Source organism: Streptomyces sp. NPDC015125 (genome assembly GCF_043080045.1).
Taxonomy (GTDB): domain Bacteria; phylum Actinomycetota; class Actinomycetes; order Streptomycetales; family Streptomycetaceae; genus Streptomyces.
This window is the reverse complement of the sequence record NZ_JBIBVF010000003.1, coordinates 491627-548702: the sequence shown is the minus strand read 5'-3', so window position 1 is coordinate 548702 and position 57076 is coordinate 491627. Positions and strand designations below refer to the sequence as shown.

Sequence of the window (57076 nt, the reverse complement as noted above, 5' to 3'; positions counted from 1 at the left end):
AGACGGCGGGCGATCCGCTCGGTGACCTCCGCAGCGGACTCGATATCGTCCCAGCGCACCGTCGGCAAAGATTCCATCAAGGACACCGCGGCCTGAGTGCGGTCGGTCGTCGCGCTGGTCATCACAGGACCTCCATTCCCCGCAACCGCGCGGTGAGTTCGTCGTAGTACGCCTTGCTGATGCGCTTGCTGCCCTTACGGGCCGCCTTCTCCTTGTCCTCACCGAACCGCCACCACACCCGCCCGGTCTCCCGCTCCGTGATCAGCGAACGCTCCTTCTCCGCCGGACCCCGCAAAAACAGAGAAACGGTATTGGGAGTGGTGTAAGTGGTGTGGATCTCCGAGTGATGCAGCGTGTAGCAGTTGCCGGCGATCTCATTGGTGACGAACCGCGGAATCACCCGCAGGTCGGAATCCTGCGCGTCGAAGTCGTCCTGCGCATCCTCCGGAACCCCCTCCGGACGGCCCACCAACTGATGACGCACATGCCGGTAGTGACCACGCAGAATGAGCGAGGTAAAGGTGAAACGGTGGTCGTGCGGACGGTCGCGGTGATCCTCCGTGGAAACATGCACCCGGATACGGAACCCACGGTCCAACGCGTCGTAGACCACCAGCTTGTCCAGCAGCCGGTGGTGCTCACACTTGTCGAAGAGATCCTCCTCCTCCCGAGCACGCTCCAGCAGCTGCGTCATCGCCTGCTTGTCCTCGGCAAGAGCAGTGAGGATCTCGTTCGTCTGGGCCCGCGCCTTGGGCAGGTCCGACCAGTCGACGGTCAACCGGTCCAGTTCATCAAGCATGAGTTACTCCCTCTGCGTTCACGTCCGGACGGGGCGCTGCGTGTGCGCCCCGGATCAGCGGTTCCCAGGCCATCGGCGGGTGGCACCGCCCAGGGGTCAGCGCGCCTCGCCGGCGGTGGCCAGCTCCGCGGGTGCACCGGTGCCGAACGCCCGGTGGGCGGTTCCGGCGACCAGCTGCCACAGCGGCGCGTCGGCCACACCCCTCTCCTGCGCGTTGCGCATCTGCCGGGCCAGGGGCTGCGATCCGGCGGCGACGATGCCGCCGTCCTGGTACCAGAGGCCGTTGTCGTCGGTCTGGTGCAGGGCCTGCCCGCCGATCCGCGCCGAGTCGCAGCGGTCGGTCATCAGCATGGTGTTGGCGTGACCCATCAGCTCGGCGGCGCGGGCGGCGATGGCCAGGTCGACGTGCTCGCCGTCGAAGTTGATGCAGGCCGCGATCCGTCCGGCGGCCGCCTCGTTCATGATCGCAGCGGGCACCGGACCGGCGATCTGGTCCATGTCGGCCAGCGTCCAGTTCGGCAGGTCGTACGCGGTCAGGGTGCTCTCCCGCTTGGCCCGTGCGGCCGAGGTACGGAAGGCGTGCTTGATGTTCAGCGGCATGTCGTTGAACAGGTGGTCCGTGATCACCCGCGCACCGCTGCCCGTCCACTCGCTCTGCCAGGCCAGGTCGACGATGTCGCGCACCAACTCGGCGGCGCCCTGCGGGTCCGCCTTGGTGAAGTGGCCGAGCGCGGGTCGCACGCCGTGTGCCATCAGCAGCGGCACGATCCAGTCGAGGCGTGGGTGCCGGTCGTCCAGGTTGTCGTACAGGCCCGAGGCGGGGGTGAAGGCGTCGGGGGAGATCACCGTGTACACCAGGCCGAGGTCGCCGAGCCCGGCCAGGCGCTCCCACTCGTGGCGGGTGGGCGCCCAGACGGTCGCGGCCGGCGTGCCGCCGTGGCTCGCGAGCAGCGGACCTTCCAGGGCGATGCCCACGATGTGCGGAATCCGCCCGGCGACACGAAGCGCGCGGTAGCGCTGCATGAACTGCTCGAACTCGGCGAGCCGACTGTGCCGGAGGTAGAGCGTCGGAATGCAGGCGACGTTTTCTTCGGCGCATTTCTGGTCGAGCAGCACGAGATCCAGGGCGGCGAATTCCGAGAAATCGACTTCGTCGAACCCGTGGCAGTGCACCTCGACCGGGAGTCCGAGGTTCTCGTGGTTGTTTGTCAACAGTATCTCCCGCATGCCGGGCCTTTCTTCCATCCGGTTATTCCGGACCATCGGGGGACTTCTCGCCCCTGCCGTCCTGATCAAGTGGTTGTCCCGTGGTGTTCGACGTGCCGCTCATGGGGCGAATTCGTAGCCGCCGCGCCGTCGTACCCATTTCGCCGATTGGCGGAAGGCGGTCAGCGCGGCGGCCAGCCACAGGGCGCCCGTCACGGCGGCGAGCGCCGCCTGCCGCGCGCAGGCGGCCGGGTCGGAGCCGTCGGCGAGGGCGCGCACCGCGGCCACGCCGTGGGTGGCCGGGAGCGCCTCGGCCAGCAGGCGCACGGGGAGCGGCCAGAACCCGGTGGGCACCTGTACCCCGCTGATCGCCATCGTGACCAAGTAGGCGCCGTTGTAGACGAAGTTGCGCACGGCCGGCGCGGCGAGCACGAACGCGCCGAGGAACAGCCCGAAGCAGTACGTGCTGAACGCGGTCAGCAGCACCAGCGCCACCAGCACGGGAACCTGGGTCGCCGTGAAGTGCACTCCGAACAGCGGATCCAGCAGCAGGAGCGCGACCAGCGAGGTGCCGCAGCCGCTCACCGGCCACTGCAGGCTACGGCCGAGGAAGACCCAGCCCATCTCGCTGGGCGCGGCGGCCAGCAGGGCCAGGGTGCCCTGGCCACGTTCCCAGCTGGTCGACACCACGACGGTCATGGCCTCGATGACGCACGTCATGACCGAGTTGCCGAGGACGAGGTAGCGGGCCTGGTCGGCGGAGTGCAGGAAGGATCCGAGCAGCGCGAAGAAGGTGACCTGGCAGAGCATCCGGCCCAACCAGCCGAACGTCCAGCTGTACCAGGAGTAGGTCGCGCGGAAGTCGGCGAGGGCGTTGGCTGCAGCGGCCCGGACCACCCGGCCGGGTCCGGTCAGCTGGGAAGCGGCGATGTCCATGGGACCTCATATCCGGGCCAGGGTGCCGGTGACCCTGGCCCTGCGCAGAATGCGGTCGATCAGCAGCGTTCCGACGGCGTAACCGGCCAGTCCCAGCAGCAGCACGGCCAGCAGGCCGCCCGTCGTATCGCGGGCCGAACCGGGACTGATCGCAGCGCGCAGCAGGTCCGCGCTCCAGGACAGGAACACCACCTTGCTGGCCGGCTGGAGCCAGTCGGGCAGGTAACTGATGGGGACCAGCACCCCGCTGAGCAGGAAGAACGGGAAACTCAGCGTGTTCTGCAGGATCCGCGCCGAGGGCGCCAGCACGAACAGCGCCGAGACGCAGCTCGCGGTGCCCGCCATCGCCGCGGCGCTGAGCAGCAGCACGGCCAGGAACAGCAGCGGGTGGGCGATCGTCACCACGAGGCCGAAGCCGGCCCAGGCCACGAGCCAGGCCTCCGCGAGGCTCAGGGTGCTCAACACGGTCACGGCGGCGATCCGGGCCGTGACCACGGCCGAGTAGCGCGCCGGCGTGGCGACGACGGCCTCCAGCGTCCCCTGCTCGCGTTCCTTGCCGATCAGCTCGCCGCCCGCCATCAGCGCCATCGACCACAGCGACATCAGCACCGGTGCCAGCACGGCGAACCCGGCGAGGTCGGGGCGTTCGGCGTGCTCGGTGATGGCCAGGAACACGCAGGTGTAGAGCGGCGCGGTGACGAAGACGTGGAGGGTGTCCGGGGTCCGCACGGTCATCAGCACCTGGAGCCGGAAGACCTGCCAGAACAGGGTCGGGTTCACCGGGCCACCTGCATTCCGCGGTCCTGCACCATGTGCCGGTAGACCTCGGCCAGTCCGGGGCGGACCGTGGCCAGCGAGGTGACTCCCGCGGCGAGCAGCCTGCCCAGCACCTCGCCGGTGGTGTCGGCAGCGGAGATCTCGACGCTGATCCGCCCGTCGGCCGTCCGGTCGAGCGAGCGGACCCCGGCCAGCTGCCGGAGGTCCTCGGCGACGGCGGCGGGCACACCGGAGGCCTCGACGCGTTCGTAGGCCGACAGCTGCCGGGCCAGCACGTCGGGCCGACCGGTCGCCAGGACCGTCCCCCGGTCGACCAGCGTGACCTGGTCGCACACCGCCTCGGCCTCGGCCAGGTCGTGCGTGGTGACGAGCACCGTACGGCCCTCGGCACGCAGCTCGTGCACCAGCGTGCGGAATTCGTAGGCGGCCAGCGGGTCCATCCCGGCGGTGGGTTCGTCGAGGATCAGCACCTTCGGGTCGCTGACCAGGCCGCGGGCCAGGTGCAGGCGCTGCTTCATCCCCCGGGAGAAGCCGTCCACCCGGTCGTCGGCCCGCTCGCCCAGACCGAACCGCTCCAGCAACTCATTGGTCCGTCGCGCGAGTTCGCGACCGTGCAGGCCGTAGAGCGCACCCCACAGGCCGAGGTTCTGCCGGGGCGTGATCCGGCCGTACAGACCCCGGTCGCCGCCGAAGACGATGCCGATGAGCGGCTTGACCGCCCGTGGCGAGGCGGCGACATCGTGGCCGCACACCCGCGCCGTCCCCGAACTGGGCAGCAGCACGGTCGAGAGGATCTTGCACAGGGTCGTCTTGCCGGCGCCGTTCGGCCCGAGCAGGCCGTGCACCTCGCCGGTGCGGACGGTCAGGTCGATGCCGCGCAGCGCGGTGACGGCGGCCTCGGAGCGCTTGCGCGAGCCGAACACCCGGGTCAGCGCGGTGACTTCGATGGCGTACTGCTCAGAGCTCGTCATGCCGTGGCCTCCTGGCCCGTCACGGCGGCGAGGGCGGCCGCATGCACCTCCGGATCGACGAGTTCACCGGACACCAGCAGGAAGTCGCCGATCGCGGTGCGGGCCAGCACCAGGTCGGGCAGGTGCTCCAGTACGCACCCCTGCTCGGGCCTCGCCGCGCTGGTCAGCGGCATGCCCCAGACCAGCTGTCCGGCCGCCAGCCGGGCCGCCACCGTGCGCTCCGGCTCATGTTCCGTCCGGGTCGGGGCGGCGCGGCGCGCGGTCTCGGCAGCTGCCTCGGCGACCAGGACCTGCCGCAGTGGACCGGCCCCGGGGTGGTCCACCGCCTTGCTCAGCAGGTCGACCAGTTCGAGGAGTTCGGGAGCGAGCCGGTAGGCCGCCGCCGCCTCGGCCACGGCCGCCGGGTCCAGCGATCCGCTGTTGAGCAGCATCAGCAGGTCGATGGCGTCCTTGGCGTGGAACGCTCGCTGGAACCGCTCCTCGGCCACCGACAGCAGGTCGGCGAGGACCGGGTCGGCGGGCAGCTGCGGACGAACGGGCACCGCCGCGAAGTCACCGGGGAACGCGGCCGTGCACAGTTCCACCCGGATCTCCTCCTCCATCAGGGGGTCCGGCGAAGGCCACAGGACGGCGAGCATCACCTGCCGCCGTCCGTCGGCGGCGAACAGCGACAGTTCCGTGGGCTCGCCGCCCAGCGAGCCCAGGACGGCCGCGGCCCGCCACAGCTGTTCCTCGTCGGAGGCGATGAGGTCGAGGTCGCCCACCGAACGGCAAGCGCCCGGCGGATAGTGCCCGGCGAGCGACGGCCCCTTGACCACGCGCAGCCCCGGACAACCCGCCAGTGCCGTGCGCAGCTCGGCATAGCGGGCCGCGCGGGAGCGGGCCCGCTCCAGCAGGTCCGTGCTGCCGCTGCCGGCCCGGGCCCCTTCGCCGAAGGCCACCGAGACGACCAGCTGGGCGAGCGTGCCGGAGAGCTGCTGCGCGCGGCGCACCAGGTGGAACGACCCTTCGTGCTCGGGGACGTCGAGCAGGCGATGCAGCACATCGAGGTCGAGAGGTATGGCGTTCATGCCCGGCGGGCCCCCTTCAGTGTTGCGGCCAGTTCCTCGACGCGAGCCGTCCAGTACCCGTGGTCCACCGTCCAGCCGCGCCGGCACAGGGCATCGACGACCCGGTCGCCACCACCGTCGGAGCCGTGCACGACGTGGCCGATCAGCGGCAGCCGCGCCGCTCGGGCCAGGTCGGCGACGGCGGCGACCAGAGCCCTGCGACCGGCCGGGCCGTCCGCGGTGGGTTCGACGAGGATGTCGACCAGTTCCATGTACGACAGACCCGAGACCTCGTCCCGGGCCCGGGCGACCACGGTCGCGTGGCCCACCGGCTCGCCGTCCTCCCAGACCAGCAGGGACTGCCGGGACGGTGTGTCGATCACCGCGTCGGCCTCGGCGGCCGCGGCGGCGAGGTCGGCCGGCTGTCCCTGCTCACGGGCGGCGTGCAGGATGGCGCGGACCAGCCATTCGGCCACCAGCGGCCGGTGCTCCTCCCCGGCGGAGGTGACCCGGGGGTCGTCCGCGGCAGCGGGCACCTCGGCCTCCTCGGCCAGCCGTACGTAGCTGAGGGTGCGATGCCACGGCGGCGGGAGTCGGACGGCGGCCGCGGCGCGCACCACGAGGGCGGACACCTCGTGATGGTCGGCAAGCAGCGCCCGCCACAGAGTGTTCCGGGCCTCGCGGGTCGACAGCAGCTCCGGGTCCGCGTACTCGACCAGCAGGCGCTGCTCGTCCGACAGCGGGTCGGTGGAGACGCCCACCACGTACGGCAGGCCGGACACCGTGGCCAGCAGCTCCGCCTCGCGCGCGGCTTGGAGGTAGCTCGTGGTGGCATGCATCAGACGGCTACCGAGCGGACGGTCAGCAGCAGTTCCCGCCGGACGTGCGCCGCGGCCCGTCGGACGTCGTCGACGGTCACCCGGTGCAGCTCGGCGATCTCGTCCTCGACGGTCCAGGCGCGTCCTGCGGAGCAGGTCCGCTCGGCGATCAGTTTGGCGTACTCCAGCGGCGATTCGGACTCCAGGATCAGGCTCATCTCCGCTTGGCGCACCGCCGCGCCGAAGTCGTCGGCAGCGGGGCCCTGTTCGGCGACGGTGGTGAGCAACTCCGCCACCAGCGCGCTGATCCGGGGGGCCGCGGACGCCTCGGCGCCGACGAGCAGCCGCCAGGCACCGGACTCCCGGTAGCCGCGGTCCCAGGTGTGGAACGAGTAGGACAGGCCGTGCTCGCTGCGCAGCGAGCGGTACAGCATGGAGGAGGAACTGGAGCCGAGGAGGTGGGTCAGGACACCGAAGGCGGCGCGTTCGGGAGCGCCCGTCTGTGGGGAGCGCGCGCCGAAGCAGAGCCAGGCGAACTGCGCCGTCGCGGGATCCGGCAGCGGGTCGCCCGCCCCTGCGGGCTCCAGCGGCACGGAAGCCGCCGGGGCCACCGGCTGCTCGGCCGTGGGGGTGGCGGCCCGGGCCAGCACCGCGGGAACCTGCGGGCCCACCACGACCAGGACACCCGGGGCCTTGACGAACCGCTCGCGGTGCACGGCCGTCAGCTCCGGGACCGTCACCGCGCGCAGCTGCTCGGGCTCGCCGCCGACCGGGCGGCCCAGGGGATGCCGGGGAAAGAGCTGGGCCAGGATCGCGTCCTGGACGACGTCCGAAGGGTCGGCGGCCGCGGCGGCCAGTTCCTGCAGCACCACGGCTCGTTCCCGGTCCAGGGTCTCGTGGTCGAGCACCGGGTCGAAGATGGCGCGCAGCAGCGCGGTGGCCACGTCGTCGGCGTCGTTCGGGTGCACCTGCGCGTAGTACATCATCGTTTCGAGGCCGGTCTGGGCGTTGGCCTGACCGCCGCGCCGCTCCACGTACTCGCTGAACGACAGCTCCGGCCCGCCGTCCCCGAGGGGGCAGGTCATCACCAGGTGCTCCAGGAGGTGGGCAGCCCCGCCGCGGCCCTCCGGGTCGTTGCGCGAGCCGTGGGCCAGCGCGAAGCAGAGACTGGTGGTCTTCAGCCGTTGGTCGACAACGGTCAGCAGGGGGATGGACCTGGCCGCCGGCCCCGAGAGGGGGGCGGTGAGCTCGTAGACAGTCAAGGGCCACTCTCGCAGGGGCGTGCGCGGCAGAGGCCGACGCGGCAACCGGATGGTCGGGGAACGGTGAAGGGCGGGCGGGCCGGCGGCTGCCGGGAAGACGAGCTTCCCGGCAGCCGCTCACCATGCGGTGGCTCAGGCCTTGGCAGCCTTGACCTTCACCTTGTCCAGGCGGGGACGCAGGCCAGTGGCGTGGTTGCGGTTCATGTCGCTCTCCTTTGTTCTCTCGGATGTGCTGTGCAGTCGGAACGCCCGACCACTGAGAACGCTAGAGGTCACGCGTCAACGAACCGTCGATAGGCGATCAGCGTCTGTCAACGGCCGCCCTGAGCTCGGTCATCGCTCGTGGTACCGGCTGTCGGCGCAGCTCTGGCGGGAGTGTGGTCGATCAGGCCGTCCGTACGAGTAGTTCGCGTGGCGGGCCTGGACGGGCCCCAGCGGGCGCCGGTGATGGTGATATCGAGGCGGTCTTCGACCAGGTGGCAGCAGGCGACGTCGAAGATTCCGGTGGCGATGGGCCGGTCGGCGGCCAACACGGTGTCGTGGCACGGGTACTCGCTCTTGTTGCGCAGGTACCGGACGTGGCCGGGTGATGTCGGAGCCGTTCGCCGGACGGTGACGGGCCGGCTCCGGTGGCTCCGGCGACCGTGAGGAATGCGCAGGGCGCGGTCTGTCCGACGCCGGGAGGGCCGCGCGGGGGGGCGGATCGGGCTGACGGCCGTGGAACGCTTCGACGGCGGCCACCTGTGCGCCGGACCTCACCCCGCAGGAGGGGGCTGGTCCCTGGTCGAGCGCGACATCGGCAATCCCGCCGCAGTCGATCTCGGCCACATCACCAGGACCGTGAAGCACCGGCAAAAGCAGCTCCGGTACCGCCCCGACCCGGTCGGAAGCTGCCTCGTCGGCACCGGCCCGGTCAAGGGCGGCTGGCCGACTTCGATCTATCAAGTTGCCTAGCCTGTGCGATAATCGAACGGAAACCAACGACTACGTGACCCATGGTCGAGCTAGGGGTAAAGGCGTGGACGGGGGACTTGGGGGCCTCAGGTTTTCGGTGCTGGGGCCGATGCGTTGCCGTCGCGGCGATACGGTGCTGAAGCTCGGCAGCCCGCAGCAGCAGGCGATGCTCGCCGCGCTGCTGCTGCGCCCGGGCGGAGCGGCCGGTGTCGGCGACCTGATCGACGCGCTCTGGGGCGAGGAACCCCCGCCGGCCGCGGCCACCACCCTCCGCACGTACGCCTGGCGGCTGCGCAAGCTGCTGGAGCCGGACCGCCACACGCCCGCTGTGCTGGTCTCCCTTGCCAACGGCTACCGGCTGGTGCTGCCTCCGGGCGGGGTGGATGCGCAGCAGGCCAAGCGGCTGGCCGTCCGCGCGGAGGCCGAAGCCGCGACGGGCCGTCCGACGCAGGCGCGTGAACTGCTCAACGAGGCGCTGGACTTGTGGCAAGGCGAACCGCTGTACGGGGTCCCCGGCCCGTACGCGGAGCGGCAACGCAGCCGACTCGGTGAGATGCGCCTGACGCTGCTGGAGGAGAGGCTGGCGCTCGATCTGATGCTCGGCCGGGCCGCCCACTGCGTGCCGGAGCTGATCGCGCTGACCACCGAACACCCGCTGCGCGAGCGATCGCACGGGCTGCTGATGCGGGCGCTGTGCCACAGCGGTCGGCAAGCGGACGCGCTGGCGGCCTTCCGCCGGGTGCGCGAGATGCTGGTGGAGCAGCTCGGCGTCGAGCCGGGAGCGGAGCTGACCGAGCTGCACCGACAAATCCTGAACGGTGAGACGGCCGAGACCGGGGAACTCCTCCCGGCGCCCGCCCGGGGGTCGGGAGTCGAGGCGCCCAGCGCCGACGCCGGTGCGTCCGCGGTGGGCGGGCCGCCCCTGCCCGACCCGCCTCGGCCTGCCCAGTTGCCGCCCGCGCCGGCCGACTTCATCGGCCGCTCGGCCCAGGCCGAGGAGATCCGGGCAGCCCTCACCGCCCCCGTACGGAACTCGCTGCCCGTGGTGGCCGTGGTCGGCATGGGCGGCATCGGCAAGACCGCCCTCGCCATGCACGCCGCCCACCACTCCCGCGCGGCCTTCCCCGACGGCGAGCTGTACGCCGACCTGCAGGGCTCCGAGGCTCTTCCCGCCGCCCCCGACGACGTGCTCGCCGCCTTCCTGAGCGCCCTTGGCACCCGTCCCGAGGCGATGCCGGACAGCACCGCCGCCCGCTCGGCACTGTTCCGCTCGCTGACCGACGGCCGGCGCCTGCTGGTGGTCCTCGACAACGCCCGTGACGCTGCGCAGATCCGGCCGCTGCTGCCGGGATCGGCCCACTGCGCCGCACTGGTCACCAGCCGAACCTCGCTGGCCGGCCTGCCCACTGCGGTCCAGCTCGACCTGGACGTCTTCACGCCCGAGGAGGCCGTCGACCTGCTCGGCCGGGTGATCGGCCGGTCGCGGCCGGCGGCCGAGCCGCAGGCCGTGCTGGACCTGGTAGAGGCCTGCGGCTACCTGCCGCTCGCGGTACGGATCACCGCCGCCAGGCTGGCCGCCCGCCCGAGCTGGACGATCGCCAGCCTCAGCGAACGGCTCGCTGACGAGCAGCGCCGGATCGACGAACTCCGGATGGGTGACCTGGCCGTCGAAGCGGTCTTCGAGCTGGGCTACCGTCAGCTGACGCCGGACCAGGCCCGCGCGTTCCGATTGGCGGCCTGGGCCGAGAGCCCCGACCTCGGACTGGGAGCCGCCGCAGCACTGCTGGACCTCGCACCCGCCAGGACCGAGGTGTTACTGGAGTCACTGGTGGACGCCGCGATGCTCGACTCGCCCACGGCCGGGCGGTACCACTACCACGATTTGCTGCGCGGTTTCGCCCGCCGTACTTCCCGGACACTGGGCTCGGAAGCCGAGGCGGCGCGCAGTCGGCTGCTGGCCTACCTGCTGATCGGCGCTCGCAGCGCGTTCCACCTCGCAGTGCCCGGTGACCCGGTTGCCGGGTCCCTCGGCTGCCATCAGACGGACGGGGTGGACGGACCGGTGCTCGCAGACCTGCCCGCCGCGCGGGCCTGGGTACGGGCGGCGAGCCCGGGAGTGATCGGCCTGGCCTGCCGTCTGGCCTCCGAAGCAAACGCCGCAGGCGCGGCCACCGCCGACAGAACGGGCGCGGAATTACCCGCCGTGATCGACATGCTGATAGCGCTGAGCCCGTTCGGGCCGGGGGCGCTGGGCGGCCGATTGGAAGCCGCAGTCCTCGCCCTGGTCGGCGCCGCCACCACGCGCGACGACCGGTTCGCCGAGGGCCGGGCCCGCTTCCTGCTGTGCGGGACCCACCTCGCGGCCACCCGCCTGGACGAGGCCCGCGCCGAGGCGGAGCTGGCGGAGCAGGCCTGCCGTGCGGCCGGCGACACCGTGATGCTCCGCCAGGTGCTCAACGACCTCGGCCTGATCGCCCAGACGCTGCGCCGCAACGAGGAGGCGATCCGCTGCTTCGAGGAGTCGGTCGAGCTGGCCCGGCAATTGGGCCACCGCTCCGGCGCGGTGGCCAGCACGGTCAACGCCGCGCTCGCCCGGGTCCGGCACGGCCAGGCCGCCGAGGCCGCCGAGACCTGCGAGCGGATGCTCGCCGAGGTCCGCGCGCTCGGCGACACCGCCGGCACCGCCTACACCCTCTATGTGCTCGGCCTCGCCCTGCACTGCCTGGGTCGCCACCAGGAGGCCGTCGAGCACTACCGCGAGTGCCGCACCCTCGCCGCCCACGCCGGTCGACGCGACCGCGAGGCGCTCGCCGGCATCCGTCTGGCGGACTCCCTGCTGGCGCTGGCCCGGCCCGCGCTGGCAGTTGCGGAGGCCGAGGAGGCGCTGGCGATCACCGTGGAGACCGGCGCACAGCGCGACCAGGGCTACGCCCTGGTCGCGCTCGGCCGGGCACTCGCCGAGCTGGGGCAGCTCGCACCGTCGCAGGAGCGGCTGCGCGAGGCACACACGATCTTCGAGCGGCTCGGTCTGCCGGACGCGGCGGACGTCGCCGCCCTGCTCGGCGAGCTCGTGGTGCCGCACGCTGTGGGCTGACCGCCCTGCAGCTGAGGCCTGCCCGACACTCACCTGATCTGCAGACCGGCACGGGTTTCGTACGAGGCGCCGGTGCCGTTCCACTCCGCGGGTCCACCGACGCCGACGCTCGGTGCCACGGCACCGACGGCGAGCCGGTGCACTGTCGGCGCCGCGGCGCCTCCCTGCGGCAGGACGATCAACCCGACGGCCGCCGCCACCGAGGCGAGCCGGGCTGCGATGAGGGTGCTGCAGTATTGCTGGATCATCCTACGGATACCCCTCGTTGCGTTCAGGACGGAGGGACCGGACCGGACGCCCGTTGCCCCCTCATCGGATGTCCTTATCCTCGGGCCCGCCGCTGCCGACCTGCTGTTGCTTCACTTACGCGCGGCTAACGCCCGAACAGGCGGGCCGGTCCGGGACGTTGGCCCCCCACGGGGTGTGAGGGGCCCGGTCCCGGCTGGAGGGGTGCGGGTCCGGCCGTACCACGTCCCGCCGCGCAACTCACCGGCCCGTTTGTCCTCGGTGCCCCCGCCTGCCCTCGCTGCCCCGCTTGCCCTCAGTGCCCCCGCTTGATCCACTCCTCCAGCTGCGGGGCCTCCGCCCCGATCGTCGTCGGGTCGCCGTGTCCGGTGCGGACCCGCGTCGTGGGCGGCAGGGTCAGCAGCCGGTCCCGGATCGAGGCCACGATCGTCGGGAAGTCCGAGAAGGACCGCCCGGTGGCGCCGGGGCCGCCCTGGAAGAGGGTGTCGCCGGTGAAGACGGTGCCCAGCTCGGGGGCGTAGAGGCAGACCGCGCCGGGCGCATGGCCCGGGGTGTGCAGCACGGTCAGATCCGTGCCGGCGATGGTCAGCACCTGGCCGTCCGCCAGCTCCGCGTCCGGCGCGGTGTCCGCGTGGGTCATCTTCCACAACGGCAGGTCGGCGGGGTGCAGATGGATCCGGGCGCCGGTGCGGGAGGCCAGCGCCGGGGCCGCGTCGATGTGGTCGTCGTGCCCATGGGTGCAGACGATCGCGCGCAGCGTCCGGCCGCCGAGGGCTTCGAGGATGGCGTCGGCGTCATGGGAGGCGTCGATGACGATCGCCTCGTCGTCGTTCCCGACGATCCATACGTTGTTGTCGACGTCCCAGGTGCCGCCGTCGAGGGAGAAGGTTCCGGAGGTGACCAGGTGGTCGATACGGGCCGCCATCAGAGCGTCACCACCGAACGCAGGACATCGCCCGACTGCATCCGCTCGAAGGCCTGCTCCACGTCCTCGATGCCGATGGTCTCGGTGACGAACGCGCCCAGGTCGATCCGGCCCTGCAGATGCAGATCGACCAGCATCGGGAAGTCGCGGGAGGGCAGACAGTCGCCGTACCAGGAGGATTTGAGGGCGCCGCCGCGGCCGAAGACGTCCAGGAGGGGGAGTTCCAGGGTCATGTCCGGGGTGGGGACGCCGACCAGGACGACGGTCCCGGCCAGATCGCGGGCGTAGAACGCCTGCCGGTAGGTTTCGGGGCGGCCGACCGCGTCGATGACGACATCCGCGCCGAAGCCGCCGGTCAGTTCGCGGATCGCCTCGACGGGGTCGGCGGTACGGGAGTTGACCGTGTGGGTGGCGCCCATGGTGCGCGCGGTCTCCAGTTTGCGGTCGTCGAGGTCCACCGCGATGATCGTGACCGCACCGGCCAGCCGGGCGCCCACCACGGCCGCGTCGCCGACGCCGCCGCAGCCGATGACCGCGACCGAGTCGCCCCGCCCGACGCCGCCGGTGTTGATCGCGGCGCCGATGCCCGCCATCACCCCGCAGCCCAGCAGCCCGGCCGCCTCGGGCGCCACCCGGGGGTCGACCTTGGTGCACTGCCCGGCGGCGACCAGCGTCTTGTCGGCGAAGGCGCCGATGCCCAGCGCCGGGGACAGCTCCGTGCCGTCCTTCAGCGTCATCTTCTGTCGGGCGTTGTGGGTGTCGAAGCAGTACTGGGGGCGGCCCCGCAGACACGCACGGCACTGGCCGCACACCGCTCGCCAGTTCAGGACGACGAAGTCCCCCGGCGCCACATCGGTGACCCCGGCGCCCACCGACTCCACGACGCCGGCGGCCTCGTGGCCGAGCAGGAACGGGAAGTCGTCGTTGATGCCGCCCTGCTTGTAGTGCAGATCGGTGTGGCACACCCCGCACGTCTGAATCTTCACCACGGCCTCGCCGGGGCCCGGATCCGGCACCAGGATGGTCTCCAGCCGGACCGGTTCGTTCTTCCCCGGCGCAATCACGCCGCGCACTTCCTGTGCCATCGGGACAGCCCCTTTCAAAGATCACGTACGGGACCACTGTGGCGCACCACCACCGATCCGTGCCTCACGGTACGCGTGCCGGGCCGCCCCGCACAGGACCACGGCCGGGTCCGTGATCTTTGGCCGGGGGCAGCCGGCCGCGGCCCGCCCAGGTGGCCCGCGGTGGTCAGCTCGGTGATCGGCCGGAAGGGGCTTCCCTTTGTGGATGACGCCCGCAGAAGGAGCGGGAGGGCAAGGAGCCCGCCTCCCGGACGCCGCGGCCCGCACCGCACCGCACCGCACGAGCCTTTGCCAAGGGTTGAATCTTCGCGCGTAGAGACCGACATGAGGCTCTGTTAGACCTACGGGGTCCACTCACGTCTCCCAAGGAGCCGCGCATGCCCCGCCCCGCCCGTTTCCGCCCCGTCCTGACCCGAAGGGCCCGGCTCGGCGCCGCGACGGTCGCCGCCCTCGTCACCGGCACCGCGGTCTTCGGCATAGGCCAGGCCACCGCCGAACACTCCGTGCCGCGCACCGACAAGGAGATCCCCAACCTCACGCAGGTACAGGACAAGATCAAGGCGTACTACGGCGACACGGTGACGGCGGACGGCGAGCACTACGCCTCCCCGCACAGCAACTACGCCCGTCAGGTCCGCGGCATCGAGGCCAAGGCCCGCAGCTATCTGTCCAAGGCCCTTGCGCAGCACGGCCGGACGGGCAAGCAGGGCAAGCGGGCCAAGCCGGCCATCGTCCTCGACATGGACGACACGACCCTGCTCACCTACAACTACGAGCTCCAGGTCGGTTTCCACTACACCGAGGAGAGCCAGGACAAGTACCTGGCCCACCACGACATGGACCCCGTCTTCGGCATGAACCGGCTGGTCAACTGGGCGCACGACAAGGGCGCCGAGGTCTTCTTCCTGACCGGCCGCAAGGAGGCGCAGCGCGACTGGAGCGTGCGCAACCTCAAGAACGTCGGCTACGACGTGCCCCTGGACGGCCGGCACGTCTACCTGAAGAACAAGGAGCACCCGCCGGCCTACCTGCCCTGCGGCGCCACCTGCACGACGGTCGAGTACAAGTCGGGCACCCGCAAGCACATCGAGTCCCTCGGCTACCACCTCGTCGCCAACTTCGGGGACCAGTACAGCGATCTGAACGGCGGCGCCGGGGACCGGACGTTCAAGCTGCCGAACCCGATGTACTACCTGCCGTAGGCAGGGGCGCGCCCGGCGCGGCGCGGCGCGGCGCACGCCCGGCGGACGGACCTCCGCCGGGCGTTCAGCGCCGCTTGGGCAGCGGCACCCGCATCAGGTCCTCGGCGATGGTCAGCTCGCCCGTGAAGCCCGCCGCGCGGGCCTGCCGCTCGAACTCCGTGGGGTCGTCGTAGCGCTGCGAGAAGTGCGTCAGCACGAGGTGCCGCACCCCCGCCGACGCTGCGACCCGCGCCGCCTGCCCGGCGGTCAGATGTCCGTGGTCGGTGGCCAGTTGGAGGTCCTGGTCGAGGAACGTCGACTCGATCACGAGCATGTCCGCCCCCTCCGCGAGCGCATGGACGCCCTCGCACAGCCGGGTGTCCATGACGAACGCGAAGCGCTGGCCGGGGCGATGCTCGCTCACCTCGTCGAGGGTGACGCCGTTCAGCTCACCGCACCGCCGGAGGCGCCCGACGTCCGGTCCGGCGATGCCGTGCGCCGCCAGCCGCTCCGGCAGCATCCGGCGCGCATCCGGTTCGGTCAGGCGGTAGCCGTACGACTCGACCGGGTGTGAGAGCTTGCGCGCCTCCAGGACGTACGACGCCGAGCGCTCCAGCTCACCGTCCACGGCCACCGGCCGCTGGACCAGCCGGACCGTCTCCCGGTACGCGGTGGCATAGCGCAGCCGGTCGAAGAAGTGCTCGCCACTGGCCGGGTAGTGGGCGGTGACCGGGTGCGGCACCCGGTCGAGATTGATCCGCTGGATCACCCCGGCCAGGCCGAGCGAGTGGTCGCCGTGGAAGTGGGTGATGCAGATCCGGTGGAGGTCGTGGGCGGCGACCCCGGCGCGCAGCATCTGCCGCTGCGTTCCCTCGCCGGGGTCGAAGAGCAGCCCCTGACCGTCCCAGCGCAGCAGATAGCCGTTGTGGTTGCGGTGCCGCGTGGGGACCTGGCTCGCGGTGCCGAGGACCACCAATTCACGTACGGACACGGCGGCTTACCCGGGGGGCCACTGGAGGCCGCGGCCGCCGAGCACGTGCAGGTGGGCGTGGAAGACGGTCTGGCCCGCTCCGGCGCCGGTGTTGAAGACGACCCGGTAGCCCCGGTCCTCGACCTTGTCCTCGGCGGCGACCTCGCGGGACTCGCGCAGTATGTCGGCGATGATCTGCGGTTCGGCGGCGGCCAGGCTCGCCGCGTCCGGGTAGTGCACCTTGGGGATCACCAGGACGTGCGTGGGCGCCTGGGGGTTGATGTCGCGGAACGCGACGGTGGTGTCGGTCTCCCGGACGATCGTCGCCGGAACCTCCTTCGCCACGATCTTGCAGAACAGGCAGTCGGCCTGCGGTTCTCCCGCCACCGGTGGCTCCTCCCGGGTCATCCGTCGTACGCACGGTGCGCACGGCCTCGGATGCTACCGGGCGGGCCGTACCCGGGCGTCCACCCCACCCCACGCCGCGCGGTCCCCGCTGCCCGGGCCGCCGCACACCGCGCGGCAGCGCCCGCGGTCGCACCGGAGGACCGGCGTCCCGATCCGGAAGACGACTTCTAGCTCCAGCGCCCCGTGCGCCCCAGCAGCAGCGCCGTGGCCGCGGTGCCCGCCGTGGAGGTGCGCAGCACGGTCGTCCCCAGGCGGTAGGGCCCCGCGCCCGCCTCGGCGAAGAGGGCGAGCTCCTCCGGGGAGACCCCGCCTTCCGGCCCGACGACGAGCACGATCCGGCCCTCGGCGGGGAGTTCGGCGGTGGCGAGCGGGGAGCTGCCCTCCTCGTGGAGGACGGCCGCGAAGTCGGCGTCGGCAAGCAGGGTGGCCACCTGCTTGGTCGTCAGCGGGTCCGCGACCTCGGGGAAGGTCAGCCGGCGCGACTGCTTGCCCGCCTCACGGGCCGTGGCACGCCATTTGCCCAGCGATTTGGCGGCCCGCTCCCCCTTCCACTGGGTGACGCAACGCGCCGCCGCCCAGGGCACGATGGCGTCCACACCGGTCTCGGTCATCGTCTCGACGGCCAGCTCGCCGCGGTCGCCCTTGGGGAGCGCCTGGACGACGGTGATGGTGGGGTCCGGCGACGCCTCGGTGCGCAGCTCCGCGACCGCGACGGTGAGCCGGTCCTTGCCCTCGACGGCGGCAACCGTGCCGTGCGCGCCGGCGCCGCGGCCGTCCGTCAGGACGAGCTCCTCACCGACCCGCAGCCGGCGCACCGACACCGCGTGCCGACCCTCGGGGCCGTCCAGGGTCAGCGTGCCGCCGGCCCGTACGTCCGCGAGCGAATCGACGAGGAACACCGGAGCGGTCATGAGGCGCTACCGGCGCCCGGGAGGTTCAACGCGGCGCGCGCCGCGTCCAGTTCGACCGCCAGTACTTCCACGAGCCGCCCGGCGGGCAGCTCCCGCGCCAGCCGGTGTCCCTGCCCCGCCCACAGGTTCATGCCCTGCGCGTCGCCCGCCTTGGCCGCGGCCTTGCGCACGGTGGAGGTGAGGTAGTGGACGGCGGGGTAGGCGGCCGGGGCGTACGGGCCGTGCTCGCGCATGAAGCGGTTCACCAGTCCGCGGGCGGGCCGCCCGGAGAACGCCCGGGTCAACTCCGTATGCGTGAACAGCGGGTTGGTCAGGGCCTGCTTGTGCAGCGGGTTGGCGCCCGATTCGGGGGTGGCGAGGAAGGCGGTGCCCAGCTGCGCCATGCTCGCCCCGGCGGCCAGCACCGACGCGATCTGCGCCCCGCGCATCAGCCCGCCCGCGGCGATCACCGGGATCTGCACGGCCTCCCGGACCTGGCCGAGCAGCGCCAGCAGGCCCAGCCCCGAGCCGGTCCCGTCCGCATGCGGATCGTCCCGGTGGGTGCCCTGGTGGCCGCCGGCCTCCACGCCCTGCACACACACCGCATCGGCGCCCGACCACTGCGCGGCCTGCGCCTCGGCGGCGGTGGTGACCGTGACGACCGTGTACGTACCGACCGCGGCGAAGGCGTCGAGGACGGCGCGCGAGGGGCAGCCGAAGGTGAAGGACACCACCGGTACCGGATCGTCCCGCAGGATCGCGAGCTTGGCCTCGTAGCCGTCGTCGATGGGCCCGTCGATGTCGCCGAGCTCGGTCTCGTACCAGGTGGCCTCGCCCGCGAGTTGCTCGCGGTAGACCTCGACGACGGAGCCGTCGGCCAGCGAGGGCTGCGGCATGAAGAGGTTGACGCCGAAGGGCCGGCCGGTCAGCGACCGCAGCTGTTTGATCTCCTGATACATGCCGTCGGCGGTCTTGTAGCCGGCGGCGAGGAAGCCGAGACCGCCGGCGTCGCAGACGGCGGCGGCCAGCTCGGGTCCGGAGCCGCCTCCCGCCATCGGGGCCTGCACGATCGGGTGGCGGCAGAGATCGGTCAGCGCGGTGGGCATGAGCACATCGTGTCACGCCCACCGCACCGTTCCGAACCGGGGCCGAGGCCGCCGCGCCGCCCGGGGAACGGCGCCGGCCCCCGGGTTCACCTGGGGCTATCGCCCGTTGAACGCATCCTTCAGACGCGAGAAGAGGCCCTGCTGCCCCGGCTGGAACTGCCCCGTGGGCCGCTCCTCTCCGCGGAGCTTGGCCAGCCGCCGCAGCAGGTCTTCCTGGTCGGCATCGAGCTTGGACGGCGTCATCACCTCGACGTGGACGATGAGGTCGCCCCGGCCGCCGCCGCGCAGATGGGTCACGCCGCGCTGGTGCAGCGGGATCGACTGCCCGGACTGGGTACCGGGCCGGACATCGATCTCCTCCACCCCGTCCAGCGTCTCCAGCGGGCACTTCGTGCCCAGCGCAGCCGCCGTCATCGGGATGGTGACCGTGCAGTGCAGATCGTCGCCGCGCCGCTGGAAGACCGAATGCGCCACCTCGTGGATCTCCACATAGAGATCACCGGCGGGGCCGCCACCGGGGCCGACCTCGCCCTCGCCCGCGAGCTGGATGCGGGTGCCGTTGTCGACACCGGCCGGGATCTTGACGGTGAGCGTGCGGCGCGAGCGGATCCGGCCGTCGCCGGCGCACTCGTGGCACGGCGTCGGCACGACCGTGCCGAAGCCCTGGCACTGCGGGCACGGCCTGGACGTCATGACCTGGCCGAGGAAGGACCGGGTGACCTGGGAGACCTCACCGCGGCCGCGGCACATGTCGCAGGTCTGCGCCGAGGTACCGGGAGCCGCGCCCTCACCGCTGCAGGTCGTACACACGACGGCGGTGTCGACCTGGATGTCCTTGGTGGTGCCGAAGGCGGCTTCGTTCAGCTCGATGTCGAGCCGGATCATGGCGTCCTGGCCACGGCGGGTGCGCGAGCGCGGCCCGCGCTGCGACGCGGTGCCGAAGAAGGCGTCCATGATGTCGGAGAAGTTGCCGAAGCCCGCGCCGAAGCCGCCCGCGCCCTGGCCGCCGCCGGCCTGCGAGAGGGGGTCCCCGCCGAGGTCGTAGACCTGCTTCTTCTGCGGGTCCGACAGCACCTCGTAAGCGGCGTTGATCTCCTTGAACCGCTCCTGGGTCTTCGGATCCGGGTTCACGTCCGGGTGCAGCTCGCGCGCCAGCCGGCGGAAGGCCTTCTTGATCTGGTCCTGCGAGGCGTCGCGTCCGATGCCGAGGACCGAGTAGTAATCCGTGGCCACTTACGACTCCGCGAGGATTTGTCCGACGTAACGTGCCACTGCGCGTACCGCTCCCATCGTTCCGGGGTAGTCCATGCGGGTCGGTCCGACCACGCCGAGTTTGGCGACTGCCTCGTCGCCCGAACCGTAGCCGACCGTGACGACCGATGTGGACGCCAGGCCTTCATGGGCATTCTCATGCCCGATACGTACGGTCATGCCCGAGTCGTTGGCCTCCCCGAGCAGCTTGAGCATCACCACATGCTCCTCAAGGGCCTCCAGCACCGGCCGGATCGTCAGGGGGAAATCGTGCCCGAAGCGCGTGAGATTGGCGGTACCGCCGATCATCAGCCGCTCTTCGGTCTCTTCCACCAAAGTTTCCAGCAACACCGACAGCACTGTCGAGACCGTGCCGCGGTCGTCCTGCTCGAAGGACTCCGGGAGATCCTGCACCAACTGCGGCACATCCGCGAACCGGCGGCCGACGACCCGGCTGTTGAGCCGCGCCCGCAGATCCGCCAGGGAGGTTTCGCCGAAGGGTGCCTGGCAGTCGATGATCCGCTGCTCGACCCGGCCGGTGTCCGTGATCAGTACGAGCATCAGCCGGGCCGGGGCCAGGGCCAGCAGCTCGACATGCCGGACCGTGGACCGGGTCAGGGACGGATACTGCACGACGGCGACCTGCCGGGTCAGCTGAGCCAGCAGCCGGACCGTGCGGCCCACCACGTCGTCGAGGTCGACGGCGCCGTCCAGGAAATTCTGGATCGCCCGCCGCTCCGGGCTGGACAGCGGCTTGACGCCGGCCAGCTTGTCGACGAACAGGCGGTAGCCCTTGTCGGTCGGGATCCGCCCGGCGCTGGTGTGCGGCTGGGCGATGAACCCCTCGTCCTCCAGGGCCGCCATGTCGTTGCGGATGGTGGCCGGGGAGACCCCGAGCCGATGGCGTTCGGTGAGCGCCTTGGAGCCGACCGGCTCCTCCGTCCCGACATAGTCCTGGACGATGGCGCGCAGCACCTCCAGCCTGCGTTCACTGAGCATCCCGCGCACCTCCAGTCCGGCCGTCCGCCGCTTCGTTTCTCCTGGCACTCACACGGGCCGAGTGCCAGACCTTGAGCCAGTGTACGGCCGGGTAGCACGGGCACGGCAAGGGCGGCCGCGCGGAGTACTCGCCCGATGACCGTGTTCGGTCGATCTGTCGGGCAACGCTATCGCGATGGCGCTAGCGTCTCGGTATGCACACTGCTTGGGAAGAGGCCGGTTGGGAACGACTCGGTGACGGTGTCGCCAGGCGCCGGATGCCGGGCTGGGACGAGACGATCGGGGTGATCGCGGGGAGCACCGGGGTCATGATCGTCGACACCGGCGCGACCCTGCGCGACGGCGCGGATCTGCGCCGGACGATCCGCGGTGTGCTGGGCCGGGAAGTGACGCATATCGCGCTCACCCACCCCCACTTCGATCATGTACTGGGCACGGCCGCCTTCGCGGGCGTCGAGGTGTTCGGCGCGGCCGGCCTGGGCGAGCTGCTGCGCCGCGGCAAGGACGAGCTGCGGCACGACGCGGTGCGGCACGGCGTCGCGCGGGACGCCGCCGCGGAGGCCGCCGATCTGCTCGTCGCCCCGCACCACCACGTGCACGGCCAGCTGACCGTCGAGCTGGGCGACCGGCAGGTGCTGCTCGCCAACGTCGGCCCCGGGCACACCGCCCACGATCTGGCCGTCCTGGTACCGGGCCGGCGGGGGGAGGCGGAGATCGTCTTCTGCGGCGATCTGGTCGAGGAGTCCGGCGAGCCCCAGGCGGGCCCCGACGCACTGCCCCAGCGGTGGCCCGGCGCGCTGGACCGGCTGCTGGCCCTCGGCGGCGAGGACGCGCGGTACGTTCCCGGCCATGGCGCCGTGGTGGACGCCCGCTTCGTCCGTGCCCAACGCGACGCCCTGGCGGCCCGCTTCGGCGTCGCCCCGTCCTGACCACCGCCGTTTTGGCGTCGCCCCCGTCCTGACCACCGCCCCCACCCCGCAGAGAACAGGCCCCACTCGATGCAGAACCGGCGCTACAGCCCCGACCTCACCCCGCCCTGGAAGAAGCAGCGGCCCGCCCCCGAGGTGCCGGCCGATCGCGATCTGGTGGTCGAGGAGGTCACCTCGGGCTTCTGCGGCGCCGTGATCCGCTGCGAGAAGACGGCGCAGGGCCCGACGGTCACCCTGGAGGACCGCTTCGGCAAGCACCGGGTCTTCCCCATGGAGCCGCGCGGCTTCCTCCTGGAGGGGCGGGTGGTCACCCTCGTACGCCCCCAGGACAGGCCGGCGGCCACCGCTCCGGCGCGTACGGCATCGGGATCACTCGCCGTGCCCGGCGCCCGCGCACGGGTCGCCCGCGCCGGGCGCATCTATGTGGAGGGCCGGCACGACGCCGAGCTGGTGGAGCGGGTGTGGGGCGACGACCTGCGCATCGAGGGCGTGGTCGTGGAGTACCTGGAGGGCGTCGACGACCTGCCCGCGATCGTCCACGGCTTCGCCCCCGGACCGGACGCCCGTCTCGGTGTCCTCGTCGACCATCTCGTCCCCGGCTCGAAGGAGTCGCGTATCGCGGCCGGGGTGACCGGGGACCATGCGCTGGTGGTGGGCCACCCCTACATCGACATCTGGGAGGCGGTGAAGCCGTCCTCGGTCGGGATCGCGGCGTGGCCGTCCGTCCCGCACGGACAGGACTGGAAGACGGGGGTGTGCCGGGCGCTGGGCTGGCCGGAGAACACGGGAGCCGCCTGGCAGCGGATCCTGTCCTGTGTGCGCTCCTACAAGGACCTGGAGCCGGCGCTGCTGGGGCGGGTGGAGGAGCTGATCGACTTCGTTACGGCCGGCGGTGGCGGGTGACCGCGGGAAGAGTGCCGAACCGGGAGGTGTCCAGCGTGATGTCGAGGGCGTCGACGCGGAGAGGAACACCGAACGGGACGGTGCGCTGCACCTCGTAGTCGGCGTCCTCTCCCGCACCGCCCGGTTCCGTCAGCAGTACGCAGCGGGCGTCATAAGGGTCGATGATCAGATACCCGGGGACGCTCCCGGCAGCGTAGATGGAACGCTTCAGGCCGTAGTCGCGGTCGGCGCTGCGCAGGGAAACCACCTCGAGCAACAGGGTCGCGTCCGCCGCGGGTACGAGCCATCCGGAACCCTCGCCTCTTCCGCGCTCCAGCACCACGAGGTCGGGCTGTGGCTTGCTGAGCTCCCCCGGAAGCGAGAGGTGCAGCGTCGCGAATCTGTGCCAGCGGTCGTGCGGAATCTGGCCCGTCACCTCGCTGACGATCCTGTTGTGGACGATATCCGTTCCGCCGGTCAGCAGGATCTCCCGGCGCAGGAGCTCCGCCCTCAGCCCCTCTGGCGGCTCGAACTCCGCGAAGTACTCCTCGATGTGCTGATCGTGCACTGTGGCCAACCGCCCAACTGTCCTTGCCTGCCGAGGTACTGCCTGCAGCCTAGGGACGGCGTGGCCCGGTGGGCCGGGTCTCGGGGTGAGATCCCTCAGCCGAGTGATCAGTCCACCAGATCCCGCACCACCGCGTCCGCCAGCAGCCGCCCGCGGAGGGTCAGGACGGCCCGGCCCGCCTCGTACGGACCGGGCTCCAGCAGCCCGTCGGCCAGCGCACGGGCCGCCGCCCGCGCTCCCGCCGGGGCGAGGATGTCCAGGGGGCAGCCGTCCGCCAGCCGCAGCTCCAGCAGAATGCGTTCGACCCGGCGGTCCTCGTCCGAGAGGAGTTCGCGGCCGGCGCCCGGGGAGCGGCCTTCGGAGAGGGCCTGCGCGTAGGCGCCGGGGTGTTTGACGTTCCACCAGCGGACGCCGCCGACGTGGCTGTGGGCGCCGGGGCCCGCGCCCCACCAGTCGGCGCCGGTCCAGTACAGCTCGTTGTGGCGGCAGCGGGCGGCGTCGGTGGTGGCCCAGTTGGAGACCTCGTACCAGGTGAAACCGGCCGCGGCCAGGCGTTCGTCGGCGATGAGGTAGCGGTCGGCGTGCACGTCGTCGTCGGTCATCGGGACCTCGCCGCGACGGATCCGGCGGGCCAGCTGGGTGCCTTCCTCGACGATCAGGGCGTAGGCGGAGACGTGGTCGGGGCCGGCCCCGATCGCGGCGTCGAGGGAGGCCCGCCAGTCGTCGTCGGTCTCGCCGGGGGTGCCGTAGATCAGGTCGAGGTTGACATGGCCGAAGCCGGCCGCGCGGGCCTCGGCGACACAGGCCTCGGGGCGGCCGGGGGTGTGCGTACGGTCGAGGATCTTCAGGACGTGCTGCTTGGTGCTCTGCATACCGAAGGAGACCCGGTTGAAGCCGCCCGCGAGCAGCCCGTCGAGGTAGCGGGGGTCGACGGACTCCGGATTGGCCTCGGTGGTGATCTCCGCGCCCGGTGCAAGACCGAATTCCTCGCGGATCGCGGCCAGCATCCGGCCGAGGTCCGCGGCGGGCAGCAGGGTCGGGGTGCCGCCGCCGACGAAGACCGTCTCGACCGGGCGCGGGTCGTCGCCCAGCACCTTGCGGGCCAGCCGGATCTCGTCCACGACGGTGTCGGCGTAGTTGTCGCGGGAGGCCAGGGCGCCGCCGGAGCCGCGCAGCTCGCTCGCGGTGTAGGTGTTGAAGTCGCAGTAGCCGCAGCGGGTCGCGCAGTACGGCACGTGCAGGTAGAAGCCCAGGGGCCGGCCGGCGGCAGCCGCCGGCGTATGACCGGGCAGCGCCCCGTCCTCGGGCATCGGCTCACCATCGGGCAGTGCGGAAGGCATGGGAACCATTGTCCGTCATGGCGGGGCGGTGCCGGTCCGGGCGCCGGTGTGCGCTACGGCACCTACGGCACCCCGGGCCCGGCCGCCGCCTGGAGGACCAGCAGGGCCAGGTCGTCGTCGGGCGGGACCGGGCCGAAGGCGTGGACGGTGTGGCGGATGTGGTCGGCGAGGGCGGTGGCGTCCAGGCCTGCGCCCGCGGCGAGGGTGGTGGCCAGACCGTCCTCGTCGTCGAAGAGCCGCAGTCCCGAGCGCCGCTCGGTCACCCCGTCGGTGACGCACAGAAGCGTTTCCCCAGGGCAGAGGTCGAACGATTCGCTGACGTACGCGGCGTCCTCCACCACTCCCAGCAGCATCTGCGGCGCCGCGACCACCCGGACCGTGCCGTCCGCGCCCAGCACCAGCGGCAGGGGGTGGCCGGCGCTGGCGAGGGTGCAGCGGGCGCCCCCGGAGCCGCCGGGGTACGGGACGATCTCGCCGTAGAGCAGGGACAGGAAGCGGGCCTGTTCGCCCTCCTCACGGATCTCGACCGGCGCCTCCGCCCCGGCGCCGGCCGCCGCGACCGCCGCCGCGACCGCCGCGACCGAGTCCGCGGCCTCCCGCGCCATGGTCTTGTTGAGCCGGTCGAGCACCGCGGCCACCCCGAAGCCGTCCCGGGCCAGCAGCCGCAGCACCGGGCGGGCCAGCCCCGTCACCGCGGCCGCCTCGGGGCCGCTGCCGCAGACGTCACCGAGGGCGAAGCACCAGCGGCCGTCCCCGGCGTCGAAGAGGTCCCAGAAGTCGCCGCCCGCCCAGGCGCCCTCGCGCGGCTCGTAGACCACCGCCGACTCCACGCCGGGCACCTGCGCCCGCCCCCGCGGCAGCAGCCGGCGCTGCAGCACCTGGCTGATGCGCTCCTGGCGGCTGTAGGCACGGGCGGTGGCGACGGCGCGGGCGACCCGGCGGCCCAGGTCCTCGATCAGCCCGACCACCTCGTCGGGGAAGCGCAGCAGTCCGCCCCGGCCGAGCAGCAGGGTGCCGAGCCGGCGGCCGCCCGCGACCAGGGGGCAGGCGAGCGCCGCGCCGCCCGGCCCGAAACCGCCCGGTTCGTACGGCCAGGGCCAGGGGACCGCGCCGTGCGCACCGCTGGGCGAGCTACCGGCCGGCAGCTCCGGCGGCTGTTTCTCCAGCGCCGTACGCAGCGCGTCGATCCGGCTCTCGGAGGTGTGCCAGACGCGGGCGAGCCGCTGTTCCTCGCCGTCGGCCGCGATGCCCCGGCCGGGCGCGCCGCTGTCGCCGTCATAGAGCCACACCGCGCACCATTCGGCGAGCCGCGGCACGATCAACTGGGCGGCGAGCGAGGCGACCTGATCGGCGTCGAGCTGGCCGGAGAGCAGGTCGGAGGCTTCGGCGAGGAAGGAGAGGGCGCCGTTGTCGACCCGGTCGGCCTCGTGGTCCGGCCGGCCGGACCGGCGCGGCGCCGGGGCCAGGAGCTCGGCGGCGCGCAGTCCGCGCTGCAGCAACTGGCCGTCGAAGGCGAGCTCCGGCTCGGGTCCGGCGTCGTCCCGGGCACCCACGGGCAGCCGGAACCAGACGGTCTTCATGGCCCGGCGGTAGGTGATGCCCCAGGATTCGGCGACGGCGCTGATCAGCTGGAGGCCGTGGCCGCCGTTCTCGGAGGCGGCGCTGTCCTCGTGGGCGCGGACCGGCTGGGCGGGGTGGTGGTCGGAGACCTCGATGACGAGGCCGGAGCCGGGTGCGCCGTCGAGGCCGGAGCCGGGTGCGCCGTCGGGACCCGCACCAGGGGCGTACGCGGACGGCGGCGGGTGCGGCTGCCCGCTCCGGCCCCCGTGGGGTTCGCCGTTCCGGCCCCCTGAGGATTCCGCGCCAGGCTCCCGCTCCCGCTCCCGCTCCCGTTCCGGCTCCGGCTCCAGCCGGCAGCGCAGCTCGACGGTGGTGCCCGCGTGCACGACCGCGTTCGTCACCAACTCGCTGACCAGCAGGACCGCTTCGTCCACAAGCCGACCGGACAGGCTCTCCGCGCCGGCCAGCCCCTGGTCGGCCCAGTCGGCGAACGCGGCCCGGACGAACCGGCGGGCGGCGGCAGCGGCCTGCGGATCACCGGGCAGGCTGGCCCACCGGGAACGGGCCGCGGGCTCCTCGGCAGGCCCGGCCGCGGGTCCGGCCGCGGGTCCGGCCGCCGGTCCCGTCGCCGGTCCCGTCGCAGCCCCGGCCCCAGGCCCGGCCGCGGTTCCACCACGGGACCCGCCCGCCCTCGCCATGCGCGTCGCCGTGACGCCGTCGTCCCGTGGAGACGAAGTTGTCGTCCGCATTGAGCAACTCCCGAGCAGCTCCGCTACAGCGCCGGATGCGCCAACGACAGAGTGACAGAACGAGCGCATCCATAAGCACGGAGTCACAGAAGTGGGTGGTCGCAGCGGCCAATTCGGCTGACGCGCCGCGGGAGTTGGCCGACGCGCGCCAAGCGGCGCCCGGGGGCCTGTACGGACAACTCCGACGGCGGCCACGGTTCCCGCCGGCCGCCGTCTTCACCCGTACGGGCGCGGCGATACGGGGCGCGGCGTCATGGGGCGCGGCTATGGGGCGCGGCTATGGGGCGCCCGACCCGTACGGGCGCGGCGGTACGCGACGCGCCGCCCCGTACGGGCGCGACGGTACGGGACGCGCCGACCCGCCCCGTACCGCCGTGTCCTTGCGGCTACGCCTCGCGCGTCCCCGCGTACATCTCGTCGAGCAGGTCCTTGAACGCCCGCTCCACCACCGGCCGCTTGACCTTGAGGCTGGGGGTCACCTCGCCGTGCTCGATGTCCAGGTCGCGCGGCAGCAGCCGGAACTTGCGGATCTGCTGCCAGCGCTGCAGCCCCTCGTTGACCCGCTCGACATAGCCGTCGATCAGCTCGCGGGCCTGTGCGGTCGCGACGACCTCGGCGTACGTCTTGCCCTCCAGGCCGTGACCCTTGGCCCAGGTCATGATCGTCGGCTCGTCGAGGGCGATCAGGGCGGTACAGAAGTTCCGGTTGGCGCCGTGCACCAGCACATTGGAGACGAACGGGCAGACCGCCTTGAACTGGCCCTCGACCTCGGCGGGCGCGATGTACTTGCCGCCCGAGGTCTTGATCAGATCCTTCTTGCGGTCGGTGATCCGCAGATAGCCGTCCGGGGAGAGCTCACCGATGTCACCGGTGTGGAACCAGCCGTCCTCTTCCAGCACCTCGGCGGTCTTGTCCGGCAGCCCGTGGTAGCCCTTCATGATGCCGGGGCCGCGCAGCAGGATCTCGCCGTCCTCGGCGATCCGCACCTCGGTGCCGGGCAGCGGCTTGCCGACCGTTCCGGTGCGGTAGGCCTCGCCGGGGTTGACGAAGCTGGCGGCGCTGGACTCCGTCAGGCCGTAGCCCTCCAGGATGTGGATACCGGCGCCGGAGAAGAAGTAGCCGATCTCCGGTGAGAGCGCGGCCGAGCCGGAGACCGCGGCGCGCAGCCGCCCGCCGAACGCCTCCCGCAGCTTGGCGTAGACAAGGGCATCGGCGATCTTGTGCTTGGCGCCGAGCGCGAACGGCACCGAGGCGTTGCCGGTGCGGCGGAAGTTGTCCTGGGAGACCTTGGCGTACTCGCGGGCCACCTCGGCCGCCCACTGGAAGATCTTGTACTTGGCGCCGCCACCTTGCCGGGCCTTGGCCGCGACACCGTTGTAGACCTTCTCGAAGATCCGCGGCACGGCCGCCATGTACGTGGGCCGGACGATCGGCAGATTCTCGATGATCTTGTCGACCCGGCCGTCGACGGCGATCACATGGCCGGCCGCGATCTGGCCCGCGGTGAGCACCTTGCCGAAGACGTGCGCCAGCGGCAGCCAGAGGTACTGCACGTCCTCCTCGGTGACCATGCCGGTCGCCGGGATCGCCCGTGCCATGTATGCCCAGCAGTCGTGCGGGAGCTGTACGCCCTTGGGGCGGCCGGTGGTCCCGGAGGTGTAGATCAGCGTGGCCAGCTGGTCGGCGCGCAGTGCGGCGACCCGCTCCTTGACGCAGTCCGGGTGGTCCTCCAGATAGGCGGTGCCGCGCTTCTCCAGCTCGGCGAGGGTGAGCACCCAGCCCTCCGGATCGCCCTCGGCGGGCTCCGCGCCCGCCTCGTCGATGACGACGACATGCGCCAGCTCGGGCAGCTCCGCGCGCCGCTCACGCGCCTTGGCGAGCTGTCCGGCGTCCTCCGCGATCAGCACCCGGCTACCGGAGTCGGCCAGGATGTAGGCGGTCTCCTCGGCGTTGGTGCTGGGGTAGACGGTGGTGGTGGCGGCGCCGGAGCAGAGCACGCCGAGGTCGGCGAGGATCCACTCGACGCGAGTGCCCGCGGCCAGCGCCACCCGCTCCTCGGGGAGTATGCCGAGCGCCATGAGTCCGGCGGCCACGGCGTAGACCCGTTCCGCGGCCTGCGCCCAGCTGATCGACTTCCAGTCGTCCGGCCCTTGCCCGCCGGGGCTGCCGCCCTGCGCGGCCGGGACCGAGGACTTGGGGGCGACCGGGACGGGATAGCGATAGGCCTCGATATCGGGCGTGGCCGCCACCCGTTCCAGGAAGAGATGCGCCACCGAAGGCGGCCGGTTTTCGATCAGCGTGTGGGTGTCCGTCACGGCGTCCTCCGGGGCCCGCTTCGATGCTGGTGACTCGCGAGTAACCTTTGAGCAGTGATCAGACTAGAGCGCGAGGCGTCGACGCGTAAGAGGCTACGGCCGACTGGTTAAGGATGTGACCAGTGCGATAGGTGTACGTAGCACGCGCAACGCCCGATAGCGAGCCGCGCCGATCGCCGGCACGAGGTCGCACCGAGGCGCTCCGGCCCGTCCCGGAGGCGCTCCGGCCCATCCCCGGACCGCTGCGGACCGTTCCGAACCGCTCCGGATCGGCCCGCTCCGGATCGCTGCGGGTGGGACGGATCACACCTCCCCCCCCGCCTGCTCCCCGCCTGCTCCCCGCCTGCATGCCGGGCCTGCCTGCCGGCCGGCCTGCCCACCTGCCGGCCGGCCGCCACGCTTCACCTTCCCCACCTCCGGTGAGCGGGAAAAGGCGGCAGGGCGCCGGCTCCCTCCCCGGGGACCGGCGCCCTGCCTCCTGCCGCGCGGGCGACGCGCGCTACTTCTTCACGCGCTACTTCTTCGCCTTCGCATCGCCGTCGGAGTCCGAGGACAGCACCGCGATGAAGGCCTCCTGGGGGACCTCCACGCTGCCGACCATCTTCATCCGCTTCTTGCCTTCCTTCTGCTTCTCCAGCAGCTTCCGCTTACGGGAGATGTCACCGCCGTAGCACTTGGCGAGGACGTCCTTGCGGATGGCGCGGACCGTCTCACGGGCGATGACCCGGGCACCGATGGCAGCCTGGATCGGCACCTCGAAGCTCTGCCGCGGAATCAGCTCCCGCAGCTTGGCGACCAGCCGCACGCCGTACGCGTACGCCTTGTCCTTGTGGCAGATCGCGGAGAACGCGTCGACCTTGTCGCCGTGCAGCAGGATGTCGACCTTCACCAGGTCGGCGACCTGTTCGCCGGTGGGCTCGTAGTCCAGCGAGGCATAGCCACGGGTCTTGGACTTGAGCTGGTCGAAGAAGTCGAAGACGACCTCGGCGAGCGGGAGGGTGTAGCGGATCTCGACGCGGTCCTCGGAGAGGTAGTCCATGCCGAGCAGGTTGCCGCGGCGGTTCTGGCACAGCTCCATGATCGCGCCGATGAACTCGCTCGGTGCCAGGACAGTGGCCCGCACGACCGGCTCGTGCACCTTGTCGATCTTGCCCGTCGGGAACTCGCTCGGGTTGGTGACCTCGTGCTCGGCACCGTCCTCCATGTCGACGCGGTAGACCACGTTCGGCGCGGTGGCGATCAGTTCGAGGCCGAACTCGCGCTCCAGGCGCTCGCGGATGACCTCCAGGTGCAGCAGGCCCAGGAAGCCGACACGGAAGCCGAAGCCCAGGGCCGCGGAGGTCTCGGGCTCGTAGACGAGCGCGGCGTCGTTGAGCTGCAGCTTGTCGAGGGCGTCACGCAGCTCGGGGTAGTCGGAGCCGTCCAGCGGATACAGCCCCGAGAACACCATCGGCTTGGGATCCTTGTAGCCACCCAGCGGCACCTCGGCACCCTTGTTGAGCTGGGTGATCGTGTCACCCACCTTGGACTGCCGGACGTCCTTCACACCGGTGATCAGGTAGCCCACCTCACCGACGGACAGACCGTCGGACGCCTTCATCTCCGGGGAGTTCGTGCCGATCTCCAGGAGCTCGTGAGCGGCGCCGGTCGACATCATCCGGATGCGCTCGCGCTTGCGGAGCGTGCCGTCGACGACCTTCACATAGGTCACGACACCGCGGTAGGCGTCGTAGACCGAGTCGAAGATCATCGCGCGGGCGGGGGCGTCCTTGACGCCGACCGGGGCCGGCACCTCGCGGACGACCTTGTCCAGCAGCTCGGCCACGCCGACGCCGGTCTTGGCGGAAACCCTCAGCACGTCCTCGGGCTCGCAGCCGACCAGATTGGCCAGCTCGGCGGCGAACTTCTCGGGCTGGGCGGCCGGCAGGTCGATCTTGTTGAGGACGGGAATGATCGTGAGGTCGTGCTCCATCGCCAGGTACAGGTTGGCGAGGGTCTGGGCCTCGATGCCCTGAGCAGCGTCGACGAGGAGGATGCAGCCCTCGCACGCGGCGAGCGAGCGCGAGACCTCGTAGGTGAAGTCGACGTGGCCCGGGGTGTCGATCATGTTGAGGATGTGGGTCGTCCCACTTCCCTCTTCACCCTCGGTGGGGTCCCAGGGCAGCCGGACCGCCTGGGACTTGATCGTGATGCCACGCTCGCGCTCGATGTCCATGCGGTCGAGGTACTGCGCGCGCATCTGCCGCTGGTCGACGACACCGGTGAGCTGGAGCATCCGGTCGGCGAGCGTCGACTTGCCGTGGTCGATGTGCGCGATGATGCAGAAGTTACGGAGGAGGGCCGGATCGGTACGGCTCGGCTCCGGCACGTTCGTAGGGGTCGCGGGCACGCAGGGTCCATTCAGTGAACGCGGGTAGGCGGGACTCGGGTATATGACGTCTCCCCTATCGTCCCATGACCGAGGGGCTCGGTCCGGTTTGGGCGGGGCGAGGTGGGGTCCGGGGCGGTCGGACGGGGCGCTTGGGGGCGGGCGACCCGGGGCGCGGTCGGGCGGGCCGAGTGGTCGTCGGGCGGGCCGGGTGGCCGTCGGGCGGGGCTCGGGCGGTGGTCGGGCGGGGCCGGGTGGCCGACGGGCGTGGCCCGGGCGCTGAGCTCGGGCCGGTTCGGGCGGTGAGCCCGGTCCGGTTTGGGCGGCCGTAGACCCTGCTGGTAGCCTGGTCCACTGCGCTTCGTGCCCTCTCAAGCCCGAGGCGCAAATCGAAACTCCAACGAACCTGAAAAGGCTCTTTCGTGGCGAACATCAAGTCCCAGATGAAGCGGATCAAGACCAACGAGAAGGCTCGTCAGCGCAACAAGGCTGTCAAGTCCACTCTGAAGACCGCGATCCGTCGCACCCGCGAGGCCGTGGAGGCCGGTGACCTGCAGAAGGCCACCACCGCCCAGGCCGCCGCTGCCAAGACGCTCGACAAGGCCGTCAGCAAGGGTGTCATCCACAAGAACGCCGCCGCCAACAAGAAGTCGGCGCTGGCGAAGAAGGTCGCGTCCCTCAAGGCCTGACCTCCCTCCGGAGGAGGTCATCGGCCGGTCCAGGTCTGATCTTCCTCCATCGCAGCATCCGTAGTACCCCTGTCGACAGGGACCCAGCGGCCCCTCTCTCCGCTCCCTGATCGGTGCACCACCGCGCCGCACACGGCCTGCGTTCGCCACGCGGGTGCGGCGCAACCGGCCCACTCGGCGTACACCGCCGACCAAGCCGCAACAGCTTGATACGAAGGCCCCGCCTCACCCCTTCCCCAGGGGTGAGGCGGGGCCTTCTTTCGTCGGGCCGCGCCCGGCGGGTCTTCTGCCGGTGGGGGCTTCTGCGACCTGGGGCTAGTGCCGGCGGGGGCGTGGCCAGGGGGCTCACCGTGGGTCTCGCCATGGGTCTCGCCATGGGGGCTTGGCCGACGGGGATTTAGGTGAGGTTTCGCCGTGAGTCTCATCGCGGGGTTTCGTCGCGGGATTTGGTCGTGCATCTCGTCGGGGGTTTCGTTGCCGGCTTTCGTCACGAGGTTTCGTTGCAGGGGCCTTTGCCACGGCGGGTTCGCGTGGGGCATTTGGTGCGGGGCTTTCCCATGGGGCATGGGGCCTTTGTTGTGGGGTTCTGTTGTTTGGTTTCGTTGCGGGAATTCTTGTGGGGTTCTGTTGCGGAGAGGTGCGGGCGGGGGTGGGGAATGGGGGAATTGGTGCGGAGTTCCACCGCGGGGCTCTTGTGATGGGGCCGCGGCCTCTGCTGCGGGGCACCTGAGTTAGCGGCTCCTGGCCCTCGTGCCTGCCATGGGGCGGACGTGGCGTGAGCTTGCGGACGGTGGCAGGCGGGGCCGCATTTCGGTCTGCTCACCATGGGGGAAATTCCGTGCCGCAGAGCCGGGTTCGCTTTCCGCGGGGTCCGCTACGCTGCGGCCATGTCTATTTCGGGGGACCAAAACAATCCGTACGCCCAGCCGCAGCCGAACCCATACGGTCAGGTGCCCGCACCCCAGAATCCGGTGCCCACACAGCAGAATCCCTATGCCCAGCAGGCCATACCTCCGGGGCAGAACGGCGGATACGGCTATCCGGCGCCCGGCGTACCCGCCCCGCCCATAGGGCCACCCGCGGGGGCACCCGTCGCCGTACCCGGTGGCGCGGGCCGTGGCCCGTCCGGCTGGCTCTGGGCCGCCGGCGGAGTGGTCGCCGCGTCCGCGATCTGGGCCTCGGTGTTGTTCGCCACCGGCGGCTTCTCCTCCGCGCCCAGCCCCGACCTCGCGGGCTACGCCTACACCAGCGATCTGTGTGGCGACACCTCGATGGCCCCCTTCGAGAACGCCCACTACAAGACCAAGGTGAACACCGGAACGGCCTCGAAGGACGCCAACCCGCAGCACAGCGGCGCCCAGCTGACGTCCCTGGACACGATGACGTGCAATGTCTCGTTCGAGCAGGACGGCGCAAGCACCTCCGCCTACTCCTCCACCTGGCTCTACAACACCGCCACGCTGCACAGGAAGACCGACCCGACGCCGGAGTTCGCCGACGGCTACCGCTCGTACGAGAAGCAGGACACCTCGGTCGGCTACAAGGTCGAGGCCGTGCCGGGGATCGGCGACGAGGCCTATCTGGTGACCCGGAAGGACGAGGGCGGCACGAGCAGCAGCTCGTATGTGATCCTCGGCGTCCGGGACGGCTGGATGACGTATCAGTCGACGTGGTCGAGCTATGCGTCGAGCAGCGGGGGCGGCAAGCAGCCGACGGCCACCGAGGTGGCCACGATGCTGAAGACCAGTGCGACGGAGACGCTCAAGCGACTGCGCTCGGAGCGCTGATCACGCCGACCACCGCCTTCGGTGACGGTCTGCCTGCCCACGGCGCCGACGCCGACGACGCCGCCCAGGACCGCGCCGCTGATCGCCCGCGCCGACAGCGAGGAGCCGGGTGTCACCGCGAACGGGCCGCCCGGGCAATTGCCACGACGGCCTTCTCCAGGGCGTACGCCGGATCGTCCCCGCCGCCCTTCACCCCCGCGTCGGCCGCTGCCACCGCGCGCAGCGCCGTGGCCACGCCGTCCGCCGACCAACCGCGCATCTGCTGCCGTACCCGGTCGATCTTCCAGGGCGGCATGCCCAGTTCGCGGGCGAGGTCGCCGGGGCGGGCGCCGCGCGGGGCGGAGGCCAGTTTGCCGATGGCGCGGACGCCCTGAGCGAGCGCACTCGTGATCATGACGGGGGCGACGCCGGTGGCGAGGGACCAGCGCAGCGCCTCCAGCGCCTCGGCGGCCCGGCCCTCGACGGCACGGTCCGCGACCGTGAAGCTCGATGCCTCGGCCCGGCCCGTGTAGTAACGCGCGACGACGGCCTCGTCGATGGTGCCTTCGACATCGGCGGTCAGCTGCGAACAGGCCGAGGCCAGCTCACGCAGATCGCTGCCGATGGCATCGACCAGCGACTGGGATGCCTCGGGCGTCGCCGAACGCCCGGCCGCACGGAACTCGCCCCGCACAAAGGCCAGCCGGTCGGCCGGCTTGGTCATCTTGGGGCAGGCCACTTCCCGCGCCCCGGCCTTGCGGGCGGCGTCCAGCAGCCCCTTCCCCTTGGCGCCGCCGGCGTGCAGCAGCACCAGCGTGATCTCCTCGGCGGGCGAGCCGAGATACGCCTTGACGTCCTTGATGGTGTCCGCCGAAAGGTCCTGGGCGGCGCGCACCACGACGACCTTGCGCTCGGCGAAGAGCGAGGGGCTGGTCAACTCGGCCAAGGTGCCGGGCTGGAGCTGATCGGGAGTGAGGTCGCGTACATCGGTGTCCGCATCGGCCGCCCGGGCAGCCGCCACCACCTGCTGCACCGCGCGATCCAGCAGCAGGTCTTCCTGGCCCACCGCGATCGTGACGGGGGCGAGCGGGTCGTCTTGAGCTGTCTTCCTGGCCATCGCGTCCAGCATCCCACGGCCCACTGACACCCAGGCGCGGACCGCTCTTGCCCCCCGGCCCTGACCGCTCTGCCCCTCCTGACCGCTCCGGTGCTCTGCCCTGACCGCTCTGGTGCCCCTGCCGGACAGCAGCGCCCTCCCCGTGTCGGACAATGGCCGGGTGAATGATGCTGCCCCACACCCCCCGCACCTCCGGCACGTTCTGGTACTGCCCGACCGCGATGCCGCGGAGGAGGTGGCCGAGGCCCTGACCGAACGCTTCGGTGTCGCCGAGGAGCCCCAGCTCGTCCGGGACGCCCTGGCCGGTGAGGACGACGCCGAGGACGCCCAGTGGCTGGTGGTGGTCGAAGACCCGGACGCCGCCCACGACCCGGCGCGGCTGCACGACCTCGCGGCGGAGTACGAGGGCTGGCGCGAGGCCGAGTAACGACGGGGCCCGCGAGGGCCTCGGGGAACGCGGGGGCCTCGGGGAACGCGGGGGCCTCGGGGAACGCGGGGGGACGCAGGGAACGCGGGGGGAGCGCCGGGAACGCGGGGGGAGCGCCGGGAACGCGGGGGGAGCGCCGGGAACGCGGGGGGGGCGCCGGGCCCGCGGGGCCCGTCGTTACGCGGCCTAAGCGCCGCTGCCGGGCGCCCGCACCGCGCCCACTCGGGGCTCCCGCTCCAGAACGATCCCGAAGCGCTCCTGGTAGACGGCGAGAACCTCTCCCTCGCCCACCTGACGCTCGTCCCGTGCGCCACCCGCCCCGGTGGTCACGAGCGTACGTCCGGAGAGCGTGACCCGGCCGTCCTCGGTCAGCCGTGAGCACACCAGGGATCGGGTGAAGTGCGACTTGGGCGAGGTCCGGTGCCACCAGCAGCCGGCCTCGAAGTCCGCGTAGGCACGCGGGCGTTGCTCAAGGCGGTACTGCGGGTCGCCGTCCCTCAGGACATCGAGGTCTCCCTCACTCGTCTCCTCGATCCGGAACACCCCACCGGGATCGGCCTGCTCGGCACGGCTGTCCCAGCGCAGCGGAAAGTGACTGTGCCTGCCGAAGCCCACGTCCGCGAGCCAAGGCCCGCTCGGAGTCTGGACACGCAGCGCGAGGTGGTCATACGGAATGCCGAGCCCGTCGGCGCCGAACACGCGGGCGGAGAGCAGCTCGACCTCATAGCCGAGTGCCCCCAGGAGCAGGGCGAAAGCGCCGTTGAGCTCGTAACAGAAGCCGCCCCGCCGGGCGCGGACGATCTTGTCCAGCAGTGGCTGCTCCGCGAGCACGATCTCTTCGCCGAGGTGGATGGAGAGGTTCTCGAAGGGGACGGTACGCAAATGGCCGAGGTGCAGCGCACACAGCGCCTCGGCGTCGGGGGACGCGGTGCGGGTGACACCGATCCGGTCGAGGTAGGCGTCGGCGGCAGCGGTGTCCATCAGGGGTGGGTCCTCTCCGAGGCGAATCAGCGGCGGGTCTGTTGCACCACCGAGGCGGGCCTGGCGGCCATCACCTCGGCAATGATCTGTGCGGCCGGCTCGCGCCGCCGGGCGGGCAGCGCGGGCAGCGACTCCTTTACAAGAGTCCGGCCGGTAGCTGCGGGAGCGGAGACGGCGGCGTCCGATCCGGCGGTTGCCGGCGGGGAGAGCGCGGGGACGGGTCTGTGAGCGGCGGCGGTCGGGCCTGCGCGTCGCGGCTCGACGGCCGCCGGGCGGACGGCCTCCGACTGGACGGGCCCGGGTTCTCCGGCCCGTGACCGGGCGGGACCGGCTTCTCCGGCCGGAGACCGGACGGCCCTTGGTCCGGTGGCCGTTGACCGTCGCCGACAGCCTGGCCGTGGTGCCCAGGATCGCGATGGCTCCGTCGGTGTCCGTCCGCAGCACCCGGGCGCCCTGGGCGTGCAGCGCCGCGATCGTGCGGGGCGCCGGGTGGCCGTACGGATTGCCGGTACCGCAGGAGATCAGCGCCAGCCGCGGCGCCAGCCGATGCATCAGCGGCGGGTCCTGATAGGCGGAGCCGTGGTGCGCCACCTTCAGGACATCGACGCCGCCCAGCTCCGGGTGCGCCGCCAGCAGTGCGCGCTGTGCAGGTGGTTCGAGGTCACCCAGCAGCAGGAGGGTCAGGCCGCCCGTACGGACGAGCAGGGTGACGCTGGCGTCGTTGGGGCCGTCGAGGGCATCGGGACCGACCGGTCGGCTGTCGGGGTCGGCGGGGCCACCGGGGCCGGGGAGAGCGGGCGGAGCCGGCGGCCAGAGCACCTCCCAGGTGAGTGGGCCCAGGTGGCGCCGCTCCCCCGGTACGGCGCGGATGACCGGCACCCGTGCCGCCGCTGCCGCACTGCGGACGAACTGAGCCTGCCCCGGAGGGTCTTGCAGCGTCGTGGTCTCGATCGCACCGACCGCACGGCCGCGGAGCGCCCCCGGGAGCCCGTCCACATGGTCGGCGTGGAAGTGCGTCAGGACCAGGAGCGGGATGCGGCGGATACCCAGATCCGTGAGGCAGCGGTCGATGGCGTGGGGCTCGGGCCCGGTGTCCACCACCAGCGCCGTGCCGTCCCCGGCGGCCAGCACCAGGCCGTCGCCCTGCCCCACGTCACACACCACGGCCCGCCACCCCGGCGGCGGCCATCCGGTGAGGACGCGGGTGAACGGGGCGGGGCGGCACACCGCCAAGATCACTGCCAGCACGCACAGCACGCACAGCCAGGGACGGCGCAGCACCCTGCGGACGACCGGTACCAGGGCCACCATGGCAGAGGCCAGCACCAATCCTCCGCCCCAGCCGCCCGGCCAGTCGAACTCCGCCCCCGGCAGCGCCGCCCCCGTACGGGCGACGCCGGCGATCCACTCAGCCGGCCAGCCCGCGCACCACGACAGTGCCTGGGCGGCCGGCAACGCAACCGGTGCGGCGGCGAGGGCCGCGAAGCCCAGCACCGTCGCGGGGCCCACGGCCACTTCCGCCAGCAGATTGCAGGGCACCGCGACCAGACCCACCCGGGCCGCCAGCACGGCGACCACCGGTGCACAGACCGCCTGGGCAGCGGCCGCGGCGGCGATCACCTCCGCGATCCGGGGCGGCACCCGACGCCGTTGAAGGGCAGCACTCCAGCGTGGCGCGAGCAGCAGCAGCGCGCCGGTCGCCAGGACGGACAGCAGAAAGCCATAACTACGGGCGAGCCAAGGGTCGTACAGGACCAGCAACAGGACCGCGGCGGCGAGGGCGGGGAGCAGCGAGCGACGACGGCCGGTGCCGATGGCCAGCAGTGTGATCAGACCGCAAGCGGCGGCCCGCAGCACGCTCGGGTCCGGGCGGCACACCACGACGAAGGCGAGGGCAAGCGCGCCGCCGATGACGGCCGTGCTGCGCAGTGACAGCCCCAGGCGTGGTGCCAGCCCGCGTCGCTCGGCACGCGTCGCGAGGTGGGGCGGCCCGATCAGCAGGGCGAGCACAATCGTCAGATTGCTGCCGGAGACGGCCAGCAGATGCGTGAGGTCGGTGGCACGGAAGGCGTCGTCGAGATCCGGCGGCACACGTGCGGTGTCACCCACCACGAGGCCGGGCAGCAGGGCACGGGCATCGGGCCGCAGCCCGTCGGTGGCCTCGCGCAGCCCGGCCCGCAGGTGTCCTGCCAGCCGTTGGAGGCCGGACGGGGCACCGACCTTGACCGGTGGCGCGTCGGCGGTGACCCGGAGCACGGCGGCAACCCGGTCGGCCGGCGAGAGCGGCGGCGCGGCGCGCGCCACCACCCGGATGCGTGTCGACGGCAGCAGCCCGCGCCACGCCGACGACAGCCTCTCGCGGGCCTCGGGGCCGTGCGCTTCGCCACCCCCTCCGCGCTGCTGTACGACCACCAGCACCGGGGTGCGTACGGTGGTGACCTCACCGTCCGGTGCCGTGACCCGGACGGCATCGGCCGTGAACACCAATACCGGGGGCGTCCGTTGGGATCCTCGCACCTTGGGGCGGGTCAGTCGTGGATCACCGCTCACCGCCAGCTCCGCCGTGACTCCCGCGAACTGCTCCGCCAAGGCCGGCAGCGGTCCGCGCCGCACGTCCGACGCATGCAGCGCCGCGGCCGCAGCCCCCGCCGCACCACACAGCAGCACCGCGGCCAGGGCCACGAACGCCCCTGCGGACCAGCGGCGGGGAGAGCGCGGCCGGGGCGGCCCCACCCCTCGCCGGGCAGATCCGGTCTCAGGCCCGGCGCAGGGCCGCCCGGCCCCCTCCGGAGCAGACTCCACCCTGCGCCGGACCACAGCCATCCGCCACGCGGGCAGCGCGAGCGCCACCGCCGCACCGCAGACCACCGCCACTCCCCCACCGGGGGCGCCCAGGCCGATCGCCGCCCCCGCCCAGGCGGCCAGCGCGGGCGCGACCAGCCGCAGATCGGCCGGGCCCTCCTGATGCGGGTCCGAGGCGCCGTGCGACGACGCCGCCCTGGCGTGCACGGTGGCGCGGAGACCGGTCACGGCTGGACCAGGGGGCGCAGGTCGGCGAAGCGGCGGTCACCGATGCCGGTCACCTGACGGAGCTGGTCCACCGAGGTGAACCCGCCGTGCCGGGTACGGAATTCGACGATGTGCCGGGCCAGGACGGGGCCCACTCCCGGGAGCGAGTCGAGCTGCTGCTCGGTCGCCGTGCTGAGGCTGACCGGTCCGGCCGGACCGCTTCCGGCTCCCGGCGACCCGCTTCCCGGCCCGCCTGCCCCCGGGCCGACGGGCCCGGCAGCGCCCCCGGTGCCCCCGGTGCCCCCGGCCGCGCCGACCACGATCTGTTCGCCGTCGGTCAGCAGGCGTGCCCGGTTGAGCCCACCGGTGCTCGCTCCGCGCAGTACCCCGCCCGCGGCCTGCAGCGCATCGATCACCCGCGACCCCGGCGGCATCCGGTGAATTCCCGGGTGCCGGACCTTGCCCGTGACATCGACGACCAGTTGCCGGCCCGCACCGCCCGGCGGACCGTGCGCCATCGCGGCGGCGGACGACGACGGCAGCGATGGCGGGTGCGGCGCAGGGCCGGACGCCGCGGGCCGTTCCGCCGCCGGGGCCCGTACCGGTTCGGGGCGACCGGCCCAGAAGTGCTGTACGGCGAATCCCAACGCCAGCACGACCACCAGGACCAGGGCGGCGAGCATCTTCGGGTCGGCTCCGCACCGTAACTGCACCCAGAGCGGCAGCCGTTCGCGTACGGCAAGCCACACCCGCTCCCGTCGGCGCGGCCCCGGCGGACCGTACCCAGGAGGCGGTGCATCCCCCTCGGCCACCGCAGCCCCACCCCCTCCCCCACCCGGTCCCGGCCCGGCACTCGGCCCCGCACCCGGACCCGGACCACCGAAGATCGCCGCGGCCCGGGCCCGCAGCCGCTCGCGCTCCCACTCCCGCCGCTCCGATGCACCGGACGGGGCCAAGGAGCCGGCGGCGGCGATCAGCGGAACGGAGGCAATGGACGGAGCGGAGAGACCGGAGGGAGGGGAGAGAGCGGAGGGAACGGAGGCAACCGACCCGGAGGCCAAAGCCGAAGAGGTCGACCCCGAGAACGCCGAGCCCGAGGACATCAAGCCCGAAGACCCCGAGCCCGAAGAGTTCGAAGGGCCGAAGGAGAACGCCGGAGGCGGCGGAGCCGGCACAGCCGACGAGAGCGACGGGACGGAAGCAGCTGATGAGGCCGGGGAAGCCACCCACGCAGATCGAGAGGAGTTCATACCGACCGACGCTAAGCACCTCGCGCAGATCTCGCCGAGCTGCCGCAATTCCGGTGGACGAAGCCCGAGTTGTGGACAACTCCGTCACCCACAGGAGGTCCCACCGCTCCCCCTCACCGCGACGAAACCACGACCCCCAACAGCCCCGGTCCCGTATGCGCGCCGATCACCGCGCCCACCTCGCTCACCAGGAGCTCGTTGAGTCCCGGCACCCGCTCCCGGAGCCGCTGGGCCAGAGCATCCGCGCGCTCCGCCGCGTCGAGATGGTGAACCGCGATATCGACCTGGCTCTCGCCGGCCCGCTCCGCGGCTAGCTCCTCCAGCCGTGCGATGGCCTTGGACGCCGTACGGACCTTCTCCAGCAGCTCGATCCGCCCGTCGGCCAGTTGCAGGAGCGGTTTGACGGCGAGCGCGGAGCCGAGCAGCGCCTGGGCGGCACCGATACGGCCGCCGCGGCGCAGATAGTCGAGGGTGTCGACGTAGAAGTAGGCGGAGGTGGCAGCGGCACGCTTCTCCGCGGCGGCCACCGCTTCGCCGATGTCCCCGCCCGCCTCCGCCGTCTCTGCGGCGGCGAGTGCGCAGAAGCCGAGGGCCATCGCCACCATGCCGGTGTCCACGACGTGTACGGGCACCGGCGCTTCCTTGGCCGCCAGCACCGCCGCGTCGTACGTGCCGGAGATCTCCGAGGACAGGTGGAGCGAGACGATGCCGCTCGCGCCGGCCGCCGCGACCTTGCGGTAGGTGTCCGCGAACATCGTGGGGCCGGGCCGGGAGGTCGTCACCGGCCGGCGCTTCTGGAGTGCCTGGGCGACGGATCTCGCGGAGATCTCGGTGCCCTCTTCCAAGGCCTGGTCCCCCAGGACGACGGTCAGCGGAACGGCCGTGATGCGGTGACGCTCGACAGCCGTCCGCGGCAAGTAGGCCGTGGAATCGGTGACGATCGCGACATGGCGGGACATGACTGGGAGGTTATCCGGGGATCCGGACGCCGCACAGTGCGGGCCCCTCCCCAAGATCTTCCGGTTTCCCCAAGGCTCTGCCAAGAGGGCGCCGGAGCATGCCGGTCCCCGCCCTCGGACCCGCGCGACACTGCCGACGCTCCCGGCTCTTCATCTCCGTCTCTCCCGGGCCCCCGCCCCGCCCCCACCCACCCCTCACCTCTCCGAGGTCTTACGGCACCTCTCGGAGGGCTTACGGCCTCACCTGGTCGTGCCCTCCGTCCGTGACGTCCGTGGCGTCCGTGGCGTCCGTGTCCGTGGTGCCTTCTCCCACGGGTAGGACGGCTGGGTGCGCGGGTCACGGGCGGTGATTGCCGGCGGATCCTCGGGGGCCGGCCCCGCGGAGTGGCCGCCCTCGGACACCGAAGGCTGCCGGCCGGTCCGGGCACCGGCGTCCGGAGCCCCACCGGCGGCACGCGCCCGTGACGGCTCGTCCGCAGGCGGATGTACGGGCTCCCGCAGCGGGTCCGCGGCATCCTCGACCCGGGTCCAGTGGCGCAGCGCCCCCGCCTCGACATCGATCTGGTCGCTCAGCGTCGCCAGATCGTCTTCCGCGAACTTGCGGGCGCGGTCGCGGGCGGCCCAGCGCAGCGACTCCGCGGAGTGCGTGATCCGTTCCAGGCGCTCCCTGAGCTCCGGGAGACGCGCGGCGATGGTGGCCCGGTCGGGCTCGCGTTCGAGCCGCTTGAGCTCGTCGTCAAGCTCATGGCCATGGGTGCTCAGACGCTCGAAGAGCCCGATCGCCTCGCTGAGGGAAGCATCGTCGGAGGAGCCGCCACGGAGCACCTCCTGGGTGGCGCGCATGGACGTACGCAGCGAGAGCCGTAGCTGTGCGAGCTCGCCGACCACACCGGGCTGGGCGAGCTGCCGGGCGCGGAGGCTGGTGTCCTCGACGGTTCTGCGGGCCTGGGCGACGGTGCGGTCGACGCCGCGCTTGGCCGCCGTCACGGCCTTGACCGTGACAAACACCCCTGCGAGGACGAACAGCACGAAGAGCAGCCCGACAATGGCGACAGCAGCTTCCATGGGCGCTCCCCAGACGTGTCGGCGGCGCCGGTTCCTCGCCCGCGCCCTTGTACCTCCACGGTAAACGGCTCGGGCAGGCCACGGGTTCCGAACGAACCCCCCAACCTGCCCGTAGGGGAAACCACCCATGGCGCCGGCGCGGCAGCGGCACCGCACGCGAGAGACGTCCCGGCCACCGGAGCAGCACCGCGCACGAGGCGTCCCGGCCACCGGAGCAGCACCGCGCACGAGCCACCCCGACCACCGGCCACCGGCCACCGGCCATCAGCCAGCAGCCACCAGCACCGGCCCCACCCAGCGCCCCCACCGGCCGAAGCCTCCCGGCCGGGCGCCCGGGACCGGTCCCGGGCGCCCACCGGCGACCTATGCCGGGACGATGTTCACCAGCTTCGGCGCCCGGACGATGACCTTCCGGATGCCCGCGCCGTTCAGCGCCGCGACCACGGCGGGCTCGGCCAGTGCCGTGGCCTCCAGGTCCGCGTCGGAGATCGACGGGGAGACCTCCAGTCGGGCCTTGACCTTGCCCTTGATCTGCACGACGCAGGTCACGGTCTCATCGACGACATACGCCGGGTCGGCCACCGGGAAGTCCGCGTGCACCACGGTGTCCGTGTGGCCCAGCTTGCGCCACAGCTCCTCGGCGATGTGCGGGGCCAGCGGGGCGATCAGCAGCACCAGCCGCTCCGCGACCGTGCGCGGTACCGGGCCGCCCGTCTTGGTCAGGTGGTTGTTCAGCTCGGTCACCTTGGCGATGGCGGTGTTGAAGCGCAGGTTCGCCAGGTCCTGGGTGACACCGTCGATCGCCTTGTGCAGGGCCCGCAGGGTGGCCTCGTCCGGCTCGGTGCCGACGACGGTGACCTCGCCGGTCGCCTCGTCGACGACATTGCGCCACAGGCGCTGCAGCAGGCGGTACTGGCCGACGACGGCCCGGGTGTCCCACGGCCGCGACACGTCCAGCGGTCCCATCGCCATCTCGTACAGGCGCAGGGTGTCCGCGCCGTACTCCGCGCAGATCTCGTCGGGAGTGACGGCGTTCTTCAGGGACTTGCCCATCTTGCCCAGGACGCGGCTGACCTTCTCGCCCTGGTAGTAGTAGCCGCCGTCGCGCTCCTCGACCTCGGCGGCCGGAACGGCGATGCCGCGGCTGTCCCGGTAGACGAAGGCCTGGATCATGCCCTGGTTGTACAGCTTGTGGAACGGCTCGGCGGACGAGACATGTCCCAGGTCGTGCAGCACCTTGGACCAGAAGCGGGCGTACAGCAGGTGCAGTACGGCGTGCTCCGCGCCGCCCACGTACAGGTCGACGCCGCCGGCCGGCTGCCCCTCGCGCGGGCCCATCCAGTACTGCTCGATGTCCGGGGCGACCAGTGCGTCGGCGTTGCCGGGGTCCAGGTAGCGCATCTCGTACCAGCACGAACCCGCCCAGTTGGGCATGGTGTTGGTCTCGCGGCGGTAGCGCTTGATGCCGTTGCCGTCGCCCAGGTCCAGGTCGACATGGACCCAGTCCTCGTTACGGGACAGCGGGGTCTCCGGCTGGGTGTCGGCGTCGTCCGGGTCGAAGGTGCGCGGGGAGTAGTCCTCGACCTCGGGCAGCTCCAGCGGCAGCATCGACTCGGGCAGCGCGTGTGCCACGCCGTCCTCGTCGTAGACGATCGGGAACGGCTCGCCCCAGTAGCGCTGCCGGCTGAACAGCCAGTCCCGCAGCCGGAAGTTGACGGTGCCCTCGCCGATACCTTCGGCGGCCAGCCAGTCGGTGATCTTCGCCTTGGCCGCCGTCACGCCCAGGCCGTCCAGCGAGATCGCCGCGCTGGACGAGTTGACGATCTTGGCGTCGTACGAGGCGAAGGCGTCGTCCCAGGCCGAGGGGTCGGTGCCACGGTCGTCCGACGGCTCGACCACACAGCGCATCGGCAGCTCGAAGGCGCGGGCGAAAGCGAAGTCACGGCCGTCGTGCGCGGGGACGGCCATGATCGCGCCGGTGCCGTAGCCCATCAGGACGTAGTCGGCGATGAAGACCGGGACCTGCTCGCCGCTGACCGGGTTGGTGGCGAAGGCGCCGGTGAAGACGCCGGTCTTGTCCTTGGCCTCGGCCTGCCGCTCGACGTCCGACTTGGCGGCGGCCTGCTTGCGGTACGCGGCGACGGCGCCGGCCGGAGTGGCGTGCCCGCCGGTCCACACGTCGTGGGTGCCCTCGGGCCAGACGTCCGGAACGATCGATCCGGTCCCGGTCCCGGTAGCGGTGCCGTTGTCGGAGCCGGCGACCAGCGGGTGCTCGGGCGCCAGCACCATGTACGTCGCGCCGAACAGGGTGTCCTGGCGGGTGGTGAAGACGGTGATCTTGTCGTCACCCACGGGGAAGTCGACCCGGGCGCCCTCGGAGCGGCCGATCCAGTTGCGCTGCTGCAGCTTGATGGCCTCGGGCCAGTCCAGCGCGTCCAGGTCGTTCAGCAGCCGGTCGGCGTAGGCGGTGATGCGCATGTTCCACTGGCGCAGCTTGGCCTTGAAGACCGGGTAGTTGCCGCGTTCGGAGCGGCCGTCGGCGGTGACCTCCTCGTTGGCCAGCACCGTGCCCAGGCCGGGGCACCAGTTGACCGGCGCGTCCGAGGCGTACGCCAGGCGGTACTCGCCCAGGACGTTGGCGCGCTCGATCGGGCTCAGCTCGGCCCAGGGCCGGCCGTCGGGGGTCTGCCGGGTGCCGGCCTCGAACTGGGCGACCAGGGTGGCGACCGGACGGGCCGCGTCCGCTTCCGGGTCGTACCAGGAGTTGAAGATCTGCAGGAAGATCCACTGGGTCCACTTGTAGTACGCCGGGTCGATCGTCTCGACCGAGCGGCGCTGGTCGTGGCCCAGGCCCAGGCGGCGCAGCTGGCGCCGCATGTTCACGATGTTGGCCTCGGTGGAGACCCGCGGGTGGGTGCCGGTCTGCACCGCGTACTGCTCGGCGGGCAGGCCGAAGGCGTCGAAGCCCAGGGTGTGCAGGACGTTGTGGCCCGTCATGCGCTGGTGGCGGGCGTAGACGTCGGTGGCGATGAAGCCCAGCGGGTGGCCGACGTGCAGGCCCGCACCCGACGGGTACGGGAACATGTCCATGATGAACTTCTTGGGGCGGGCCGCCAGCGCGGCATCGCCGGCCAGCCCCCCGCTGGGGTTCGGGGCCTCGTAGGTCCCGTCCGTCTCCCAGAAGTCCTGCCAGCGGGCCTCGATGTCGGCGGCCAGCGCTGCCGTATAGCGGTGCGGAGCTGCCACCTCGGCAGCAGTGGTCGTCTCGCTCATCGTCCTCAAAGCTCCATCGATCGTCTCTGCCAGCGGAAACGCGCCACAATCCCGGCACGCCGGAAACAAAAAGGCCCCTCGCACAGGAGGGGACGCCGCGCCGATTCCGACGGGATCTGTGATCCGTCGGTACTGATCAGCGCGGCCCGCTAAGCAGAAGGCGTACGGCACGCATGGCGTCAGGGTACCGCAGGGCGTACGGGGCCCGCGCTGAGGATTCCCCCGACGCGGGCCCCGCCCCCGTTACCCCTTGCTCCCGCCACCGCCCCACCGGGTCACGGACGGCGCGGGGAGGCAATGCCGCGCGCCCGTGTCAGGGGCGGTAGGAGCTCACATATCCGGCGCCCGGCGAGCCCACGCCCGTGACGTCGTCGTAGCCGACGCCCGCGTGCAGGGAGCTGTCCTTGCCCAGGCTGCGCAGCGAGGTCGTGGTGCCCTTGCTGCTGTCGACACCGTTGACGTAGTCGACGCGGACGACGGCCAGGTCACGGCCGGCGCCCAGCGGGTGGTCGGTGACGTCGTGGTACGCAGCGGTGCCGTAGCGCTGGTAGATGCCGGGGTTGGCGAAGCCGATGGCGACGCCGTGCCGGGCCTGCTGGGCGAGCGCCTGGACGCCGGCGATCACCGGCGCGGCCAGCGAGGTGCCGCCGATGCGGTACTCGTCGTAACCGAGCTTTCCGTCCGGCAGGGTCTGGGTCTGGCCGACGAGGAAGCCGGTGTTGGGGTCGGCGACCGCGGCGATGTCCGGGACGGTGCGCATCGCGCCGCCGCCGTTCGCCTTCGCGAGCCCGTCCGGCACGATGCCGCGCTGGTAGAAGGGCTGCGCCACGGTCTTGCTGGTGCCGCCGCCGGCGCCGCCGTTGAAGGCACCGGGGAATCCGGTCCAGTCGTTGCCGTCCTGGGAGAGCCCCGCCTTCAGAGTGCCCCAGCCGGTCTCCCACTGGTACGCGTCGTGCTTGCCGACGGCCAGGGAGGTGCCGCCGACCGCGGTCACCCAGGGGGAGTTCGCCGGGCTGTCGACCTGCTTGGTGCCGGTCTTGGCGACCTCGTCACCGTCGTCGCCGGAGGAGAAGTAGAAGCCGATGCCCTGGACGGCGCCCTGCTGGAAGAGCTGGTCGTAGGCGGCTGCCGCGTCCGGGGTCTCGTTCGCCTCCAGGTCGCCCCAGGAGTTGGAGACCATGTCGGCGAGGTGGCTGTCGACGACCTTGCCGAGCGAGTCGATCAGGTCGTCGTCCATGCAGGAGGCGCCGCCGACGTAGACGATGCCGGCGTCGGGGGCGACCGCGTGGACGGCCTCGACGTCGAGGGTCTCCTCGCCGTACCAGCCGGCCGCGCCGCACTCCTCGATGTGCGTGTAGTCCTTGGGCAGCACCTGGGAGAGCTGGCCGCGGCGGTAGTGGGGGTCGCCGTTACGGGCGGCGTACTTGTCCGCGTCCTGGGCGATGGTCGGCGAGGCGTAGGCGTCGGTGATCGCGACGGTGACGCCCTTGCCGGTCCACTTCTTCGCCCCGTAGGCGGCGCGCAGTTGCTTGCCGGTGTAGCCCTTGATCGCGTACGGGGCCTTGCCACCGTAGGCGGACGGCAGCTTCTTGTCCGTCGTGGAGCCGAAGTACGAGGAGAACGGACCGGAGTTGCGGAAGACGCCCTCCGGCGGCGGCAGTTCGCCGGAGTGGTGCTCGGCCATCCGCGGCGCGTTGTCCAGGCCGGTGACCGTCAGCACCGCGCCGGCCAGCGTGGCGGGCGCGGAGGCGGTGGTCGACGGGGCGTGGTAGAGGTGGCCGCTCTTGCGGTAGTTGTGCAGGTCGGTGGCGAACGCGCGCTCGGCGGCGGCCGCGTCGCCCTTGACCGTCATATACCGGTTGGTGGTGCCGGTGACCGTCAGGCCGGACTGCTTCAGCCAGTCGGTCACCTTGGCTATCTGGTCGTGCGTGGCGCCGTATCGGGCCCGCACCTGGCCGGGGCTCAGGTACTTCCCGTACGCGGCGGAGTGCGGGTCGGACACGGCCCTGGCGTGGTCGGCGAGCCCCTTGGCGTCACGGCCCGCCAGGTAGACGCGGGCGGTGACGGCCGCAGAAGCGGAGGTGTCGCCGCGGTCGGCCTGCCGGGTGGCCCACAGGGGCTTGGTGCCCTGCAGTGCGTGCCGTCCGCCGTCGTGGCCCGCGGCGTCGGCGGCGGGTGCGCCGAGCGCGAGCGCGCCGGCGACCAGCGGCAGCGTCGCTGCCCAGGCCAGACCGGCGCGGGCGCGCAGTGTTCTGGTGCGGCTTGATCTCATGTAACCCCCTGCTGTGGCGCTGCGGGGTGCCGCGCTGCGCCGGTGCGCAGGTGCGCGGCACCGCACAAGCGGTGAATGCGTGGGATGTGACGTTCACGCGATGCGCCACTCTTTCGGTGAACCGTTCATGTCAGGGGCATGCGATCACCAAGAAGAGACCAAGGAATGGCAAGGACCGGCCACGAATAGGTAGGGAGCGAACATTCAACTCGCCATAACGGACGACCCATTGACCGGATATCAGGGCAACCCAGGGTGAACTGCCGCCGGGCCGGAGGGCCAGGGCACCCGGCCCTCCGGCCCATACGACGAAGCGGGCCGTCCGCATCGGACGACCCGCTCGCTCTCTGTGGAGCTAAGGAGAATTGAACTCCTGACCTCCTGCATGCCATGCAGGCGCTCTACCAACTGAGCTATAGCCCCGTATTCTGTTTCCCGCCCGGTTCCCCGCTGCGGCATCGCCTACATTACACGGACCTCCCCGGCTTCCGCCAAATCGTTGCGCCCGGGGCCCCTCGGCGCGACGCGCGGTACTGTCGGCACGCCGTGCCCGATTCGTCCTGGGGGAGCCGTACGCCGTGACCGCGCTGGACCTCGAAGCGCCCGCCGACCCCCGCGGCGCCCGCCCCGGCCGGGGCCTCATGCGCCGGCACCCGACCCGCGCGGCGGCCCTCGCCTGCCTGGTCTCGTTCACGCTCTTCTGGATCGTGCAGCGCCTCGCCCACGTGACGATGCTCGACCTCATGGTCTACCGCGCCGAGGGTTTCACGGTCCGCAACGGCGGCCCCCTCTACGACATGGTGGCGACCTCGGCGCACCTGCCCAACACCTACCCGCCCTTCGCGGCGCTGCTGTTCACCCCGCTCACCCTCCTCGGCGTCCCCGAGATGCGCACCCTCGCCACGGCCGGCAACCTCGCGCTGCTCCTCGTCGTCGTCCACCTCTCGCTACGCCTGGCCGGCCGGCCCCGGCGCCTGCCCGGGCCGGCCGCGACGTTCGCGGTCTCGGCGCTGCTGGTGTGGTGCGAGCCGGTGTGGACGACGCTGCGCTACGGCCAGATCAACCTGCTGCTCGCCGCGCTCGTACTGGGGGACCTGACCCGCAAGGACACCCACCGGCTCGCGGGCATCGGCATCGGTCTCGCTGCCGGCCTCAAGCTCACCCCGGCGCTGTTCGCCGTATTCCTCGCCCTGGCCGGCGCCGTCCGTGCCGGTCGGCTGCTCCGCTCCGGCGCGGGGGCGCGCGCCGCCTGGAACCCCTGGCTGCGGCAGGCCGCCGTCGCCACCACCACCTTCCTGGCCACCGTCCTCCTCTCCGCGCTCGCGCTGCCGCGTGACGCGCATCGCTTCTGGACCGAGATCGTCTTCGCCGCCGACCGGGTCGGTGAGGTGGAGATCACCGCGAACCAGTCGCTGCGCGGCGCCCTCGCCCGGCTGCTGCACACCCACGATCCGGGCGTCATCTGGATCGTGGTCGCCGGCCTGACCGCGGCCCTCGGTCTGGCGCTGGCGGCCGGGTCGCTGCTGCGCGGGCAGCGCGCCTGGGCGGCCGTCGCCTGCGCGGCGACCGCGCTCCTGGTCAGCCCGATCTCCTGGTCCCACCACTGGGTGTGGTGCGTACCGATGGTGATCCTGCTCGGCTCCGAGGCGCTGCACCGGACCGGCACCACCGCCCGCCGCTGGTGGGCGGCGGCCACCGCACTGGGCCTGCTGTTCTCCTCGTTCGCGCTGTGGTGGGTGCCGCACCGCTGGCACCACCACGAGGAACTGCACCAGAACGCCGCCCAGATGCTGCTCTCCGACGTCTATCCGGTCGCCGGTCTTGCGCTGCTGGCACTGACCGGGGCCCGGCTGTGGCGGCTCGGCCGACGGCCGGGGCCTGACGGCGCAGCCCACAGGGCCGGCACCGGCAGTGGTGCGTGAACCGACCGACCGCGCCGCGGAGTTGAGCAGTTGCCCTCGCCGCACGAAGGACATATGTGGGCTGCCGCCGCCGTCACCGCCGCCGGGCGGACCCCGCTCAGGCCGTCGCGAACGAGTAGAAGCGCTTCAGCGTGCAGTGCTCGTCCAGCAGGCGTCCGTAGATCGGCTCCCCCTCGAGCTCCCGGTAGGTCTCGATGGGGTCGCCCTTTATGACGAGGGCGCGGGCGCATTCCTCGCACCAGTACTGGTAGTCGGCATTGACCGGTTCCATGTCTCGGACAATCGGCGTACCGCTGCCGCACCAGTCACATTTCCTGCTGTGGGCGCCCATCCATCAGCTCCAACTGTGGCCACAGGCCGTACAAACGAAGGAAGTGCCCCCGTCGTCACCCAGCACCTGTGCCACGTGGGAGGAGCCGCAGGAGGGGCACTGCAGAGCGGAACCGTCATCGCCGCCGACTGCGGGGAGGGGGGCATCTACGGGGCAGGTGAAGCGGAGCGCATACTCCGGCAGCCAGTCATAACCCTGCGCCTCGGCCACTTCGAGCAGGTCGTTGACCTCCTCCAGGATGCTCGTGGGCATCGCGATCTCTCCTCCCCTGCCGGCGCCGTCCGATTCTGCCACGGACCACGGAGCGGGTCAGGCCCGCCTTCTCGTCATCCCCGCGAGCCCGCCCACCGCGGCCGCGCCCGCCAGAGCGAGCATGCTCCCCCAGAGTGCCCGCGACGCTGCGCCCGCTCCCGCCTCCGCCGGCCGATTGAGGAAGAGTGCCCCGAAAAGGGGAGTCCCCAGCAGCAGTCCGACCTGGTTGACGGTCACCACGAGACCGCTCGCATCCGCCACGTACTCCTTGCGTACGGTTCCCAGCGCGGCGGCAAGATTGGGGCTGTGGGCGAACCCGAGGCCCGCACCGATGCCGGCATACGCGGCAAGCAGCCAGATGCCGTCTCCGGCTCCGCCGTCCCGTCCCGCAACATCCTCTGGCAGCTGTTCACCATGCCGCCCTGCTGCTGCACGATCGTCAACCGCGACGAGGAGTTCCCCGCCCTCGTGGCGCAGTTGCGTGCGGCGTACGGCCGTCATGTGGGCGAGCCGGCATGGGAATCGCTGATCGGGCGGCTCTCACGGACCAGTGCGGATTTCGCGCGCCTGTGGGAGGCCGGGGACGTCTCGCCGCCGGGGAACCGCATGAAGGTGATCCGGCACGCCTCGGTCGGTGAGATACGGCTGGTCTCGACGTCCCTGGCGGTGGGCAGCGTCCCGGAGACCCGGATCGTGGTCTACACGCCGGCCGATGAGGAGAGCCGGGAGCTGACGGCGGTGCTGCGCAGCATCCACGACCCGTTGACCGGCTGTCCCGAGCATCTGCGGCCCGCTTCAAAGGCCCGCGCGGAGCTGGAGCAGAAGTGGGAGCTCAGCGGCAGCGCGCACACGGAGCCCTGACCGCGGGGCCCGGCCGGGCGGAGAACCCGCAGAACACAGAGATCCCGCACAACCGGAGAACCCGCAGAACGCAGAGATCCCGCCTCCGTCTGGAGGCGGGATCTTCCGGGCTGTGGAGCTAAGGAGAATTGAACTCCTGACCTCCTGCATGCCATGCAGGCGCTCTACCAACTGAGCTATAGCCCCGGGTCTTGTTCCGCTCCCCCGGGTTTCCCCCGGCGGCGCCGCGAACAAGAAGAACTTTAGCCTGCGACCTGCCCAGATGTGAAATCCGGTCGGCCGGGGGCGCCCGGCGGGCTCAGTCGTCGTCGCCGAGCACCGGCTCCGGCAGGGTGCCGGCGTTGTGCTCCATCAGGCGCCAGCCCCGCGCGCCCTCGCCCAGGACGGACCAGCAGCAGTTCGACAGACCGCCCAGGCCCTCCCAGTGGTGGGCCTCCAGGCCGAGCAGCCGCCCGATGGTGGTGCGGATCGTGCCGCCGTGGCTGACGACGACCAGGGTGCCGTCGTCGGGCAGCTTGTCGGCGTGGCCGAGCACGACGGGGGCGGCCCGGTCGGCGACCTCGGTCTCCAGTTCGCCGCCACCGCGCCGCACCGGCTCACCGCGCTTCCAGGCGGTGTACTGCTCGCGGTACTGCGCGAGGATCTCGTCATGCGTCAGCCCCTGCCAGGAGCCCGCGTAGGTCTCCCGCAAGGCCGCGTCGTGCGTGACCTCGATCCGGGTGAGCGCGGCCAGCTCGCTCGCGGTGGTCGCGGCCCGCTGCAGGTCGGAGGCGATGATGGCGTCCGGCCCGAGGGCGGCGAGCAGGCGGGCGGCGCGGCGCGCCTGGCCGAGGCCCTCCGCGGTCAGCTCGATGTCCGTCGACCCCTGGAAGCGGCGCTCCAGGTTCCAGGCCGTCTGGCCGTGGCGCCAGAGGACGATGCGGCGGCCCCGGCCGCCCTTGGTGCCGTTCAGAGCAGCTCTCCGTCCTGCTCGCCCGCCGTGGTCTCGGCGTGCTCGGCGGCCTTGCCGCGGGTGGCCTTGGCCTCCTCGGGGAGGTCGATCTCGGGGCAGTCCTTCCACAGGCGCTCAAGCGCGTAGAAGACGCGCTCCTCGCTGTGCTGGACGTGCACCACGATGTCGACGTAGTCGAGCAGGACCCAGCGGGCCTCGCGGTCGCCCTCACGGCGGACCGGCTTGGCGCCGAGGTCCTTGTTGAGCCGTTCCTCGATCTCGTCGACGATCGACTTGACCTGGCGGTCGCTGGGCGCCGAGGCCAGCAGGAAGGCGTCGGTGATCGAGAGGACGTCGCTGACGTCGTACGCGATGATGTCGTGCGCGAGCTTGTCGGCCGCGGCCTGCGCGGCGGCGTTGATGAGCTCGAGGGAACGGTCCGTGGCGGTCACAAGCGGCTTTCCGGGTCGAGGGCAGCCTCTCCGGCCGGGCAGGGGCAGCTGGCTCACTGCTGAGCCGCGGCGCGTGCCGCAGTCCCCGTGGACGACCGGATCGGCGGTCAAGTACCCCACAAGGGTCTCACGGACCACCGACACTCCCGACTGGGTTTTCCAACCAATGGGTCGGTTTCGGTGTCCGTGCTGGTCAGCACGGTGGCCGGGGCCGTCCGGTGCCCGCCGGTGGAGACCGGCGGGCACCGGGCGCGTGCCCCGTCAGCCCTTGTAGTCCTGCCCCAGCACCACCGTGATGTCGGCGTTCGAGGCGCCCTTGCCCTGCCTGACCACGCCCGCCGGCAGGCCCAGGGTCTTCGCGACCTCCGCGGCCTTGGCCTTCTGGGCGGTGTCCTCGTAGGTGACCCGGGACGTGGCGGCCGCGCCCGCGGTGCCCGCGTCGACGAAGCTGTAGCCGCCGTTGAGCAGCGCGACCTGTGCCTTGTTCGTGGCGCCCTTGGTGCCGGTGGCGTTGCGCACGGCGACCCGGGCGGTCGCGTCGGGGGCGGTCTTCTTGACCGTGCCGCCGATCACGTCCTTGACCACACCGGCCGCGGCGGCCTGGCTGAGCGTGCCGTTCGCCTGCACGGGCAGCAGCGTCGTGCGGTACGCGCCGGTCTTCGCCAGCTCCGCCCGCTGCGCCAGCGAGCTGCCCAGCTGGCCCTCGGTGAGCGGCGGGTCGAGCACCTGCAACAGCGACTTCACGGTGGCCGTGGCGCCGTCGGCGTCGCTGGAGACCTTCTTCAAGGTCGCCTGCATGACCTGGCCGAACCGCTGCAGCTGCCGGGTCTGGGGCTCGCCCGGCGCCTGGTAGGTGGCGTAGGCGACGGCGGCCTGGCCGTTGAGGTCCTGGGCGCTGCCCTGCTTGACGACCGGGGCGGCGCCCTTCTTGGCGCCGGGCACGGTGGCGTCGGTGTCCAGCGTGATCCCGCCGACCGTCTCGACGAGGTTCTCCAGATACGGGGTGTCCAGCCGCCAGCTGGCCTTGAGGTCGGCGCCCAGGAGGCCGTTGAGGGAGTCCCGGGTCGGCTCGGTGCCGTCGTCCTTGACGGACTCGCCGAGCGTCGTGGCGCTGCCGTCGTCCTTCGGGACCACGAGGCTGTTGGGCAGGAGGACGGTGGTGCCCTTGTGGGTGGTCGTGTTGTCCACCATCAGCGCCGTCGAGCTGTTCCCGGACGTGGTGTCCCGCAGGTGGACGACGAGGACGTCGCGCTTCTGGCCGCCGGCCGCGGCCGCCTGGCCGGTGCCGGGACCGGCCAGGCCGGGCAGCTTGCCCGCCCACCACAGGTAGCCGACGCCACCGGCGACCAGCAGGGCCAGCACGACGGACAGCGCGACGATGCGGCTGCGGCCGCGCCGTTTGGCTTCCTCGCGCCGCTCGGTGCGGCTCTCGGTGAACTTCAGCCAGTCGATGACGTCTTCGGAGTCCTCGTCCGGCTCCTCGATGAAGGAGAACTGCTCGGTGCGGTACTCCGGATCCTCGCCCAAGGAGCCGGGCGCGCCGCCGGCGGCACCCGGCTCCGCGCCGTCGGCCGCCGGGGCCCGGCGCCGCTCCGGCGGCCGGGGCGGCTGGTCCTGGTCCTGGTGCTGTGGAGCGGGCTCGTCGTAGCGGGGCGGGTCCGCGTAGGAGACCTGCTCGTACGGGGGCTGCTGGGCCTGCTGGGGGATCCACTCCTGCTGGTGCGGCTGTTGCTGAGGAGGCTGTTGCTGAGGAGGCTGCTGGGGCTGGGCGTACGGGTCGTACTGCTGCGGATAGCCGGGCCGGTCCTGCACCTGCGGGCGGCCGTACGCGTCGTAGCCGTACTCCGCCTGCCCCTGGTGCCCCTGGTGCCCCTGGTGCCCCTGGTATCCCTGGTGGTCCTGCTGCCCCTGGCCGCCGCCCTGGTGGCCGCCGTAGGGGTCATAGGCCTCGTAGGCGGAGGGGGCGGTCTGCTGCCCGTAGGGGTCGTAGTGCTGCTCGTACGACGGCTGAGCGGCGTCGCGGTACACCGGCTGCCCGTAGGCGTCGTAGGTGTAGCTCGTATGCCCCTGCTGCTCCTGGGCATAGGGGTCGTGGGCATACGGGTCCTGCGGCCCGTACGGATCCTGTCGGTCGCTCACCGGTGCCCCTTTCCGTCAGCCCCGTCAGCGGTCGTTGCGGTACAGCTGTTTTTTGTCGATGTAGCGCACCACACCGTCCGGCACCAGGTACCAGACCGGATCCCCCTGGGCGACGCGCTCCCGGCAGTCGGTCGAGGAGATGGACAGCGCCGGCACCTCGACCAGGGACACCGCCCCCGCGGGCAGCCCGGGGTCCGCGAGGACATGGCCGGGCCTGGTCACCCCGATGAAGTGGGCGAGCGAGACCAGCTCCGCGGCATCGTGCCAGGTCAGGATCTGGCTGAGCGCATCGGCGCCGGTGATGAAGAACAGATCCGCGTCACGGTGCTCCGTACGCAGGTCACGCAGCGTGTCTATGGTGTACGTCTTGCCGCCGCGGTCGATGTCGATGCGGCTGACGGAGAACTGCGGATTCGACGCGGTCGCGATGACCGTCATCAGATACCGGTCCTCGGCCGGGGACACCTTCTTGTGGCTCTTCTGCCACGGCTGTCCCGTCGGCACGAAGACGACCTCGTCGAGGTGGAACTGGCTGGCCACCTCGCTGGCGGCGACCAGGTGGCCGTGATGGATCGGGTCGAACGTGCCGCCCATCACTCCGAGTCGCCGCTTCACGGGCCCTGTGTGCTCTCCCATGCGTGCAGACCCTACTGGGCTGTGCGCGATGCCGCGGGCCGGGTGCCGGGCTCAGCGGTCCCGGTTGAAGCGGGTGGTGATCCAGAGCAGGAGGAGCAGGACAAACAGGGCGCCGCCGCCGGTCACGAAGGGGCTGAGGCTGGCGTGACCGCCCTCGTGTCCGGGATCGGCGGCGAGGGAAACCAGGGACTGTGCGGTGGTGTGCAGGCTCATCGTCAGCAGGACCAATCCGGGCTGGGGTCGGGCAGAGACTTCCACCACATCGTAAGCGCCACCTCACCGCGGGCTCACGGCGACTCCGCCCGGATGCGTCCGGGCCGTCCGCGGAGGTCAGTCCTGGCCGTAGCCGCGCAGCAGGAACCAGGCGAGCAGGCCGGCGCCCACGAAGCCGACGACGATCACGGTGCGCAGGATCCATCCGGGTCCGCCGTCCCTGGCGGTCTCCTGGGCTGCGGCGAGCAGCACGCTCGGATACGGCATGACGGTGCGCTCCCTCGGGTGCGGCCCGTGCGGTCATGTGTACGGGCCTGTGCGGTCATTGGTGCGATCGCCAGCGTACGCCCGAGCATCCATTCTCCTGTCGGTGGCGTCCTCTAGTCTGAGACACACGCAGTCGAACAGGGGGAGGCCCCAATGACGGAGAGCCCAGGCGGCAGCGCAAACGTTCCGAGCCGGGACCGACGGCGATTCCCCGGAATCTCATCGCGGTCCTACGAGCACCCGGCGGACCGCTCGGCGTTGGTGGCGCTGCGCAAGCTGAGCGGGTTCGACACCGTCTTCAAGACGCTCAGTGGCCTGTTGCCGGAGCGCAGCCTGCGGCTGCTGTTCCTGTCGGACTCGGTGCGGGTGGGCGAGCAGCAGTTCGCACACCTCAACGACATGCTGCGCGACGCCTGCTACATCCTGGACCTGGAGAAGGTCCCGCCGATGTACGTCAATCAGGACCCGCAGCCCAACGCCATGTGCATCGGTCTGGACGAGCCGATCATCGTGGTGACAACCGGTCTGGTCGAGCTGCTGGACGAGGAGGAGATGCGGGCGGTCATCGGCCACGAGGTCGGGCACGCCCTGTCCGGGCACGCCGTCTACCGCACGATTCTGCTGTT

At 71.9% G+C, this 57076-nt stretch carries 48 protein-coding genes, 2 tRNA genes and 2 pseudogenes (1 of these 52 only partly in view); 11 read left to right on the top strand and 41 right to left on the bottom strand.

Annotated elements, in window-relative coordinates; translation table 11 throughout:
* Positions 1-121: 121 nt before the first annotated feature.
* The 8 genes from ACF088_RS12170 to ACF088_RS12135 all read right to left on the bottom strand — a co-directional run bounded on the left by ACF088_RS12170 (position 122) and on the right by ACF088_RS12135 (position 7818).
* The gene (locus tag ACF088_RS12170; RefSeq protein WP_392375572.1) at positions 122-799 is read right to left on the bottom strand and encodes a hypothetical protein; all 678 of its coding nucleotides are present in this window, start codon (positions 797-799) and stop codon (positions 122-124) included.
* Between the two features lie 96 nt (positions 800-895).
* On the bottom strand, positions 896-2026 hold the full coding sequence (locus tag ACF088_RS12165; RefSeq protein ID WP_392375571.1) for a hypothetical protein: 1131 nt from the start codon (positions 2024-2026) through the stop codon (positions 896-898).
* A 99-nt stretch (positions 2027-2125) separates the two neighbouring features.
* On the bottom strand, positions 2126-2941 hold the full coding sequence (locus ACF088_RS12160; RefSeq protein ID WP_392375570.1) for a hypothetical protein: 816 nt from the start codon (positions 2939-2941) through the stop codon (positions 2126-2128).
* A gap of 6 nt (positions 2942-2947) precedes the next feature.
* A complete protein-coding gene (locus ACF088_RS12155; protein ID WP_392375569.1) occupies positions 2948-3721 on the bottom strand; it encodes an ABC transporter permease in 774 nt (257 codons plus the stop codon).
* Positions 3718-4689 (bottom strand): ABC transporter ATP-binding protein, encoded by a 972-nt coding sequence (locus ACF088_RS12150; RefSeq protein ID WP_392375568.1) that lies wholly within the window; start codon positions 4687-4689, stop codon positions 3718-3720. The genes ACF088_RS12155 and ACF088_RS12150 overlap by 4 nt, the downstream gene beginning before the upstream one ends.
* Positions 4686-5759, bottom strand: coding sequence for a hypothetical protein (locus ACF088_RS12145; RefSeq protein WP_392375567.1), 1074 nt, complete (start codon positions 5757-5759; stop codon positions 4686-4688). The genes ACF088_RS12150 and ACF088_RS12145 overlap by 4 nt, the downstream gene beginning before the upstream one ends.
* On the bottom strand, positions 5756-6577 hold the full coding sequence (locus tag ACF088_RS12140) for a hypothetical protein (RefSeq protein WP_392375566.1): 822 nt from the start codon (positions 6575-6577) through the stop codon (positions 5756-5758). The genes ACF088_RS12145 and ACF088_RS12140 overlap by 4 nt, the downstream gene beginning before the upstream one ends.
* Positions 6577-7818, bottom strand: coding sequence for a M16 family metallopeptidase (locus tag ACF088_RS12135; RefSeq protein ID WP_392375565.1), 1242 nt, complete (start codon positions 7816-7818; stop codon positions 6577-6579). The genes ACF088_RS12140 and ACF088_RS12135 overlap by 1 nt, the downstream gene beginning before the upstream one ends.
* A 717-nt stretch (positions 7819-8535) precedes the next feature.
* Between ACF088_RS12135 and ACF088_RS12130 the strand changes: the two genes are divergently transcribed.
* Both ACF088_RS12130 and ACF088_RS12125 read left to right on the top strand, forming a co-directional pair.
* Positions 8536-8772, top strand: coding sequence for a hypothetical protein (locus tag ACF088_RS12130; protein WP_392375564.1), 237 nt, complete (start codon positions 8536-8538; stop codon positions 8770-8772).
* Positions 8773-8881: 109 nt separating this feature from the next.
* Positions 8882-11866 (top strand): BTAD domain-containing putative transcriptional regulator, encoded by a 2985-nt coding sequence (locus ACF088_RS12125; protein WP_392375563.1) that lies wholly within the window; start codon positions 8882-8884, stop codon positions 11864-11866.
* A gap of 29 nt (positions 11867-11895) precedes the next feature.
* Here the strand turns inward: ACF088_RS12125 and ACF088_RS12120 are convergent, their stop codons facing one another.
* From ACF088_RS12120 to ACF088_RS12110, 3 genes are all read right to left on the bottom strand, one after another.
* A complete protein-coding gene (locus ACF088_RS12120; RefSeq protein ID WP_392375562.1) occupies positions 11896-12114 on the bottom strand; it encodes a hypothetical protein in 219 nt (72 codons plus the stop codon).
* Between the two features lie 293 nt (positions 12115-12407).
* Complete coding sequence (locus ACF088_RS12115; RefSeq protein ID WP_392375560.1) at positions 12408-13037, bottom strand: MBL fold metallo-hydrolase; 630 nt, start codon at positions 13035-13037, stop codon at positions 12408-12410.
* Positions 13037-14122 (bottom strand): S-(hydroxymethyl)mycothiol dehydrogenase, encoded by a 1086-nt coding sequence (locus tag ACF088_RS12110; protein WP_392375558.1) that lies wholly within the window; start codon positions 14120-14122, stop codon positions 13037-13039. The genes ACF088_RS12115 and ACF088_RS12110 overlap by 1 nt, the downstream gene beginning before the upstream one ends.
* A 377-nt stretch (positions 14123-14499) precedes the next feature.
* Here ACF088_RS12110 and ACF088_RS12105 point away from each other — a divergent pair, with 377 nt between their 5' ends.
* On the top strand, positions 14500-15324 hold the full coding sequence (locus tag ACF088_RS12105) for an HAD family acid phosphatase (RefSeq protein ID WP_392375557.1): 825 nt from the start codon (positions 14500-14502) through the stop codon (positions 15322-15324).
* Positions 15325-15388: 64 nt separating this feature from the next.
* Here the strand turns inward: ACF088_RS12105 and ACF088_RS12100 are convergent, their stop codons facing one another.
* From ACF088_RS12100 to hrcA, 6 genes are all read right to left on the bottom strand, one after another.
* Positions 15389-16294 carry a ribonuclease Z gene (locus tag ACF088_RS12100; RefSeq protein WP_392375555.1) on the bottom strand — a complete coding sequence of 302 codons (906 nt, stop codon included), beginning with the start codon at positions 16292-16294 and terminating at the stop codon, positions 15389-15391.
* 6 nt (positions 16295-16300) lie between these two features.
* Entirely contained in the window at positions 16301-16660 is a 360-nt protein-coding gene (locus ACF088_RS12095) for a histidine triad nucleotide-binding protein (protein WP_328386890.1), read from the bottom strand.
* A 188-nt stretch (positions 16661-16848) separates the two neighbouring features.
* Positions 16849-17592: a 16S rRNA (uracil(1498)-N(3))-methyltransferase gene (locus tag ACF088_RS12090; protein ID WP_392375554.1), complete on the bottom strand. Its 744-nt coding sequence runs from the start codon at positions 17590-17592 to the stop codon at positions 16849-16851.
* Entirely contained in the window at positions 17589-18677 is a 1089-nt protein-coding gene (locus tag ACF088_RS12085) for a nitronate monooxygenase (RefSeq protein WP_392375553.1), read from the bottom strand. The genes ACF088_RS12090 and ACF088_RS12085 overlap by 4 nt, the downstream gene beginning before the upstream one ends.
* A gap of 96 nt (positions 18678-18773) precedes the next feature.
* Positions 18774-19910 carry a molecular chaperone DnaJ gene (gene dnaJ, locus ACF088_RS12080; protein WP_328386887.1) on the bottom strand — a complete coding sequence of 379 codons (1137 nt, stop codon included), beginning with the start codon at positions 19908-19910 and terminating at the stop codon, positions 18774-18776.
* On the bottom strand, positions 19911-20927 hold the full coding sequence (gene hrcA, locus ACF088_RS12075; protein WP_392375552.1) for a heat-inducible transcriptional repressor HrcA: 1017 nt from the start codon (positions 20925-20927) through the stop codon (positions 19911-19913).
* A gap of 194 nt (positions 20928-21121) precedes the next feature.
* Between hrcA and ACF088_RS12070 the strand changes: the two genes are divergently transcribed.
* Entirely contained in the window at positions 21122-21856 is a 735-nt protein-coding gene (locus ACF088_RS12070; RefSeq protein WP_392375551.1) for an MBL fold metallo-hydrolase, read from the top strand.
* A 69-nt stretch (positions 21857-21925) separates the two neighbouring features.
* The gene (locus ACF088_RS12065; RefSeq protein ID WP_392375550.1) at positions 21926-22759 is read left to right on the top strand and encodes a DUF3097 domain-containing protein; all 834 of its coding nucleotides are present in this window, start codon (positions 21926-21928) and stop codon (positions 22757-22759) included.
* Here ACF088_RS12065 and ACF088_RS12060 read toward each other — a convergent pair.
* The 5 genes from ACF088_RS12060 to lepA all read right to left on the bottom strand — a co-directional run bounded on the left by ACF088_RS12060 (position 22737) and on the right by lepA (position 31659).
* Positions 22737-23306 (bottom strand): Uma2 family endonuclease, encoded by a 570-nt coding sequence (locus tag ACF088_RS12060; protein WP_392375594.1) that lies wholly within the window; start codon positions 23304-23306, stop codon positions 22737-22739. The two genes, ACF088_RS12065 and ACF088_RS12060, sit on opposite strands and share 23 nt — an antisense overlap.
* Positions 23307-23413: 107 nt before the next feature.
* Positions 23414-24646: a radical SAM family heme chaperone HemW gene (hemW, locus tag ACF088_RS12055; protein WP_392375549.1), complete on the bottom strand. Its 1233-nt coding sequence runs from the start codon at positions 24644-24646 to the stop codon at positions 23414-23416.
* 62 nt (positions 24647-24708) lie between these two features.
* Entirely contained in the window at positions 24709-26955 is a 2247-nt protein-coding gene (locus ACF088_RS12050; RefSeq protein ID WP_392375548.1) for a SpoIIE family protein phosphatase, read from the bottom strand.
* Positions 26956-27341: 386 nt separating this feature from the next.
* A complete protein-coding gene (locus ACF088_RS12045; protein ID WP_392375547.1) occupies positions 27342-29270 on the bottom strand; it encodes an AMP-dependent synthetase/ligase in 1929 nt (642 codons plus the stop codon).
* 514 nt (positions 29271-29784) lie between these two features.
* A complete protein-coding gene (lepA, locus tag ACF088_RS12040; RefSeq protein WP_392375546.1) occupies positions 29785-31659 on the bottom strand; it encodes a translation elongation factor 4 in 1875 nt (624 codons plus the stop codon).
* 401 nt (positions 31660-32060) lie between these two features.
* Between lepA and rpsT the strand changes: the two genes are divergently transcribed.
* A complete protein-coding gene (gene rpsT, locus ACF088_RS12035) occupies positions 32061-32327 on the top strand; it encodes a 30S ribosomal protein S20 (RefSeq protein WP_327156985.1) in 267 nt (88 codons plus the stop codon).
* Between the two features lie 887 nt (positions 32328-33214).
* Positions 33215-34114: a hypothetical protein gene (locus ACF088_RS12030; RefSeq protein ID WP_392375545.1), complete on the top strand. Its 900-nt coding sequence runs from the start codon at positions 33215-33217 to the stop codon at positions 34112-34114.
* A gap of 112 nt (positions 34115-34226) precedes the next feature.
* On the opposite strand, the gene holA is transcribed toward ACF088_RS12030, so the two are convergent.
* Complete coding sequence (holA, locus tag ACF088_RS12025; protein ID WP_392375544.1) at positions 34227-35210, bottom strand: DNA polymerase III subunit delta; 984 nt, start codon at positions 35208-35210, stop codon at positions 34227-34229.
* A gap of 160 nt (positions 35211-35370) precedes the next feature.
* On the opposite strand from holA, the gene ACF088_RS12020 reads away from it, so the two are divergent.
* Entirely contained in the window at positions 35371-35637 is a 267-nt protein-coding gene (locus tag ACF088_RS12020; protein WP_093493720.1) for a hypothetical protein, read from the top strand.
* Between the two features lie 186 nt (positions 35638-35823).
* On the opposite strand, the pseudogene ACF088_RS12015 reads toward ACF088_RS12020, so the two are convergent.
* The 8 genes and pseudogenes from ACF088_RS12015 to ACF088_RS11980 form a co-directional block, all read right to left on the bottom strand.
* A pseudogene (locus tag ACF088_RS12015) lies at positions 35824-36537 on the bottom strand (arylamine N-acetyltransferase); the annotation flags it as partial.
* A 459-nt stretch (positions 36538-36996) separates the two neighbouring features.
* Positions 36997-39216 (bottom strand): annotated as a pseudogene (locus tag ACF088_RS12010) (ComEC/Rec2 family competence protein); the annotation flags it as partial.
* 428 nt (positions 39217-39644) lie between these two features.
* Complete coding sequence (locus ACF088_RS12005; RefSeq protein WP_392375543.1) at positions 39645-40439, bottom strand: helix-hairpin-helix domain-containing protein; 795 nt, start codon at positions 40437-40439, stop codon at positions 39645-39647.
* Positions 40440-40990: 551 nt separating this feature from the next.
* Positions 40991-41836 (bottom strand): DegV family protein, encoded by an 846-nt coding sequence (locus ACF088_RS12000; RefSeq protein WP_392375542.1) that lies wholly within the window; start codon positions 41834-41836, stop codon positions 40991-40993.
* Between the two features lie 240 nt (positions 41837-42076).
* Positions 42077-42901 (bottom strand): hypothetical protein, encoded by an 825-nt coding sequence (locus ACF088_RS11995; protein WP_392375541.1) that lies wholly within the window; start codon positions 42899-42901, stop codon positions 42077-42079.
* Positions 42902-43264: 363 nt separating this feature from the next.
* Complete coding sequence (locus ACF088_RS11990) at positions 43265-46174, bottom strand: leucine--tRNA ligase (protein WP_392375540.1); 2910 nt, start codon at positions 46172-46174, stop codon at positions 43265-43267.
* A 313-nt stretch (positions 46175-46487) separates the two neighbouring features.
* On the bottom strand, positions 46488-48446 hold the full coding sequence (locus tag ACF088_RS11985; RefSeq protein WP_392375539.1) for a protease pro-enzyme activation domain-containing protein: 1959 nt from the start codon (positions 48444-48446) through the stop codon (positions 46488-46490).
* A gap of 350 nt (positions 48447-48796) precedes the next feature.
* Positions 48797-48869, bottom strand: a tRNA-Ala gene (locus ACF088_RS11980).
* A 155-nt stretch (positions 48870-49024) separates the two neighbouring features.
* Between ACF088_RS11980 and ACF088_RS11975 the strand changes: the two genes are divergently transcribed.
* On the top strand, positions 49025-50368 hold the full coding sequence (locus tag ACF088_RS11975) for a glycosyltransferase 87 family protein (protein WP_392375538.1): 1344 nt from the start codon (positions 49025-49027) through the stop codon (positions 50366-50368).
* 97 nt (positions 50369-50465) lie between these two features.
* Here the strand turns inward: ACF088_RS11975 and ACF088_RS11970 are convergent, their stop codons facing one another.
* From ACF088_RS11970 to ACF088_RS11960, 3 genes are read right to left on the bottom strand one after another with little or no spacing between them, the layout of a single operon-like run.
* The gene (locus ACF088_RS11970; protein ID WP_018538025.1) at positions 50466-50699 is read right to left on the bottom strand and encodes a hypothetical protein; all 234 of its coding nucleotides are present in this window, start codon (positions 50697-50699) and stop codon (positions 50466-50468) included.
* Between the two features lie 3 nt (positions 50700-50702).
* Positions 50703-50951, bottom strand: coding sequence for a hypothetical protein (locus ACF088_RS11965; RefSeq protein WP_392375537.1), 249 nt, complete (start codon positions 50949-50951; stop codon positions 50703-50705).
* Positions 50952-51008: 57 nt separating this feature from the next.
* Positions 51009-51212: a hypothetical protein gene (locus ACF088_RS11960; RefSeq protein WP_392375536.1), complete on the bottom strand. Its 204-nt coding sequence runs from the start codon at positions 51210-51212 to the stop codon at positions 51009-51011.
* A 45-nt stretch (positions 51213-51257) separates the two neighbouring features.
* Here ACF088_RS11960 and ACF088_RS11955 point away from each other — a divergent pair, with 45 nt between their 5' ends.
* The gene (locus tag ACF088_RS11955) at positions 51258-51812 is read left to right on the top strand and encodes a hypothetical protein (RefSeq protein ID WP_392375535.1); all 555 of its coding nucleotides are present in this window, start codon (positions 51258-51260) and stop codon (positions 51810-51812) included.
* Positions 51813-51925: 113 nt separating this feature from the next.
* On the opposite strand, the gene ACF088_RS11950 is transcribed toward ACF088_RS11955, so the two are convergent.
* From ACF088_RS11950 to ACF088_RS11920, 7 genes are all read right to left on the bottom strand, one after another.
* Positions 51926-51998, bottom strand: a tRNA-Ala gene (locus ACF088_RS11950).
* A 112-nt stretch (positions 51999-52110) separates the two neighbouring features.
* Positions 52111-52764: a histidine phosphatase family protein gene (locus ACF088_RS11945; protein WP_392375593.1), complete on the bottom strand. Its 654-nt coding sequence runs from the start codon at positions 52762-52764 to the stop codon at positions 52111-52113.
* On the bottom strand, positions 52761-53195 hold the full coding sequence (gene rsfS / locus ACF088_RS11940; protein ID WP_392375534.1) for a ribosome silencing factor: 435 nt from the start codon (positions 53193-53195) through the stop codon (positions 52761-52763). The genes ACF088_RS11945 and rsfS overlap by 4 nt, the downstream gene beginning before the upstream one ends.
* Positions 53196-53456: 261 nt before the next feature.
* Positions 53457-55334, bottom strand: coding sequence for a LytR C-terminal domain-containing protein (locus ACF088_RS11935; RefSeq protein ID WP_392375533.1), 1878 nt, complete (start codon positions 55332-55334; stop codon positions 53457-53459).
* Positions 55335-55358: 24 nt separating this feature from the next.
* Entirely contained in the window at positions 55359-55970 is a 612-nt protein-coding gene (gene nadD, locus ACF088_RS11930; protein WP_392375532.1) for a nicotinate-nucleotide adenylyltransferase, read from the bottom strand.
* Positions 55971-56021: 51 nt separating this feature from the next.
* A complete protein-coding gene (locus tag ACF088_RS11925; RefSeq protein ID WP_392375531.1) occupies positions 56022-56183 on the bottom strand; it encodes a hypothetical protein in 162 nt (53 codons plus the stop codon).
* 117 nt (positions 56184-56300) lie between these two features.
* Entirely contained in the window at positions 56301-56450 is a 150-nt protein-coding gene (locus ACF088_RS11920) for a hypothetical protein (RefSeq protein WP_164993054.1), read from the bottom strand.
* Between the two features lie 153 nt (positions 56451-56603).
* Between ACF088_RS11920 and ACF088_RS11915 the strand changes: the two genes are divergently transcribed.
* Positions 56604-57076: the start of a M48 family metallopeptidase gene (locus ACF088_RS11915; RefSeq protein WP_392375530.1), read on the top strand. Its footprint extends 631 nt past the window's final position; the window shows 473 of its 1104 coding nt (coding positions 1-473); the start codon lies at positions 56604-56606; its stop codon lies off the right edge, out of view.

Bases quoted from the DNA above. Each gene is read 5' to 3' on its own strand.
- ACF088_RS11920 (WP_164993054.1), bottom strand. From the start codon at position 56,450: ATGCCGTATCCGAGCGTGCTGCTCGCCGCAGCCCAGGAGACCGCCAGG.
- ACF088_RS12070 (WP_392375551.1), top strand. From the start codon at position 21,122: ATGCACACTGCTTGGGAAGAGGCCGGTTGGGAACGACTCGGTGACGGT.
- ACF088_RS12115 (WP_392375560.1), bottom strand. From the start codon at position 13,037: ATGGCGGCCCGTATCGACCACCTGGTCACCTCCGGAACCTTCTCCCTC.
- ACF088_RS11965 (WP_392375537.1), bottom strand. From the start codon at position 50,951: ATGCCCACGAGCATCCTGGAGGAGGTCAACGACCTGCTCGAAGTGGCC.
- ACF088_RS12000 (WP_392375542.1), bottom strand. From the start codon at position 41,836: ATGTCCCGCCATGTCGCGATCGTCACCGATTCCACGGCCTACTTGCCG.
- ACF088_RS12160 (WP_392375570.1), bottom strand. From the start codon at position 2,941: ATGGACATCGCCGCTTCCCAGCTGACCGGACCCGGCCGGGTGGTCCGG.
- hrcA (WP_392375552.1), bottom strand. From the start codon at position 20,927: ATGCTCAGTGAACGCAGGCTGGAGGTGCTGCGCGCCATCGTCCAGGAC.
- ACF088_RS12065 (WP_392375550.1), top strand. From the start codon at position 21,926: ATGCAGAACCGGCGCTACAGCCCCGACCTCACCCCGCCCTGGAAGAAG.
- ACF088_RS11995 (WP_392375541.1), bottom strand. From the start codon at position 42,901: ATGGAAGCTGCTGTCGCCATTGTCGGGCTGCTCTTCGTGCTGTTCGTC.
- ACF088_RS12140 (WP_392375566.1), bottom strand. From the start codon at position 6,577: ATGCATGCCACCACGAGCTACCTCCAAGCCGCGCGCGAGGCGGAGCTG.
- nadD (WP_392375532.1), bottom strand. From the start codon at position 55,970: ATGGGAGAGCACACAGGGCCCGTGAAGCGGCGACTCGGAGTGATGGGC.
- ACF088_RS12110 (WP_392375558.1), bottom strand. From the start codon at position 14,122: ATGGCACAGGAAGTGCGCGGCGTGATTGCGCCGGGGAAGAACGAACCG.
- ACF088_RS12145 (WP_392375567.1), bottom strand. From the start codon at position 5,759: ATGAACGCCATACCTCTCGACCTCGATGTGCTGCATCGCCTGCTCGAC.
- ACF088_RS12050 (WP_392375548.1), bottom strand. From the start codon at position 26,955: ATGCGGACGACAACTTCGTCTCCACGGGACGACGGCGTCACGGCGACG.
- holA (WP_392375544.1), bottom strand. From the start codon at position 35,210: ATGGCCAGGAAGACAGCTCAAGACGACCCGCTCGCCCCCGTCACGATC.
- ACF088_RS12165 (WP_392375571.1), bottom strand. From the start codon at position 2,026: ATGCGGGAGATACTGTTGACAAACAACCACGAGAACCTCGGACTCCCG.
- ACF088_RS12090 (WP_392375554.1), bottom strand. From the start codon at position 17,592: ATGACCGCTCCGGTGTTCCTCGTCGATTCGCTCGCGGACGTACGGGCC.
- ACF088_RS11970 (WP_018538025.1), bottom strand. From the start codon at position 50,699: ATGGGCGCCCACAGCAGGAAATGTGACTGGTGCGGCAGCGGTACGCCG.
- ACF088_RS11990 (WP_392375540.1), bottom strand. From the start codon at position 46,174: ATGAGCGAGACGACCACTGCTGCCGAGGTGGCAGCTCCGCACCGCTAT.
- ACF088_RS12030 (WP_392375545.1), top strand. From the start codon at position 33,215: ATGTCTATTTCGGGGGACCAAAACAATCCGTACGCCCAGCCGCAGCCG.
- ACF088_RS12125 (WP_392375563.1), top strand. From the start codon at position 8,882: ATGCGTTGCCGTCGCGGCGATACGGTGCTGAAGCTCGGCAGCCCGCAG.
- hemW (WP_392375549.1), bottom strand. From the start codon at position 24,646: ATGCCTTCCGCACTGCCCGATGGTGAGCCGATGCCCGAGGACGGGGCG.
- ACF088_RS12150 (WP_392375568.1), bottom strand. From the start codon at position 4,689: ATGACGAGCTCTGAGCAGTACGCCATCGAAGTCACCGCGCTGACCCGG.
- ACF088_RS12170 (WP_392375572.1), bottom strand. From the start codon at position 799: ATGCTTGATGAACTGGACCGGTTGACCGTCGACTGGTCGGACCTGCCC.
- ACF088_RS11985 (WP_392375539.1), bottom strand. From the start codon at position 48,446: ATGAGATCAAGCCGCACCAGAACACTGCGCGCCCGCGCCGGTCTGGCC.
- ACF088_RS12085 (WP_392375553.1), bottom strand. From the start codon at position 18,677: ATGCCCACCGCGCTGACCGATCTCTGCCGCCACCCGATCGTGCAGGCC.
- ACF088_RS12120 (WP_392375562.1), bottom strand. From the start codon at position 12,114: ATGATCCAGCAATACTGCAGCACCCTCATCGCAGCCCGGCTCGCCTCG.
- ACF088_RS11925 (WP_392375531.1), bottom strand. From the start codon at position 56,183: ATGAGCCTGCACACCACCGCACAGTCCCTGGTTTCCCTCGCCGCCGAT.
- ACF088_RS12105 (WP_392375557.1), top strand. From the start codon at position 14,500: ATGCCCCGCCCCGCCCGTTTCCGCCCCGTCCTGACCCGAAGGGCCCGG.